At 70.5% G+C, this 57671-nt stretch carries 45 protein-coding genes and 2 pseudogenes (1 of these 47 only partly in view); 14 read left to right on the forward strand and 33 right to left on the reverse strand.

The features are described 5' to 3' along the window. Both O3W51_RS03730 and cseB read right to left on the reverse strand, forming a co-directional pair. Positions 1-436: pseudogene (locus O3W51_RS03730) on the reverse strand (hypothetical protein); the annotation flags it as partial. 1 nt (position 437) lies between these two features. Further along, the gene (gene cseB / locus O3W51_RS03735) at positions 438-1175 is read right to left on the reverse strand and encodes a two-component system response regulator CseB (protein WP_198357824.1); all 738 of its coding nucleotides are present in this window, start codon (positions 1173-1175) and stop codon (positions 438-440) included. 292 nt (positions 1176-1467) lie between these two features. Between cseB and lexA the strand changes: the two genes are divergently transcribed. Both lexA and O3W51_RS03745 read left to right on the forward strand, forming a co-directional pair. Next, positions 1468-2145 carry a transcriptional repressor LexA gene (lexA, locus tag O3W51_RS03740; protein ID WP_138354590.1) on the forward strand — a complete coding sequence of 226 codons (678 nt, stop codon included), beginning with the start codon at positions 1468-1470 and terminating at the stop codon, positions 2143-2145. 102 nt (positions 2146-2247) lie between these two features. Beyond that, a pseudogene (locus tag O3W51_RS03745) lies at positions 2248-2888 on the forward strand (class I SAM-dependent methyltransferase); the annotation flags it as partial. Between the two features lie 87 nt (positions 2889-2975). Here O3W51_RS03745 and O3W51_RS03750 read toward each other — a convergent pair. The 3 genes from O3W51_RS03750 to O3W51_RS03760 form a co-directional block, all read right to left on the reverse strand. Then, complete coding sequence (locus O3W51_RS03750; RefSeq protein ID WP_232485348.1) at positions 2976-3476, reverse strand: hypothetical protein; 501 nt, start codon at positions 3474-3476, stop codon at positions 2976-2978. Between the two features lie 184 nt (positions 3477-3660). Beyond that, positions 3661-4725 carry a hypothetical protein gene (locus O3W51_RS03755; RefSeq protein ID WP_269283746.1) on the reverse strand — a complete coding sequence of 355 codons (1065 nt, stop codon included), beginning with the start codon at positions 4723-4725 and terminating at the stop codon, positions 3661-3663. 183 nt (positions 4726-4908) lie between these two features. Then, entirely contained in the window at positions 4909-5838 is a 930-nt protein-coding gene (locus O3W51_RS03760) for an SMP-30/gluconolactonase/LRE family protein (RefSeq protein WP_138354587.1), read from the reverse strand. 77 nt (positions 5839-5915) lie between these two features. On the opposite strand from O3W51_RS03760, the gene O3W51_RS03765 reads away from it, so the two are divergent. After that, the gene (locus tag O3W51_RS03765; protein WP_138354586.1) at positions 5916-6359 is read left to right on the forward strand and encodes an Lrp/AsnC family transcriptional regulator; all 444 of its coding nucleotides are present in this window, start codon (positions 5916-5918) and stop codon (positions 6357-6359) included. A gap of 38 nt (positions 6360-6397) precedes the next feature. Here O3W51_RS03765 and O3W51_RS03770 read toward each other — a convergent pair whose 3' ends face one another. From O3W51_RS03770 to O3W51_RS03825, 12 genes are all read right to left on the reverse strand, one after another. After that, positions 6398-7687, reverse strand: a complete 1290-nt coding sequence (locus tag O3W51_RS03770; protein ID WP_138354585.1) for a YhgE/Pip domain-containing protein — start codon at positions 7685-7687, stop codon at positions 6398-6400. Positions 7688-7845: 158 nt separating this feature from the next. Continuing rightward, a complete protein-coding gene (locus O3W51_RS03775) occupies positions 7846-9567 on the reverse strand; it encodes an AMP-binding protein (protein ID WP_138354584.1) in 1722 nt (573 codons plus the stop codon). A gap of 2 nt (positions 9568-9569) precedes the next feature. Then, positions 9570-10166: a methyltransferase family protein gene (locus O3W51_RS03780; protein WP_138354583.1), complete on the reverse strand. Its 597-nt coding sequence runs from the start codon at positions 10164-10166 to the stop codon at positions 9570-9572. A gap of 58 nt (positions 10167-10224) precedes the next feature. Then, on the reverse strand, positions 10225-12585 hold the full coding sequence (locus O3W51_RS03785; protein WP_138354582.1) for an MMPL family transporter: 2361 nt from the start codon (positions 12583-12585) through the stop codon (positions 10225-10227). Between the two features lie 103 nt (positions 12586-12688). Beyond that, positions 12689-13579 carry a 4'-phosphopantetheinyl transferase superfamily protein gene (locus O3W51_RS03790; RefSeq protein ID WP_269283752.1) on the reverse strand — a complete coding sequence of 297 codons (891 nt, stop codon included), beginning with the start codon at positions 13577-13579 and terminating at the stop codon, positions 12689-12691. Then, positions 13576-14172, reverse strand: coding sequence for a ferritin-like domain-containing protein (locus O3W51_RS03795; RefSeq protein WP_138354581.1), 597 nt, complete (start codon positions 14170-14172; stop codon positions 13576-13578). The genes O3W51_RS03790 and O3W51_RS03795 overlap by 4 nt, the downstream gene beginning before the upstream one ends. Continuing rightward, entirely contained in the window at positions 14169-15272 is a 1104-nt protein-coding gene (locus O3W51_RS03800; protein ID WP_269283755.1) for an SDR family oxidoreductase, read from the reverse strand. Before O3W51_RS03800 ends, O3W51_RS03795 begins: the two co-directional genes overlap by 4 nt. Then, positions 15269-16204 (reverse strand): hypothetical protein, encoded by a 936-nt coding sequence (locus O3W51_RS03805; protein ID WP_164292522.1) that lies wholly within the window; start codon positions 16202-16204, stop codon positions 15269-15271. The genes O3W51_RS03800 and O3W51_RS03805 overlap by 4 nt, the downstream gene beginning before the upstream one ends. Continuing rightward, complete coding sequence (locus O3W51_RS03810) at positions 16201-16461, reverse strand: hypothetical protein (protein WP_138354578.1); 261 nt, start codon at positions 16459-16461, stop codon at positions 16201-16203. Before O3W51_RS03810 ends, O3W51_RS03805 begins: the two co-directional genes overlap by 4 nt. Continuing rightward, positions 16451-17365 (reverse strand): diiron oxygenase, encoded by a 915-nt coding sequence (locus O3W51_RS03815; RefSeq protein ID WP_269283759.1) that lies wholly within the window; start codon positions 17363-17365, stop codon positions 16451-16453. Before O3W51_RS03815 ends, O3W51_RS03810 begins: the two co-directional genes overlap by 11 nt. Before the next feature lie 112 nt (positions 17366-17477). After that, on the reverse strand, positions 17478-18449 hold the full coding sequence (locus O3W51_RS03820; RefSeq protein ID WP_164292524.1) for a 3-oxoacyl-[acyl-carrier-protein] synthase III C-terminal domain-containing protein: 972 nt from the start codon (positions 18447-18449) through the stop codon (positions 17478-17480). Between the two features lie 308 nt (positions 18450-18757). Continuing rightward, a complete protein-coding gene (locus O3W51_RS03825; RefSeq protein ID WP_187144720.1) occupies positions 18758-20260 on the reverse strand; it encodes a PucR family transcriptional regulator in 1503 nt (500 codons plus the stop codon). Between the two features lie 691 nt (positions 20261-20951). On the opposite strand from O3W51_RS03825, the gene O3W51_RS03830 reads away from it, so the two are divergent. The 4 genes from O3W51_RS03830 (at position 20952) to O3W51_RS03845 (ending at position 27129) form a co-directional block, all read left to right on the forward strand. Further along, positions 20952-23027, forward strand: a complete 2076-nt coding sequence (locus O3W51_RS03830) for an RICIN domain-containing protein (protein WP_269283762.1) — start codon at positions 20952-20954, stop codon at positions 23025-23027. Between the two features lie 122 nt (positions 23028-23149). Next, complete coding sequence (locus O3W51_RS03835; RefSeq protein ID WP_138354574.1) at positions 23150-23761, forward strand: hypothetical protein; 612 nt, start codon at positions 23150-23152, stop codon at positions 23759-23761. 225 nt (positions 23762-23986) lie between these two features. After that, entirely contained in the window at positions 23987-24997 is a 1011-nt protein-coding gene (locus tag O3W51_RS03840; RefSeq protein ID WP_138354573.1) for a LacI family DNA-binding transcriptional regulator, read from the forward strand. Between the two features lie 95 nt (positions 24998-25092). Continuing rightward, positions 25093-27129, forward strand: a complete 2037-nt coding sequence (locus O3W51_RS03845; protein WP_198357830.1) for a glycoside hydrolase family 31 protein — start codon at positions 25093-25095, stop codon at positions 27127-27129. 74 nt (positions 27130-27203) lie between these two features. Here O3W51_RS03845 and O3W51_RS03850 read toward each other — a convergent pair whose 3' ends face one another. After that, positions 27204-30065 (reverse strand): glycoside hydrolase family 3 C-terminal domain-containing protein, encoded by a 2862-nt coding sequence (locus tag O3W51_RS03850; protein WP_269283765.1) that lies wholly within the window; start codon positions 30063-30065, stop codon positions 27204-27206. A gap of 304 nt (positions 30066-30369) precedes the next feature. On the opposite strand from O3W51_RS03850, the gene O3W51_RS03855 reads away from it, so the two are divergent. Genes O3W51_RS03855 through O3W51_RS03885 form a run of 7 tightly spaced genes read left to right on the forward strand, consistent with a single transcriptional unit; the run spans position 30370 to position 41252 of the window. Beyond that, a complete protein-coding gene (locus O3W51_RS03855) occupies positions 30370-32052 on the forward strand; it encodes an extracellular solute-binding protein (protein ID WP_232485351.1) in 1683 nt (560 codons plus the stop codon). Further along, positions 32049-33080 (forward strand): ABC transporter permease, encoded by a 1032-nt coding sequence (locus O3W51_RS03860; protein ID WP_269283767.1) that lies wholly within the window; start codon positions 32049-32051, stop codon positions 33078-33080. The genes O3W51_RS03855 and O3W51_RS03860 overlap by 4 nt, the downstream gene beginning before the upstream one ends. Continuing rightward, a complete protein-coding gene (locus tag O3W51_RS03865) occupies positions 33077-34030 on the forward strand; it encodes a carbohydrate ABC transporter permease (protein ID WP_198357831.1) in 954 nt (317 codons plus the stop codon). Before O3W51_RS03860 ends, O3W51_RS03865 begins: the two co-directional genes overlap by 4 nt. 50 nt (positions 34031-34080) lie before the next feature. Beyond that, a complete protein-coding gene (locus tag O3W51_RS03870; protein WP_269283769.1) occupies positions 34081-36255 on the forward strand; it encodes a WD40/YVTN/BNR-like repeat-containing protein in 2175 nt (724 codons plus the stop codon). 25 nt (positions 36256-36280) lie between these two features. Then, complete coding sequence (locus tag O3W51_RS03875) at positions 36281-38278, forward strand: beta-galactosidase (protein WP_138354568.1); 1998 nt, start codon at positions 36281-36283, stop codon at positions 38276-38278. Beyond that, complete coding sequence (locus tag O3W51_RS03880) at positions 38275-40566, forward strand: glycosyl hydrolase family 95 catalytic domain-containing protein (protein WP_269283772.1); 2292 nt, start codon at positions 38275-38277, stop codon at positions 40564-40566. The genes O3W51_RS03875 and O3W51_RS03880 overlap by 4 nt, the downstream gene beginning before the upstream one ends. Next, positions 40539-41252: a glycoside hydrolase family 12 protein gene (locus tag O3W51_RS03885; RefSeq protein WP_269283774.1), complete on the forward strand. Its 714-nt coding sequence runs from the start codon at positions 40539-40541 to the stop codon at positions 41250-41252. The genes O3W51_RS03880 and O3W51_RS03885 overlap by 28 nt, the downstream gene beginning before the upstream one ends. A 62-nt stretch (positions 41253-41314) precedes the next feature. On the opposite strand, the gene O3W51_RS03890 is transcribed toward O3W51_RS03885, so the two are convergent. The 15 genes from O3W51_RS03890 to yjfF form a co-directional block, all read right to left on the reverse strand. Beyond that, the gene (locus O3W51_RS03890) at positions 41315-41689 is read right to left on the reverse strand and encodes a hypothetical protein (protein ID WP_138351595.1); all 375 of its coding nucleotides are present in this window, start codon (positions 41687-41689) and stop codon (positions 41315-41317) included. A 66-nt stretch (positions 41690-41755) separates the two neighbouring features. Then, the gene (locus O3W51_RS03895; protein ID WP_138351594.1) at positions 41756-42190 is read right to left on the reverse strand and encodes a roadblock/LC7 domain-containing protein; all 435 of its coding nucleotides are present in this window, start codon (positions 42188-42190) and stop codon (positions 41756-41758) included. A gap of 37 nt (positions 42191-42227) precedes the next feature. Next, complete coding sequence (locus tag O3W51_RS03900; protein WP_138351593.1) at positions 42228-42992, reverse strand: transcriptional regulator; 765 nt, start codon at positions 42990-42992, stop codon at positions 42228-42230. Then, positions 42989-43393, reverse strand: coding sequence for a hypothetical protein (locus O3W51_RS03905; RefSeq protein ID WP_138351592.1), 405 nt, complete (start codon positions 43391-43393; stop codon positions 42989-42991). The genes O3W51_RS03900 and O3W51_RS03905 overlap by 4 nt, the downstream gene beginning before the upstream one ends. 211 nt (positions 43394-43604) lie before the next feature. Continuing rightward, entirely contained in the window at positions 43605-44909 is a 1305-nt protein-coding gene (locus tag O3W51_RS03910) for a pectate lyase family protein (protein WP_269283778.1), read from the reverse strand. Positions 44910-45027: 118 nt separating this feature from the next. Further along, positions 45028-46368, reverse strand: coding sequence for an ABC transporter substrate-binding protein (locus O3W51_RS03915; RefSeq protein ID WP_198357835.1), 1341 nt, complete (start codon positions 46366-46368; stop codon positions 45028-45030). Between the two features lie 23 nt (positions 46369-46391). After that, complete coding sequence (locus O3W51_RS03920; protein ID WP_198357836.1) at positions 46392-47282, reverse strand: PmoA family protein; 891 nt, start codon at positions 47280-47282, stop codon at positions 46392-46394. Further along, positions 47282-48439 carry a Gfo/Idh/MocA family protein gene (locus O3W51_RS03925; RefSeq protein ID WP_198357837.1) on the reverse strand — a complete coding sequence of 386 codons (1158 nt, stop codon included), beginning with the start codon at positions 48437-48439 and terminating at the stop codon, positions 47282-47284. The genes O3W51_RS03920 and O3W51_RS03925 overlap by 1 nt, the downstream gene beginning before the upstream one ends. 5 nt (positions 48440-48444) lie before the next feature. Beyond that, positions 48445-49347, reverse strand: a complete 903-nt coding sequence (locus tag O3W51_RS03930) for a carbohydrate ABC transporter permease (RefSeq protein WP_138351588.1) — start codon at positions 49345-49347, stop codon at positions 48445-48447. Then, a complete protein-coding gene (locus tag O3W51_RS03935) occupies positions 49344-50249 on the reverse strand; it encodes a carbohydrate ABC transporter permease (RefSeq protein WP_198357838.1) in 906 nt (301 codons plus the stop codon). The genes O3W51_RS03930 and O3W51_RS03935 overlap by 4 nt, the downstream gene beginning before the upstream one ends. A 108-nt stretch (positions 50250-50357) precedes the next feature. Continuing rightward, a complete protein-coding gene (gene araD, locus O3W51_RS03940; RefSeq protein WP_198357839.1) occupies positions 50358-52079 on the reverse strand; it encodes an L-arabinonate dehydratase in 1722 nt (573 codons plus the stop codon). Then, a complete protein-coding gene (locus O3W51_RS03945; protein WP_269283796.1) occupies positions 52076-52981 on the reverse strand; it encodes a dihydrodipicolinate synthase family protein in 906 nt (301 codons plus the stop codon). Before O3W51_RS03945 ends, araD begins: the two co-directional genes overlap by 4 nt. Positions 52982-53034: 53 nt before the next feature. After that, on the reverse strand, positions 53035-53685 hold the full coding sequence (locus O3W51_RS03950; protein WP_138351585.1) for a GntR family transcriptional regulator: 651 nt from the start codon (positions 53683-53685) through the stop codon (positions 53035-53037). A gap of 163 nt (positions 53686-53848) precedes the next feature. After that, positions 53849-57079, reverse strand: coding sequence for a LamG-like jellyroll fold domain-containing protein (locus O3W51_RS03955; RefSeq protein ID WP_269283783.1), 3231 nt, complete (start codon positions 57077-57079; stop codon positions 53849-53851). Positions 57080-57257: 178 nt separating this feature from the next. Continuing rightward, on the reverse strand, positions 57258-57671 hold the 3' end of the coding sequence (gene yjfF, locus O3W51_RS03960; RefSeq protein WP_164292536.1) for a galactofuranose ABC transporter, permease protein YjfF. The gene runs 597 nt beyond the window's last position; the window shows 414 of its 1011 coding nt (coding positions 598-1011); its start codon lies beyond the right edge, outside the window; its stop codon occupies positions 57258-57260.

Here is a 57671-nt window from a genome sequence, read left to right on the forward strand (position 1 = left end):
TGTCCACGCTGACGGCCAGCAGCGTGCCGTTGACGCGGCTTCCGGCCCACATCGCGTACCCCCGGAGCGGGTGCCGGGTGTCGTACCAGATGACCGGGCCTGCACCGGAACCGATCCGGTCCCGCAGCTCGTCCGGTACTTCGTCACCCATCCGGTAGTAGGCGCCCGTCGCCGGATGGCTCTGCGGGGGCTGCCCGGCCCGGAACGCGGTCTCGGCCTTGCCCAGGTCCTCCACGGCGCCGGCGCGCGCGATGCCCAGGGAGCGGTTCTGGGTTGTCTGGTGCACCAGGATCCCGATGCCCAGCGCCATCGCGCAGGCCGCCGCGGCGACCTTCCAGCGCAGGGATCGCGGATCGGCGAAGCGTCGCAGCGCACTGCGAACGGGGGCGGGGTCGGAAAGGGTGTCGGGGGCGGCGGGGTCCGTCGTCTTTCTCATGTCAGCGCCGGAACTTGTAGCCGAAGCCGCGGACGGTCTCGATGTGATCGGCGCCGATCTTCTTGCGCAGCCGCTGTACCGCGAGGTCGACCACCCGGATGTCGCCGTCCCAGCCGTAGTCCCACACCTCGCGCAGCAGGGTCTGCCGTTGCAGAGCGACGCCCGGCGCGGCCACGAACTCCAGGAGCAGCCGCAGTTCGGTGGGTGTGAGGGCGAGCGGACGGCCGTCGACGTGCACGTCCAGGCCGCGGGTGTTCACGGTGAGATTCCGGAAGGTGAGGACGCTGTCGTCGACGGACCGGTCGTCGCTCGTGGGGTGACCGGTGAAAGTGGCCCGGCGCAGCAGGGTGCGGATCCGCGCCGCCAGGACGGTGGTGTCGACGGGTTTGACGATGTAGTCGTCAGCGCCCGCCTCCAGTCCCGCCACCACGTCCATCGAGTCGCCGCGGGCGGACATCATCAGGATGGGCGCCTGGCTCGTCTCGCGGATCCTGCGGCACAGTCCGATGCCGTCGAGGTGCGGCAGCATGATGTCGAGGAGCAACAGGTCGTGCTCCCCGTCCCGGAACATCTCCAGGCCCGTCAGGCCGTCAGGAGCCGCCGACACCTCGTATCCGTAGCGGTCCAGCGCCATACCGACGGACCTGCGGATCGATTCGTCGTCCTCCACCAGCAGAACACGCACCGTGGCAGGGGAGCCGCCGTGGTGTCCCGCCGGTGTGCTGTCGCGCTGTCGCATCACGTCACCTGAAGATCGATTCGTGCCGGGCGGCCTGCCCGCGCGCTCATCCAGCCGGTCAAGGCTCTGCGTCCGGCACCGCGCGGATTTGTGTCAGCCACGTATCAGAGGTGGTTCCGCCCCCCTGGCCGCTCCGCTCGTCGCCCCGGAGGAGCCGGCTGCCCGCACTTCCGGCGGCCGGCACGGCGTCGCGTCACATCAGCGTTATTCGAAAGGTCGTTCCCTTACCCGGTCTGTCCGGGTTACTGTGCTTCTCTCACCATGATCACCAGCGAGGGAGGGCGCGCGGACCATGGACAACCGCAAGACAGCAGGGCGCCCCGGCCGACCGCCGGGCGCCCCGGGCAACTACGACGGACTCACCACCCGGCAGGCCGACATCGTCGCCACCATCCGCGACTTCATCGACAGCACCGGCTACCCGCCGTCGATGCGGGAGATCGGCCAGGCCGTGGGCCTGTCGAGTACCTCTTCGGTCGCCCATCAGCTGATGGTGCTGGAGCGCAAAGGCGCCCTGCGCAGAGACCCCCACACACCACGCGCCTACGTGCTCCCGGAGGACTCCCGCACCACGCGGCCGGCCGGCCGTACGGCGACCGCACGCGTGCCGCTCATCGGCAGGATCGCGGCCGGGATTCCGATCACCGCGCAGGAGGACATCCAGGACGTGCTCGATCTGCCCCGGCTCCTGGTGGGCGAGGGGGAGCTGTTCGCCCTGGAAGTCGTCGGCGACTCCATGATCGACGCGGCCATCGTCACCGGGGACTGGGTCACCGTCCGCCGTCAGAGCTCGGCCGCCAGCGGCGACATCGTCGCCGCGATGATCGACGGCGAAGCCACCGTCAAGCGGTTCAAGCGCGACGAGGCCGGGCACGCGTGGCTCCATCCCCACAACGACGCCTACTCCCCCATCGCGGGCGACGACGCGACGATCCTCGGCCGCGTGGTGGCCGTGATGCGCCGTATGTAGTGCCGCAGTTGCGCCTGCACCCGCACCGCGTCGATCGTCCGCCGAGCTGGACGCGGTCTGTCCGGTCTCCGGCTGTCGGTGCCCTCCCCTAGGGTCGTCCCCGTGACCGAATCCTCCTACCTCGCCGCGGTCCGGGAGTCGTACGACACCGTCGCCGCCGACTACGCGGAGATCGTCAAGACCCCGGCGGAGCTCGATCCGTTGTCCCGCGCCATGCTGACCGCGTTCGCCGAAGTCGCGCGGGCGGCCGGCCTCGGGCCGGTCGCGGACCTCGGATGCGGCCCGGGCAAGGTCACGGCGCACCTGGCGGAGCTGGGAGTGCCCGCCTTCGGTCTCGACCTCTCCCCGAAGATGATCGAGCTCGCCCGGCAGGCATACCCGAGGCTGCAGTTCACGGTGGGGTCGATGACCGCGCTGCCCGTCCGGGATCACGAGCTCGGCGGCATCCTGGCCTACTACTCCACCCATCACACGCCACCGGCGTTGCTGCCCGTCGTGTTCGCCGAGTTCCGGCGCACACTCGCGCCCGGCGGCCGGCTGATGGTGGCCGGCCATGTGGGCGAGGACGAGGAGCTACGGCCGACGCGGGCGTACGGAGGCCATCCGGTGTCCTACGCCTCCCACTTGCTGCCGCCGGATCGGATCGCCGCGCTGCTGGGCCGGGCCGGACTCGACGTCACCGCACGCCTGGTGCAGGAGCTGATGCAGGGGTGAAGCGGACGATCGCGACCTTCATGGCCAAGACCCGAATGATCGAGGGCGGCGCCTTCGGTCTCCGACCTGCGGACGCCGCCCACCGTTGGCGCAAACCCCGCGGGAGGCGGCCCGTGTCACGTGCCGTTGGTGCGGGCCTCGTACGCGGTGATCATGTCCTGAACGGCAGCGGGGCCGGGGGCGATGCCGACCCAGGCTCCGGCGTCGGTCCACATCTGGACCGGGTCGGCGCCGGTGCTGTGGGTGCTGCCGCTGACGATGACGTACGGGCCATACCGGTCGACCGTGTCGGGCTCGATCTCGCGTATCGGGGCGGGCGACAGCACCTCAAGAGCTTCCACCCGCAGCCGCAGCACGCCGTCGGGGCTCCCGCCGGGCAGCATCAGCACGCCCTCGACCCGCAGCAGGTCGCCCTCTTCCAGATCCTCCAGGGCGGTCCTGACCAGGGCGGGATCCGTCACCAGGCACGGGAGCACCATCTCGTCCGCCGCGTGGTCGGTGGGCGAGTGGATCAGCCGGAACGCCGCCGTCGCCCCGTACTCGTCACCGGGCGCCGGGACGGGGGCGTCTTCGATATAGCCGTCGAGCACCAGGGCGACGGGTTCCAGCGCGCCCATCAGCGGCCGGTGGTGGTAGCGGCGACCGGGGTCGGGGTCGTCATGGTCTCTCCGATGGATCAGTGGCCCGGTGCTGGGTCGACGGTCAGGCAGCGCGCGAGTACGAGGCTGTCAGCCCCCATTATCCCAGCGCCACCGGTGTACCTCTGCCAGCCCTGCCCCACGCAGCTGTTGGCGGCGATCTTCAGCGGGCGCGGATGGTGCCGCGAGGTCGGCGGGGGAGGCCGGATACGACGGGATAGTCGCTGGTGGCAGCCGTGCCGATGGGTCGGCGTTGGCCGGTCGCCGTCCATGACATCGGCGGCGGAATCCGGCGACCCGGCCTGCACTCCCGGCCGTCAGGGGCTCGGCGGGGCGGCGTTGATGGTGCGGAGGTAGTGGATGACGTGACGGCGGCGGGCTGCGACGAGGCGCTCCCGCAGCTCGGCGTCCAGGCGCTGCCGGGCGGCCGGGTCCGCCGACCACCACAGGTCAGCGGGTCCGGGCGGGCACCCAGCCGGGCGCGGACGCACCGGCACGGGTTGATGAACTCACGGAAGGCGTCCTGTGGATCAGGGAGCCAGCGCGCCACCCAGTCACCGACCGCGGCATCGTGGTGTTCTTCGGCCGATTCTCTCACGCGTTCGGCCTGTTCGAGCAGGCGCAGTTCCCAGAGCATCGCGCAGTGCGAGCAGCCCGGCACCGGTTCCGCATCGGCTTGTACGAGATCGTCGACGGCCTCCCGCAACGGCGCGGGCAGGGTGCGGCCGTCGCCAGGACCGGCGAGCGGGCTGGCACCGGCGGGAGCGGGATCCGTCCAGGTGACCGCGATCCGCCCGTGCTCCAGGACCTGGGTGTCGCCCTGGCGGTCCTCGGCGAGGAGGCGGACGAGGAAGAGCACCCGTTCCTCCGGCGCGTCTCCGACCGCCGGTCCCGCCGGATCCTGTGCCCAGGTGAGGTGGTACTCCAGCGCACCCGCGGTGGGCCACGGGGGCAGCAGGTAGCGGTGCTCGCGCGGTTCGTCCGGCAGTACCACGGCTTGAACGTCTTCGAGGGGATGTTCCGCCGAGGACGTGCGGAGCCGCATCGAGGTGAGAGGGCAGGCGTAGCGGCGCACCTGCAGGATGTAGGCCGGTGCGGGGGCGGAGAGGAGATCGGCCGGAGGGGTCACGGCGATCACAGCGTGCCCTTCACGGACGCCTGCGGTCAGCTCGGCCTCGTAGTGCAGCGTGAGTTGGCCGGTGGAGTTGAACACGATCACTGCTGGCACGCCCCCTCGAACGACGCGGTCCGCGAACTGCCTCTGCCCGCACCCCTGCCGACACACCGCAGATCGATTCTGCCCTCTACAGAGCCCTCGTGGGGCCGGGTGGACGCGCACGCCGGCTGCCGTCGCCGACGAGGGTCCGGGCCGGCGCGCGACGGTCGGACGCGCCGGCCCGGCGGGGTGGGCTCAGACGCGCCGGGTCCGCGGTGCGCCCGTCACCGACATCACCAGCGAGTACAACGTCGTGGTCGCGGTGATGAACAGCCGGTTGTTCTTGGGGCCGCCGAAGGCGATGTTGGAGACCGCCTCGGGGACCGCGATCCTGCCGATCAGCGTCCCGTCCGGGTCGTAGCAGTGCACTCCGCCGTCCATGGCCGCGGCCCACAGACGGCCCTCGCCGTCGAAGCGGATGTTGTCGAAGCGGCTGATGCCGTCGGTCGCCTCGGCGAAGACCTTGCCGTCCGAGAGGGTGCCGTTCTCGCGGACGTCGAACACGCGGATCTGGCCCGCGCGGGTGTCGGAGACGTACAGCTGCCGTTCGTCGAGCGAGAAGACGAGACCGTTCGGGCCGCCGAAGCCGTCGGCGACCAGGCGGACCTCCCCGGTCACCGGGTCCACCCGGTAGACGTTGCACGCACCGATCTCGCTGTCCGCCCGGTGGCCCTCGTAGTCGCTGGTGATGCCGAAGTCGGGGTCGGAGAACCAGATCGAGTCGTCGGATTTCACGGTCGCGTCGTTCGGGCTGTTCAGCCGCTTGCCCTCGAAGCGCTCCGCGAGGACGGTCAGCGTCCCGTCCGGCTCGGTCCGGCTGACACGGCGGTTGCCTTGCTCACAGCTGATCAGGCGGCCCTGGCGGTCGAGCGTGTTGCCGTTGCTGTGGCCGGCCGGCGAGCGGAAGAGGCTGATCGCGCCCGTCGCCTCGTCCCAGCGCAGCATGCGGTCGTTGGGGATGTCGCTCCAGATCAGCTGCCGCCAGGCGGGCAGATAGAGCGGGCCCTCGGCCCAACGGCAGTCCTCGTACAGCTTCTCGAGCCGTTCGTCGCCGTTCGCACAGCGTCCGGTGCGGAAGCGATCATCCAGAATCTCGTATATCGACGGGCGGGCGATAGAAGACATGATCACACCTTTGAGGCTTGAGACCGAACTGCATCCTGTCTCGTATGAATATCGCAGAATGAGGTATGGTGGCAAGCGTGGATGACATTGATCGTGAACTCGTCGCACTGCTCCAGCAGGACGCCACGCAGGCCTATGCCGCCCTCGGCAAGGCCGTCGGCCTGTCGGCCGGCGCCGCGCACGAGCGGGTGCGGAAACTGCGCGAGCGCGGCATCATCCGGCGGACGACGGTGGACGTGGACCCGGCGGCCCTCGGGCAGGGTGTGCTCGCCTTCGTCATGGTCGAGTCGTCGGCCTGGATGGGCGAGTCGGGCGCGGCGTTCGCCGCCATCGCCGAGATCCAGGAGGCGCACATCATCGCGGGCAGCGCCTCGGTGCTGGTGAAGGTGCGCACCGCCACCACGGTGCACCTCCAGGACGTGCTCCGACGGCTCTACGCCATCGAAGGCGTCAGCGGCACCCAGGCCACGGTCTCGCTGGAGACCTTCTTCGAGCGGCCGGTCTCACCGCTGGTGAACTGACGGCCGCCGAAGGGCCTCAGACGTGTTCGGGAACGATCTCAGGCGTGTTCGGGAACGATGCGGTGCAGGCCCTTGCGGTCGTAGTAGCCGGTCATGGCGAACCCGAAGGCCAGGGCCGCGATCGAGCCGACCGCGATCATGATCCACGCACGCGTGAGTCCGGCGTCGGCCTGGGCGCCGAAATACATGATCGCCCTTACACCGTCGGCGAGTTGCCGCATGGGTTCGAACTCGGACAGCACGCGGTAGAAGCTGGGGAGCGCCTGCAGTGGAATGGTCGCGCCCGAGGACGGCAGGGCCAGCGCGATGAACACGAACATGCTGACCAGCTGTCCGATCCCACCGAAGGCGGCAAGCAGGGCCTGGACCCCGAGCCCCACCGCGGCGGTCGCGCAGAACGAGAAGACCCACAGCAGCGGCAGATGGGACGCGTCCATACCCAGGATCACCACCGTCGCCAGCATGATCAGACTCGACGTCAGCGCGGAGAGCCCCAGCGACATCACACACGTGACGATGAACGTCCGGGTCCGGGTGATCGGCACGGTGGGCCGCTGGGTGCGCACCGGCCCGAGCTCGCTGGCCGCGTAACCGAGGGCGACGTCGACACTGTTGCTGATCACGCTCGCCCCGAGGAACCCGGACAGGACCAGGAGCAGGGTGTAGTAGAAGGCGGTCAGGCCCAGCCCGCTGTGCGAGCCGATGGCATGCCCGACCGAGACCTTGACCGTCACGGGGTCCTGCAGGAGAAGCCGTTCGGCGTTGGTCATCGCGCCGCCCCCGGGGCGCGGCCGCTCGATGAGCGACGCGCCGAGCTGCGCCGATGCCGCGTGCGCCGTCTGCTGGGAGATGGAACTCGCCAGTGAGGAGGCCAGACTGCCTGCCCCTGGGTTGGTCAGCACCGACATCGTCGGCCGGGCCGGCTGCTGCCCGGTCGGTGCCCCCAGCGCGCCGACGGCCGCGGTGAAGCCGTCCGGCACCTCGAGGACGCCGTAGAGCTTCCCGGAGGCGAGTCCGTCCCGGGCGCCCGCCGCGTCGAGCTGCCGCCACGACGCCTGCTGCTGCGACTTGGCCGCTTCGGCGATCCCGTCGGTGACCTGCCGGCCCAGGTTCATCGGCTGCCCCGCCACCACGGCGCCCCGGTCGGCGTTGACCAGGCCGATGGGCATGTGGTGCAGATTGCCGCTGGGGTCGAGGATGCCGCCCATGTAGACCAGGGAGAGCAGCAGGGCGACGAGCCCGATGATGGTCGCCGGGAAGGCCCAGATCTTGGGATTCCCCACGACCTGCCGCACGGTCGCGCCGGTGGTGCGCTGATTCGCTGGCATCGCTCTCCATCGGTAGCAGTCCTGGTGCCATCCGAGGGGAGAGTATCCCTTTATAGGGTGCTTTGGTCCGCTTCTGACGTCCCGTCGATCAAGTTCCGTGACACGACGTCGGAGGAGCACCCCGCCCGGGTGAGGCGGGGTCCGTCACAGCCTGATCGTCACAACCTGGTCGTCACCGCCTCGAGACCGCCCTCCTGAAGCAGTTGCCACATATGACGGCGGCGCAGCTTGCCGCTGGTGGTGCGCTTGAGCAGCCCGCGGCGGCCGGCGACGAGGGTGAGGGCGGGCTCGGGACCGAGTTCGGCCCGCAGCATCTCGGTCACCTTCTCCGTCCAGGGGCCGGGGGCGGCTTCCACGAAGACGGCGACCCCGGCCCGGCCGCGATCGTTGAGAGCCACCACCGCCGCGCGGTCCCGGTCCAGCCCGGCGGCCGCCGCGACCTTCGCGTCGAGGTCGTCGACGTAGACGCTGCGCCCGCGGAGTTTCAGGCTGTCGCCCATCCGGCCCAGGACGAAGAGCTGGCCGTCGTGCAGGAAACCGGCGTCCGCGGTGCGGAGTTCACCCTCGAGGAAGCGGGTGGAATCCGGACCGCCCTCCCGTCCCGCGTGATAACCCGGCGCCACCGAGGCGCCGGACACGGCGATCTCCCCGAGATGGCCTGCCGGGACCGGGGCGCCGTCCTCGTCGAGGATCCGGACGGCGACGCCGTCCCCGTCCTGGGGGAAGCCGTGGCCGACCAGCCAGCCGGAGCCCGGCTCGACCTCCCCGTCACCCAAGCGGGCGGTGTCTTCGACGGTCACCTCCCGGCCCATCCGCAGCGCGGCCCAGTCGGGACGCACGATCACGAGCGGTGCCGCGGCGCCCGTCACCGCGAGCGTGTTCTCGGCCAGGCCGTAGGACGGCACATACGCGTCCGGGGAGAACCCGGCCGGTGCGGCGAACCGGGCGAAGGCGGAGAGCGCCGCCGGGTCGACCGCCTCGGCGCCGACGCAGACACTGCGCCAGCCGGACAGGTCCAGTTCGTCCAGCCGCCGCGGCCGGACACGCCGGGCCGCGTAGGCGAACGCGAACGACGGCGCCGCCGAGTGCGCCGCCCGGCCGGGCGCGAAGCAGTCCAGCCAGCGGGCCGGGTCGCGGATGAACTGGTCCGGGCGCATCAGCCACAGGTCGCTCTGCGAGGCGACCGGGAAGAGGCAGCAGCCGATCAGGCCCATGTCGTGGTGGAGCGGCAGCCAGGAGGCGAATCCGTCGCCGTCCTTCCATCCGATCAGACGGCTCTGCAGGGCACGGTTCGCCGTGAGGTTCCGCCAGGAGACCCGCACCCCGCGTGGCCGGCCGGTGGAGCCCGAGGTGAACTGGAGCAGGGCGATGGACTCGGCGGGCGGAGCCACCGGCCGGTGCGCCTCGGATCCGGGCCCTTCGGGTACGACCCCATCGGGTACGGCCTCGGCTGTGATCTCCTGCGGCGTCCACGGCCGGCCGGGAAGCCCCGCCCGGGTCATCGCGCGGGCGGCCAGATCACCGAACTCCCCGCTCGCGATCACCAGGGCGGGTGCGGCCTGTTCCAGGACGGCGACGATGTGCTCGACGTACGCGTCATCGGTCTGGAACGAGGGCGGTGGCAGCGGGGAGATCGTCGCGCCGACCGCCCAGACGCCGAAGAGCGCGGCCAGGCAGGGCAGGCCGGTGGGCATCAGCAGGCACACGACGTCACCGGGGCGGACGCCGGCCGACCGCATCCCGGCGGCGGCCCGGCGGGCGGCGGCCGCGAGCTCCGGATAGGGGACGTAGGTCCAGCCGCCCGAGTCGTCGGCCAAGCGCACACCCCGCCCGGCGTGAGGGTCGGTCAGCCAGGCGGTGAGCGGCGGGAGGACGGCCACGGCTAGCCCCCGACCCGGCCGGTCTCCGCCGGCGCGGACCTGCCCGGACGAGGCACGAAGCGCCCCGTCATCGCGACGTACCTCCGGTACTCCGGCCCGAACTCCGACCCGCTGAGCCGTTGTTCCTCCTGAGCGGCCGTCGCATTGAGCGCGGCGAACCCGTAGCAGAACAGCGCCAGAGTGATCACGTGCGGGAAGAGCACGGCCCCGCTGAGGAACGCCAGGAGGAACGCGGCGTAGAACGGGTGCCGGATCATGCCGTAGGCACCGTGGGTGACGATGTGGCGCGGGTCGTCGTTCTCCTGGTGCCACAGCGCGACGGGGATCCGGTGGGTGCCCAGGGTCAGGAAGATCAGGGCGATCGAGACGGCGTTCAGCGCCACCGCCACAAGAGTCAGCCCCGTGCGCCAGGAGTCCGGGGTGATCGGTTCCCAGCCGAGAGCCGTGGACCCGGCGACGAACAGCGGGCTGAGGCCGAAGGGCAGCGCTGTCAGCCACCACTTCAGGTTGAAGCGGCCGTCGGACCGGAAGAAGACTCTGGGGAGCGCTCCGATGACGGCGAAGTTCAGCAGGAGGAGGAAGAGGGCGGGTTTGTCCACGGGTTAGGTGTCCTTTCGAAGAACAGCACAGGGGCACAAGGGCAGATAGGGATCGGGTTCACGCGCGGCCCGACGGCTCCGAGGCGTCCGAGGGTTCGGGCGCTCTTGCGGATGCGGATGCGGATGCGGTGGCCGGGGTCGGGCGCCGGCCCGGCAGCCACCAGTTCCACCGGCCCATCAGCCGCATGGCGGCGGGCACGACGATGAGCCGGATGACGGTGGCGTCCAGGGCGATCGCCAGTGCGAGACCGAGGCCGAGCTGCTGGATCGGCATGATGCCGGTCAGCGCGAAGGCCCCGAACACCGCGACCATCAGCAGTGCGGCCCCGGAGATCAGAGGCGCGGTGCGGGCCATTCCGGTGGCCACGGCAGTCGTGTTGTCCGCGCCCGCGTCGTGCTCCTCGCGGATGCGGCGGAGCAGGAAGACCTCGTAGTCGGTACTGAGACTGAACAGGATCGCCAGCAGCAGGATCGGGACGAAGTTCTGGAGATGGTCCGACTGGTCGAAGCCGAAGAGGGCGGCGCCCAGGCCACGTTGGAAGACCAGGACCAGCACACCGTAGGTTGCGCCGAGCGACAGCATGTTGATCGCGATGGCCTTCACCGGGAGCAGCAGGGACCGGAAGGTGACCAGCAGCATCAGGTAGAGGACCGCCAGCATCACCGCGACGACCTCGGGCAGGGCGTCCCCGATCGCCGTGTTGGCGTCGGCGCCTTCGGCGGTCTCGCCGCCGACCACCGCATGCAGGCCGGGGGCATTGGTCCCGGCCGCGGCCGAGCGGACGGCAGCCAGCAGCGCGCGGGACCGGTCGGCGGAGGCGTAGTCGTCCCCGACGACCTCCAGCACGATCGTCCGGCGGTCGGCGGAGACGTAGTGGTCGACGGTGCCGCGGGCGTCGCCGGGCAGCCGCGAGAACACCGCCGGGTCCAGCCCCGCCAGCGGGCGCTGGGGACTGACGGTGCGCAGGACGTCCAGCGGGGAGCTGACCGCGGTGACGTGGGGCAGCCGGAGAAGCTGCTCCTGGAGCGCGGTGACCCTCCCGGCGTCGGGTGACGCGGACAGCGCGGTCCGCGAGGTGATGACGATCTGGTGGGGTGAGGCCCTGCCCGGCCCGAACTGCTCCCGCACGGCGTCGAACCCCTGGCGGACGGGGGACGAGGCGGGCGCGATCCGCGCGTCGGGGGTGAAGGTGTGCAGGTCCATCGAGGGGACGGCCAGCGCCAGCAGGGCGGCGCTCGCCAGCGTCAGGAACAGCACGGGGCGGCGCATGATCTGGCGCGCCACACTCCCCCAGCGGTGCCCCCGTTCCCCCGCCGTCCGGCGATGCTCCCCCGTCGACCGGCCCTTCTCCCCTGATGTGCGCCGCTGCATGGGCAGCCGCCCCCACAGGATGCGGTCGCCGATCAGGTGCAGGACGACGGGCAGGACCACGACGCTCGCCAGGGTGGCGAAGGCGACCACGACGACGATGCCCAGCGCGATGGACCGTATGACGTTGAGGTCCACCAGGAAGAGGCTGGACATGGCGAGAACGACGATCAGCCCCGAGAAGAGGACGGTTCGTCCGCTGGTGCGCAGGGCTGTCGCCAGCGCTGTGGTGCGATCGCGTCCCGCGGTCAGCTCGTCGACGTACCGGGAGATGATGAAGAGCGAGTAGTCGACACTGACCCCGAGGCCGATCATGGTCGCCGCGTTCTGGACGAAGATCGACAGTTCGATGTGCGCGGCGAGTACGGACATCACCCCGAAGGTCAGGACGATCGCGGTCACCGAGACCACGAACGAGACCACGGCCGCGACGACACCGCGATAGAGCAGCAGCAGGATGAGCAGCACCAGCGGGAAGGTGATGAGCTCGGCCTTCTGCAGACCTTCCGCGCTCAGCTTGTTGATCTCGCCCCAGAACGTTCCGGCGCTGACCATCGACACCCGCAGCCCTTGGGGCGCGTAGCGGTGGTCGATCTCCTGCTGCACATCCGGCAGGACGCGACGGGCCGTCCCGTCGTCCAGCGCCAGCCCGACCATGGTGACGGCGGTCCGGCGGTCCTTGCCCACGAACTCCTGCCGGGAGTGTCCGGACAGGGTGAGCCAGCCGTAACTGCCCGTCGTCTCCAGCCGCTTGTCAGCGGTGACCTCTCGCATGACCTGGCTCATCCGCCGGTCGAACTCCGGGCTGCCGGCGACGTTCCGTTCGTCCGTCACGACCAGCGTGAGGTTGCTGGCGCCGCGGTCGGCGAATCCCGACCGCATCGACTGCACCGCCTTCGACGAGTCCGATCCGGGTACGTACCACCCGCCGCCGCTCAGCCGGTCGGCCAGCGGCAGCGCCGCGATGGCGGCGGCGACGAGCGCCACCAGCCAGAGGGCCAGCAGGGGTCCGCGGAACCGGTGGAGGGCTTGGCTCAGACGCTGCGACATGGCGCACTCCGGTGGGTCGGATGGTCAGGAGGGTCCGGGCGGGTGGGGCGGGCGAGCGGGGGCCGCCTGCGTGCCGGCCGGAGAAGTACGCGGTTGCTCCGGGTCAGGGCTGCGCGCCCACGAGCCCCGCCAGTTGCCCCAGGGTGGTCACCTCCCGCAGGTCGGCCTGGGTGAACAGCGCGTCGAACTCCTCCTGCAGGTCGACGGCCATCTCGACGAGCAGGAAGCTGTCGGCGGCGAGGTCCCGCAGGTTCGTCTCGGGCGTCAGGGTGTCGACGGGAACGGAAAGCGTCGCGCTGATGCGGTGGGCGACGTCGTCGAAGGTGACGGAGGGCACGGTTGAGGTCCTTACGGAGGTGATCGGGGGACGGTGGAAGGCCGCGGCCACGGACAGCCGGGCATCACCGAACCGGGCGGCGGTGTAGCCGAAGACGGTGTCGTGCGGCGGACGCCGCCGGGCACGGCCGGAGCCGGCCGCGGGGTCGTCGGTGGTGTAGTCGAGAAGGACGGTGTGCCGGTTGGCCGGATCTGCCTTGTACAGCGCCTCCTTGACCGTCCACAGCCGTACGTGTTCTGCGGCGCGGGCGCTCTCGGGAACGGTGTCGAGCCAGGAGCGTTCGCGTTCGTCGAGAAAGAAGCGCGCGGTCTCCCGGCGCGCATCGCGGGCCGTTTCGAGATCGACCCCGACCCCCACCACACCCCCGGCCGGAACCGCCAGACCCGCGGCCACGGCTGCTCCCCCGATGTGGGAGAGCGACAGACGGCGGTGCGGAAAGGCGTAGGCGGTCGTGTCGGCCGGCAGCCCCAGTACCCCGAGCAGGGTGCGCAGGGCATGCCGGGAGATCAGCCACTGCTCCCGCTGCACCCGGCCGGTGAGTGCGGCGAACCGCGCGCTCTCCGGCCCGGTCAGCGCGGCGGGAGCCAGCGGTCGCCGGGTCCATACGGCAAGCACCGTCGTTCCGCCTCGGACCGGGTTCGCCGCGGGGCTGGTCACGGCGTGCCCTCGGCGAAGGGCGGATCTTCGAAGGGCAGCTCGGGGCCGCCCAGGAACGAGATGCGTTCGCCGTACTCCGCGAGGGTCTTCGCGTAGACCTCCTCGTCGGCCGCGGTGAAGCGAGCCAGGGTGGAGTCGATGTACTCCTGGCCGTACCGGCCCGCCATCTCCTCCAGGGCGTCCCTGACGTACTTCACGTGCCAGCGCTCGTCCTCCATGATCGTCTCGATGGTCCGCCGGACCCGCGGATGGGTGTCCCCGGCCCGCAGATGGCGGCGGTACTGGGCGATCACCCGCTTCTCGAAGACCTGGGTGACCGCCATGACCTCCATGAGGTTGGCGGGCAGGCCGACGGCCTCCAGATACTGGTCCTGGTAACTGCCGGACAACTTCGTCGCCGGGTGACCGAGGTCCTCGATGCAACGGGTCCAGTACTTCGCGTGGTTGGCCTCGTCGGCGAAGTGGTGGGTCACGTTCGCCTGGAGCGGGCCGCCGCGCAGGGTGCGGGCGACCCGGCCGAAGAACAGGGCACCGTTGATCTCGGACGAGCGGTAGTAGCTCAGCAGCCACAGGTCGTTCTCGGAAAGGGTCACGATGTCTCCTCGGGCCGTCGGCCCCACTTCGAGGTGACCAGCCGGGTGCAGGTGGCCTCGGTCAGCGCGTACGGATCGGGGGCCGCGTACGCGGGCCAGGCCGCGCGCAGCGCTTCGTTGCGGAACGTCTTCGGCAGATAGAGCTGGGCGGCGAAGGGTGAGACCGACGCGAGTGACTGGTGGAGCGGCCCGGCGCGCAGCCCGGTGGCGGCGTGCAGCAGGTCGTCGAAGCTCTCCCGGTCGCAGGGGACGGGCCGGATCAGGCCCCGCCGCCGGAATCCCGGGTCGCGTTCGAAGACGCTGAAGGCGAGGTCGACGAGCTCCCCGAGGGTCGGCGTCCGCGCCGGGTCGGGGCAGACGTGGTAGACACCGTCGGCGACCGCGGGATCGAGCAGGCGGGTGACCGCGGAGACGGTGAAGGCGGCCGTCGCGAGGGAGAGCGGGGTCTTCTCGTCCCCCGGCAGCAGCGACAGCAGCCCGTAGTGGAAGAGCTTGAGCGTGTTGTGGAAGACGTTGTACTGCGTGACGTGCCCGCTGTCGTCGTCGGCGATGACCGTGGGCAGCCGCAGTACGGAGACCGGCATCTCCCCTGCCGCGCCCAGGAGTTGTTCCTCGGCCGCCCACTTCGACCACTCGTAGTGGTTGACGAAGCCGGCGTCCGGGAGCCGCTCCTCCGCGATGTCGCCCTGATGGCTGCCTGCGGCGTACAGCGTGGACAGCAGGGCGAACCGCTGCAGGTTCTCGCACCGTCCCGCGAAGGCCCGCAGCCGAACGGCGCCCGCCACGTTGATGTCGGCGGCGATATCGCGCTCGACGTTGAAGCGGGTGACGGCTGCCCCGTGGACGATGCGGGTGACCACACCCGGATCGACGTCGGACAGCAGGCTGTCGTGGCGGACGTCCGCCGCCACACACCGGGTACGCCCTGCGGCGTCCGGTCCCAGTTCCTCCGCCAGCCGCTCCCACTTGCTGTCGAGTTCGATTGCGGAGGCGGCACGGACGGCCAGGATCAGGTCGTCGTCCCCGTCGTCGAGCAGTGCGGCGGCAAGCCGGCGGCCCAGGTAGCCGTCCGCGCCGGTGATGACCGTGGTTCCCCTCACTCCGCCCCTCCCCGCAGCTTCGCCAGGACCGTCGTCGCCGCGTCCTCCAGGGCGGGCCAGGAAGCGGGGTCGAGGCCGTGGCGGTCGGTGAGGGCGAACAGCCAGCGTTCGAGGCCGAAGGCGAGGCAGCTGCTGTCGGCGGCCCGGCCGTCGCGGGTGATGCCGAAGCCGGACCCGAAGTGGTCGTGGTGCCGGTTGACCGAGGCGATGGCCAGGTCACCGCCGTACGTGGCCTCGTACTTCACCGGCTGGACGCGCTGCAGCAGATGGCGCGGGTTGTCCTCGGGCCGGAAGAACGGGTCGGTCGCCGTGAGCCACTCCAGGTCCAGGTCGATCAGCCCGAAGAACAGGTCGAGGGCGGTCCTGGCCCGGTCGAGGAAGGCGACCGTCTCGGCGGCGGTGCCGACGCAGACGATCTCCCGCATCGTGAAGCTGCTCAGCCGCCGCAGCGGCACGTAGTGCGTCTCCTGCCGGAAACAGATGTTACGTGTCGTCAGGTACAGCGCCTGGTCGAGCACTTCGCCCTGATGGCCGCTGTAGAGGTGGTAGCAGGCCGCCGGGGTCAGGACCTCGGTGACCGGTGAGAGCCCGGACAGTTCGACCCGCCCGTCCTCGTCCATGACGGGGCCGGTGAGGAAGGCGTCGATGTTCGGCTCCTCGGGGCTCAGTCGGGCCACGAAGGTCGCCTGGTGCGGGAAGGAGCGGAGGTAGCCGACCTGCTGCAGCCGTTCGGCGGGCAGTGACGCGGGGTGCCGCTCCTCCTCCGCGTCCCAGAGGGAGGCGAGCCGTACGAAGGCGCGGTCGCACTCCTCGGCGAGCCGCAACAGCGGGCCGCGCAGGGCCGCCTGCCCGGACGGCTGCCAGGAAAGGCCGATACCGTGCAGAGCGGCGAGCCGTTCGGAGCCGGCCGCGCTCGCTGCCGCGCGCTTCACGGCGTCACCCCCGCTCCGCCGAACCGGTCCACCATCGTGTGGATGTCACGGAAGTCCCCGGGCCGCAGGTCCTCCACTTCGATCGGTGCGGCGCGCAGCCGTTCCAGGAGCAGCAGGAGTTCCGGCAGGTGCACGGACCTCAGATGCCGCTCCTCGAACAGCGGCGTCCGGTCCGTCAGGCCGTCGGCGGACAACTCGGGGGCCTTGGTGAGGACCCAGGACCTGAGCAGGTCCCGGATCTCCTGGTCAGAACGCATCGGCCGGCTCCTTGTCGAGAATCCCCGCCTCGGTGAGGAAGGACAGCACCTTCGTCGACACCGCACGCCGGTGGGCGCCCTGCGCCGGTGCGGACCAGGCCTGCTCGGCGACCTCCCAGGGATCGTCGAGCCCGGCGTCGGCGTAGACGTCGGGGTTGTAGTACTCGCGCCAGCTGACGACGAAGAACTGCTCCAGCTGACGGCGCAGGTCGGCCACCGTGTCGTCGCCCCATGAGGGGACGCAGGCTCCCCACAGCGCGGTGACCAGCTGACGGCCGAAGACCAGGTGCCGTGATTCCTCGACGTGATGGTTGTCGTTGATGAACCGCGCCACGGGGTGCAGCCGGGCGTCCCGGGCCTGGACCCAGTTGTAGCGGTCCACGATCTCCTCGAAGATCATGGTCTTGGCGAAGAAGAGGAAGTCCTCGACGCTCTGCGAACGGGTCTCCTCCAGTGCGAACTGACGGCTCCGGTACACCTTCGCGTACCGGGTGCAGAAGCCGCCGAAGTAGATGCTGTGCTTGTTCTCCTCGTCGAGGAAGTGGTGCAGATACTCCGAGACGTCCACCAGGTCCTTGCGGTACAGCCGCTGCGCCAGGCCCTGCATCAGGCCCTTCTCGCCGTGGATGTTGAGGCTGTAGAAGTTGACGGCCTCGTGAAAGGCCAGCCGCCGCCTGGCAGGCTCGTCGAGCGTGTCCCACAACGGGGTGCCGTACAGGCTCACGTACTCCGGTGAGCTGAACCAGTCATCCTCGGGCCGGACCTCCGCCGGCCACTGCCGCAGCGTGATGTAGGGGTTCTGGTAGGAGCGCTTCGAGAGGTGGCTGAGCCTGCTCACGGTGTCACCGAGCGAGGCGATGGCCTCGGCGAGCCGGGGCTTCGGAGCATTCGCTGTACTACTCACACTGTCCTCATCTGACGTGTCGTGTCGGTTCGCGTACCGGTGGCAGGCGGTCCGGGCGGATCCGCCCGGACGCTGCGGCCGCGGGCGTTGCGGCCGCGGACGCTCCTCCGGCTCACGCTGCGAAGGACTCGGTGGCCTGCAGGATCACGCACTGCCAGTTCAGACCGAATCCGGCCATGACGAGCGCGACGTACTGACCGGGCCGCAGCCGGCCGGAAGCGATGAGTTCCGCGAGGTTGATGATGTTGTCGGCGGAGATGACGTGCCCCACGTCCCGCATGGACGAGAAGAAGACCTTCCCGGCGTCCACCCCGAGCAGCCGGGCCAGGATCTGCCAGGCCTTGTCGTTGGTGTTCTGGGTGACGACCCAGTCGAGGTCCGCGGCCGACAGCCCGGCGCGGGTCAGGGTCTCGCGCACCAGCCGGTGGGTGTACGCGAAGTACATGCCGACCGTCTCGTCGTCATCCGCCTGTCCGAGGCCGCCGTTGGTGATCTGGTGTGCTGTCACCAGGCGGAACGCGGCGGGTTCCCGGCTGACGACGCACGCTGCGGCGCCGTCGGAGATGAGGTTGTAGGCCTGCTCGTAACGGGCTCCCTCCGGGAAGCGGTCGGCCGTCACGCACAGCACCCGCTCCCAGTCCTCCTCGGCCCGGAGCATCGCCCCGGCCAGCCGCAGGGAGCCCAGCATCGCCGTGCACGCCTGCTGGTTGAGCCCGATGACGACGGCCTTCCCGAGCCCGAAGTCGGCCTGCAGCCGGCCGGCGGGAAAGTCCATGAGGTGCTTCACGTCCCGGCTGCGCTCCCACGCGGCCGGGTCTCCGGCGTTGCCGTTGCCGGGCAGGCACGTCGCGTAGACGATCGCGTCCACGTCGCCCAGCCGGCCGGAGTCGGCGAGTTGCGCGGTGACGTTCCTCGCCAGGTCGTAGGCGCCGGTCGTCGGTTCACAGACGTGGTGCCAGCGGAAACCGGCCGACTCCAGGTCCTGCGCCGAGGACATCAGGTGCCCCGCGGCGCCGGTCTCGCTGACATGGGCTTTGCGTTCGCCCAGTGCGTGGACGAACGAGTCGACGAATACGTCGGTCACAGCATCTCTCCCAGCAGGCACTCGGGGACCATGGGCCGTGCCGGGGTCCCTGCCGTCTGCCGCGTTGCGGACGGGACCGTCGGCCCGAGAGGGTCGGCCGCTCATCTGGAAGCCGGGCCATGAACCGGCGGTGAAGCCGGCCACGTGTGCGTGTTCCCCCGCCTCCAGGGTCGCGTGCGCCGATGCCGGAGTCGATGGCCGCCTGCTGCGGATTTCCGCGACCCGGCTGTGCGCCGAGCACAACGCACCAGGTCAGGAGCGGTTCACCAGATCGGAAAGGTCAGGAGCGGCGCATCGCGTCCGGGCGCTCAGGGGCAGCGCACGGCCACCAGTGCCATCCGGCAGGCGAGTTGGTGCCGGTCGTCGTCGAGCATGCTGCCGGTGAGCGTCTCGATGCGGCGCAGCCGGTTGAGCACGGTGTTGCGATGGCAGTGCAGCTCGTCGGCGGCCCTGGCTGCCGAGCAGCCGCCGCGGAACCAGGCGTCCAGGGTCGCGAGCAGCAGGTCGCGTTCCTCCTGAGGGCAGTCGAGCAGCCTTCCGAAGGTGTGGCGGGCCAGCCGCTGGGCGACGTGCGGACTGGTCACCACGAGGGCTTCCAGCAGGTGGTCGTCGAAGGCAGCGACGCCATCGGTGGCCGCGGGCAGGGTCTGCAGTGCGGTCTCGGCGCAGTGGTAGGCGGTGGCGATGTCGGAGAGACTGTCGACCTCGCAGGAGATTCCCACCCGCCGGCCCACGCCGGACGAGAGCGCTTCGACCAGCCGCCCCAGCGAGGTGCTGCCCAGTTCCAGCAGTCCGATGTGCCGGTCGGTGCGCCTGCGCCAGACGGCCAGGACCGTATGGGAGGGCAGGGCGTGACGCAGCGCGCGCGGCGTCCCGCTCCCGAAGCCGTCGGCGTCGTGTTGCCCGTTCGGCGCCGTCTCGTCGGCCATGGTGATCACGACGAACCGGCCGCGCGCGGGAAGGCCGAGAGTCACCTGCGCCTCGGCCGCGACCACCGGCTCGACGCCGCGGCCCTCGATCAGCGCGTCGATCACCGTCTCACGGCGTGCGCTGCTGCGGCGCTGGGCGTCGGCCTCCGCCACGCGGTGCCCCTCGACGAAAGCCTGCGAGTAGCTGTCGAGCGCATCCCACACGGGGCCGCTCTCGTCGAGGAGCCGCTGCAGCACTTCCGGGGACAGCGCCCGGGCCTCGTCGAACAGCTTCTCCCAGAGCAGTTGGGTGGCCAGCCGGTGGACGCGGAGCAGGGACTCGACCGACACGCCTTCCTGGGCGCGGTAGTGTCCCCACGCCATCGGGACGGCCAGCGGATTGCTGTCGGCGGGCGGCTTCCCCGCGAGGATCCGCAGGAACCCGAGGACGTTCTCGTGGAGGGAACGGCGTATTTCGGACCCTGGTACGAGCTCCAGATGCCGTACTCCCCTGCCCACGGTCAGTTCCATGAGCTCTTCCACCAGGTGGGGAAGCTGTCGCAGCAGACCCTCGGCGAGGCCGCGCACCACCGGGGTGGGGCCGCTCCTGTCCCCCTGCGGAGAAGGGAGCCGCAGTATCTCCCCCTGACCTCCGGCCGGGGTGGCGCCGTGGACGGCGCTCTGCACGGCGCTCCGGGCGGATGCGAAATCCGCGTCGACGGCCGGATGCGCGCGGCCCGGTAACTCCTCCAGCCGGCCGTCCCGGGTCCTGCCCGGCGGTCCCGCCGCGATCCGGACTTCCGGGGAGCCGGACGCCTCCGGCGCGGCCGTGTCCCGCGAGCCGGGATACGACCTGTGCCCCAAGTGCTGCTTCCCCACGGACGCGGTACCCCTGGTGGACATCGACATGGCCCTTCCGGTCGTTCAGCGGACGGCGACGGCGCCTTCGCGCACGCGCCTCGGACGACTGCCGGCCGGCGGGCCCGGTCGCGCGATGCTCGGCGCGGCGCCCACCAGGGCTGCACCGCCGTGCCCACCAGCGGCGGCCGGGATCACCGGGCCGCTGACCGCTTTGTCGGGAAACGCAACGGGGGCACAAGGCTGTACGGCGTCCGGCCGGGCGGTTCCCACCCCCGGACGCCCGAGCAGTCTCGCAGCATGTTTATCACCCTCTGGAACAACCAAGTTACCGAACGGTATCGAACCAGCCGCATCCTGCGGCGCGATGCGCTACGTTCAACTGACGCCCGGTGCGCGTGGGGTGACGTTCCCTCCGCCGATCGCACTCACGCCACTCCGCGGTCGCGGTTTCGGCGGAGCATAAGGATTCCTAAAGCCGACCTCATGTTCCTGTGAAGGTTCCGCCGCCGAAATGTCGCCGGGATTCGGTTTCCAGAGGTCTAGACCTCCAGTGCAATGTCACTGCAATACCGAGGCGCAGCAGAGACTCCTCGTCCGTGACCGTGCGTCAGTTCGGCCATTCGGCGCCCCATCGGCACCTTTCGCCCCTCCTATAGCAACGAAATCCGTGTGGATGAACGGGCGTTCGATGTGGCAGTGTCCCGCCGCAACGCAGTCCAGACCCAAGGATGGGATGAACTTGTTGCAGCTCAATGATCGAGGCGAGCACCGGCGCCGCTCGGCGGCCAAGAGACGGACGCTCCTCGCCATCGCGCTGGCCTCCGCCACGCTCGTCGCCGGTGGCGTCACCGCACTCGCCACCACGGGCGGCATCGGCGGCACGACCCAGCAGGTGGACTCCGCATCCCCGCAGGCGCTGGACGACGTTCCGCCCGACGAGCCGCGCAAGGGCATGGTGTACAAGGGCCTGGAAGCCGCCCCCGAGGACAGTGCGTGTGTCGGCGGCTTCGAGGTCGAGGGCGTCAAGCAGTGCACGCACGGCCCCGACTCACCGCCCAAGGGCGTGGACATCACCAAGGACACGCCTCCTGCCGTCAAGGCGGCCGTGGTGTCCTCGATACCCAAGGCCGGTGGCGGCAAGGCCCCGGGCGGCGCCGAGTTGCTCTCGGACGTGCCCGCGACGCTGGACGCCGCCCACCCCGGCAAGGCCATCGCCTCGGCGCCGCCCGCCTCGACGGGCACCACGGGAACCGCCGCCAAGAGCGCCGCGGCGCAGGACGCGGGTTCGGCCGTGATCTGTGACGGCGACGGGTCGACCGGCAACCGCGTCCAGGTCGTCTACGCGCACGGCCCCGGCGCGAACCGGTTCGCCGAGTACCTTCCCTCGTTCAAGAAATGGGCGCACGACTCCGACGTCATCTACAACGCGAGCGCGACGGAGACCGGCGGTGTGCGGCACATCCGCTACGTCACCGAGTCCGACTGCACCGTCGCGGTACTCAACCTCGAAGTGCCGGCTTCCGCGATGCAGGACTTCAGCGCCACCAACCAGGCGCTGGCGGCCCAGGGCCTGAACCGCCGCGACCGCAAGTACATGATCTTCGCGGACTCCAACGTCTACTGCGGCATCGGCAGCTTCGCGGGCGACGAGCGTCCCGGCCCGGAGAACTCCAGCAACTTCGGCCCCTCCTACGGCCGGACGGACTCCGGCTGCTGGGGAGGTTCGACGCCCGCCCACGAACTCGGCCACAACCTCGGCGCGGTCAACAACAGCGCCCCGCACACCAGCCGTGGCGGCCACTGCGTGGACGAGTGGGACATCATGTGCTACTCGGACACGCCGTACTACCCGCAGATGCAGATCCACTGCCCGAACCGCAGCAGCGACGACCGGCTCGACTGCAATCACGACGACTACTTCAACACCAACCCGCAGCCGGGCAGCTATCTGACGACGCACTGGAACATCGCCAACAACCAGTTCCTGCTCAGCAACGGCGGCAGCAACCCCAATCCCAACCCGACGCCGAGCCCGACGCCTTCCCCCACCAGGACGACCGGGCCGACGCCGAACCCGACCACCACGACGCCCGACCCGAACCCGACGACCGGTCCTGATGTCGTCGTGAGCCAGGTGACGCAGAACTCCGCGGTGCTCACCTGGAAGCCGGCCTCCGGCGCCACCGGGTACGACCTGCTGCTGGACCAGAAGGCCATCGGCAACGTCAAGGCCACCACCGTGCGCGTGGTCAGCCTGAAGCCCGGCACGCAGTACAAGGTCGCCGTAGCCGTGCACGGCGCGGACGGCAAGGTCTCCGCGCCCGGTCGCCAGGCGGCGTTCCGTACCCAGCCGGCCGGCGGAACCACGGCCGGCCCGGTCGAGCCCGGCAAGCGCTACCTGATGCTGAACAGCTTCACCGGACAGGCCGCCGACATGTACGGCGCCTCCCGTGCCAACGGTGCGGTGCTCATCGGCTACCAGCGCCACGGCTACACCAACCAGCAGTGGCTGTTCGAGAACGTCGGCGGCGGTTACGTCCGGGTCAAGTCCGCGGTCTCCGGCAAGTGCCTGCAGATCGGCGGGAAGCCGGTCGCGGGTCAGTGGATCGCCCAGCAGCCGTGCGGCACCGCCGCGTCGCAAGCGTGGAAGATCACTGCCAACGCCACCGGCTACACGCTCGGCGTCAAGGGCTCCCCGCTCGTCCTCGGCGTGAGCAACCGCGACTACTACGGCGGGGCGTTGCTGGAACTGCAGCAGCCCGGCAACCAGGCCTGGCAGCGCTGGACGTTCCTGCAGTCCACGTCCTGACGACGGCCGGAAACACATGAACTGACGGGCCCGCCCCACCGGGCGGGCCCGTCGGCACTCCTGTGGGCCCTCCCGCCGCCCGTCCCGCCGTGTCTCCCGATCCTCCCGAAAGCCGGTCCCCGATGCCCCTCCCGTCCCTCCGCCTGCTCCGGCCGCTCACGGCCGCACTGCTGATCGCCCTCACCACCCTGCTGTCGCTGCTGCCCACGGGCCCGGCGTCCGCCCACGGGGACACCATCCACCTGGAGATCACCGGCAATGCGGAGGGCCGCCTGACGGTCACGGCCACCTGGGACGAGGACCACCACCCCGTGGACGAGAAGGTCGCCGCGACGCTGCAGGCGACGGCGGCGGACGGCCGGCAGGTCGGGCCGTGGGCCCTCACCCCGCTGGACATGGCGCAGGGCACCTACACCGTCGCCGTACCGCTGCCGCCCGGCACCTGGCAGATCGCGGCGGAGTCCGCGTTCCCGGCCATCGGCGCCGGTAGGACCACCCTCAAGGTCACAGCCGTTCCGGGCCGCCCGGCGCCCAGCACGTCCGCCACCACGCCTGCTCCGCCAGTCTCCGCCTCCGCAGCCCCGGCCCCCGGCCACCCCACCGCGGCCGCCGGCACCGGCGATGACGGATCGTCGTCCGCCCTGCTGACAGCGGCCATCGCCGCAGCGGTCATCGCGGCGGTCATCGCCGCCCTCCTGATCACCCGTCGTCGCCGATCGGGTCCCCAGGAGTAACAACGGGAACCTGTCTGGCGGGACGAGGCATCAGACAGGTTGCAGCGAAGGCGTTGCAGGCGAGGCGTTGAAGCGCTTCGACTGAACTCTGGACACCAGCTTGGGCCGCGTCTAGTGTCGATACGCGGCAGCTGTCACAGGACAGGGTCGCGAATGTTGTCGAAGCGCTTCAATCGATAGGTTGTCCTGTGCAACCCCTTCGCCCTCGTCGGATGGAGACCCTCCATGGCCACGCTCGCCGAGGTCGCCCGGCACGCCGGTGTCTCCGCCAGCACGGTGTCGTACGTTCTCAGCGGCAAGCGCTCGATCTCGGAGGGGACCCGCGACCGCGTCGAGCGCAGCATCCAGGAACTCGGCTACCACCCCAACGCGGGAGCCAGGGCGCTCGCCAGCAACCGGTCGCACATCGTGGCGCTCATGGTGCCGCTGCGGACGGACATGTACGTGCCGGTGATGATGGAGATCGCCATCGCCGTGGCCACCACGGCACGTCAGTACGGCCATGACGTGCTGCTGCTGACCGGCGAGGAGGGCCCCGCCGCCGTGCGACGGGTGATCGGGAGCGGGCTGGCGGACGCCATGATCGTGATGGATGTCGAGCTGGAGGACGAACGCGTCCCGCTGCTGCGGGATTCGGTCCACCCGTCGGTCCTGATCGGGCTGCCGGCCGATCCCTCCGGACTGACCTGCGTCGACCTGGACTTCACCGCCACCGGAGAACTGTGCGGGGATCATCTCGCCGACCTCGGGTACCGCGACATCGCGGTGATCGGCGAGGCTCCCGCGGTCTACCAGCGGCACACCGGATTCGCCGAGCGCACGATGGAGGGGTTGCGCCGGCGCGCCCGTGAGCGGGACCTGCGGCTCATCCACCGCCCCTGCGACGGCAGCTACGAGTCCACCGCCGGGGTCCTGTCGCGCATCTTCGAGGAGCGGCCCCGCACCAGCGCCCTCGTGGTGCAGAACGAGTCGTCCGTCGGCCCCCTGCTCAGCCTGCTCCAGCAGCAGGGCCGGGCGGTCCCCGAGGACGTGTCGGTGATCGCGATCTGTCCCGACCAGGTCGCCGAGCAGGCTTCCGTACGGCTCACGTCGGTGGCCATCCCCGCCCAGGACATGGGGCGCCGGGCCGTCGAGCTGGTGATGGGCAAGCTGGAGGGCCGCGAGCCGCGACCGCTCACGCTGCTCCCGCCGCAGCTCACCGTGCGCGGCAGCACCGGGCCCGCACCCGCCGTCTGAGATCTTCCACTCTCCTCCCGGGTCCCGCAGCCCACGGCGCCGGACCGCGATGCCGCACGCCCTGAGATCCCTCGCGCTCTGAAGGAGACCCCACCGTGAGTCAGACTCCGCCCGCCGTGTCCCTCGCCCAGTCCTCACCCACGGCCGGCACGTTCAGCGAACGCGCGGGCGGCCTGGAGTGGACCGGACGCCAGGAGACACTGCGCGTCGAAGCCTGGGGCCCGGACGCGATAAGGGTACGGGCCCGGCTCGGCGGCCCGCTGCTCGACGATCTGCCCGGAGCCCTCCTGGACGAGCCGCCGTCCGCCCCGTCCGTGGCTATCAAGATCGAGGACGGCCACGCACTGCTGGTCAACGGCGCGATCACCGCGACCGTCGACGCGGAGGGCATGCTGCGCTTCCTGCGCACCGACAGCGGCGAGGAACTCCTCGCCGAGGAGCGGGCGCACTTCTGGTGGCCAGGACCGCGGCTGCGCACCGCGACCGGCAACGGCTACCACCGCATCGAGCAGCGCTTCCGCGCCTACGACGGTGAGCGGTTGTACGGGCTGGGCCAGCACCAGCACGGCCTGCTCGACCAGAAGGGCGCCGTCATCGACCTGGTGCAGCGCAACTCCGAGGTGACGATCCCCGTCCTCACCTCCAGCCGGGGATACACCTTCCTGTGGAACAATCCGGCGATCGGCCGCGTCGAACTGGCCGCCACCGGCACCCGCTGGGTCGCCGACAGCGCACGGCAGACCGACTACTGGATCACGGCGGGAGATCCGGCCGCCGCGCAGCGCCGCTACACCGCGGTCACCGGCCGCACCCCGATGCTCCCCGAATGGGCCGCCGGTTTCTGGCAGTGCAAACTGCGTTACCGCACCCAGGACGAACTGCTCGGCGTCGCCCGCGAGTACCGGCGGCGCGGCCTGCCGCTCGCCGTGATCGTCTGCGACTTCTTCCACTGGACGCACCTGGGCGAGTGGAAGTTCGACCCCGCCGAGTGGCCGGACCCCGCCGCGATGACCCGCGAACTCGCCGAGATGGGCGTGCAGCTGGCCGTCTCCGTCTGGCCGTCCGTCTCGCCGCTCAGCGAGACCCACCAGCCGATGGAGCAGGCCGGGCACTTCATCGGCACCGAGTACGGTCCGATGGCGCATGCCGACTGGCCGGACAAACAGGTCGCGGAGCCGGTCCAGGTGGCCTTCTACGACGCCACCAATCCGCATGCCCGTGCATACGTGTGGCAGCGGATCAAGGACAACTACCTCACCCCTTACGGCATCAAGGCGTTCTGGCTGGACGCCTGCGAGCCCGAGCTCAAGCCCGGACACGCCGCCAACCTCCGCTACCACGCGGGCCCCGGCCTGGAGGTCGGCAACCTGTATCCGCGCGAGAACTCCCGCACCTTCCACGAGGGCCTGCTCGCGGCCGGGGACGAGGAGGTGGTGACCCTCAACCGTTCCGCGTGGGCCGGCAGCCAGCGCTACGGCGCCGCCCTGTGGTCGGGCGACATCGGCACCGACTTCCCCACACTGCGCGACCAGGTGACGGCCGGACTGCATGTCGCGCTGTCCGGCATCCCCTGGTGGAACACTGACATCGGCGGCTTCCACGGCGGCGACCCGGACGACGGCGCCTACCGGGAGGTGCTGGTGCGCTGGTTCCAGTACGGCGCCTTCAGCCCGCTCTTCCGGCTGCACGGCTTCCGCGACCCCGGCATGCCGCTCGGACCCGACATGACCGGCGGCCCCAACGAGGTCTGGTCGTACGGCGAGGAGGCGTACGGGATCCTCACCGGCTACCTGCGGTTGCGTGAGCGCCTCAAGCCGTACCTGCTGGCGCAGATGCGCACCGCGCACGAGGACGGCGTCCCGCCGATGCGCCCGCTGTTCCTGGAATTCCCCGAGGACGAGACGGCCTGGGGCGTCGGTGACGCCTTCCTCCTCGGTCCCGACCTGCTGGTCGCCCCCGTGCTGGAGGCGGGTGCGCGCGAGCGCACCGTGTACCTCCCGCGCGGCGCGCGGTGGACCGATGCCTGGACCGGCGACGCGTACGAGGGCGGGCGGTCCGTGACGGTGCCCGCACCCCTGGAACGCATTCCGCTCTTCCTGCGGGACGGGGCGGAGCTCCCGATTCGCCCGTAGGGCCGCAGCGCAGCGCCCCCGGCGGTCGGGCCGGGGGCGTTCTCGCGTCCGCGGGATCAGCGGGATCAGCTGGATCAGCGGGAGAAGTCCAGCCGGTCCAGGCGTACCGGGCCGCGCAGACTCAGGTGCAGGTCGTGGACGCCTGCCGGAACGGCGTCGAGCGGTACCCGCACGTCCGCGTAGGCGTAACGACTGCCGGTCACCGGCACGTCGACGGTCGCCAGCGCCGTGCCGTCGCCCAGGCGCAGTTCGAGCGATGCCCCGCTCGGAGCGGCCTCTTCCCGGGAGACCCGCACCACCACCGTGTCCGGCCCCTCCCTGCCGAAGTCGCAGCCGCGGAAGAGCAGCCAGCCCGGCTCCGTACCGCCCGGAGTGACCGCGTCGCCGCGCTCCTTCGACCGATCGACCAGCACCACGCCGCCCTGCTCGTCGAAGTCCGCGCCCGCGAGGCCGCGCCCGCGCACCTGGCGCGGGGCGGGTGGCTCGCCACCGACCGTGAGGATGCGCGTCACGCGGATGTCGGCACTGGACGCGCCGGCCTGGATCTCGTACGCGCCCGGGCCGACGGTCCACAGCCCGTGGGCCACGTCCCAGAAGCCGAGCCGGTCGAGCGGCACGGTGAAGGCGAGGGTGCCGGACTCACCGGGCGGCAGGGACAGCCGGCCGTACCCGATGAGGCTGCGGGCGGGCCGCCGCACCCCGGTGTCGGGCGCCCCGGCGTACAGCTGGACGGTCTCGGTGCCGGCGGTACGGCCGGTGTTGGTGACCGTGAGCGTGCCGGAGACCATGTCGCCCTCGAGTGACAGGTCCAGTTCGCGGTAGTCGAAGGACGCGTACGACAGCCCGTGGCCGAAGGGGTAGAGGGGCGTTCCCCGGAAGTAGAGGTAGGTGGCGCCCGCGCTGATGATGTCGTAGTCGAGCAGGTCCGGCAGGTGCTCGTCGGCGGCGTACCAGGTCTGGGGCAGGCGTCCGGACGGGGAGACGTCGCCGAACAGCACGCGGGCGAGGGCGGTGCCCGCCGACTGGCCGCCGTGCGCGGTCCACAGCAGCGCGGGAAGCGCGGCATCGGCCTCAGCGACGGCGTAGGGGTAGCTGGAGGTCAGGGCCAGGACCGTGCGCGGGTTGGCGGCGTGGGCGGCGCGCCAGAGGGCGTCCTGCCGCTCCGGCAGGGCCAGCGTCCGGCGGTCCTCGGTCTCACGGCCGTTGATGTGCGGGTCGTTGCCCGCCACGACGATCACGGTGTCGGCGGCGCCAGCGGCGTGCGCCACCTCCTCCAGGCCGCGCCCGGTGATCTCCACTGTGAACGCGGTGCCCTGGTCGGCAACCTTCAGCCCGTCGGCGGTGACTTGGATGTACCGGCCCGTACCCGGGTGTTCGAGGAGGTGAGCGTCGCCGTGCTGCTCCAGCCTGAACGTCTCCTGCACGATCCAGCCGCCGGGCTGGTCGGCGGCGGCGCGCACACAGCCGTCCTCGGCAACGGTCAGGTGGCGGCCGGAGGGCGCCCGCAGCGTCAGCAGGCCCTCGCCCCACTCCGTCAGGGTCAGTTCGGTGGGCCGGTCGCCAAGGCGCACGGGGGGCAGGTCCGTGCGGCCGGTGAGGTGTGCCGGGTTCAGGGAGGCCTCGCCCGCGCGGGAGGCGACGTCCGCGGCGGGCTCCGGCACCTGCACCCAGCCGTCGGCCGTCCGCAACCGGACCCGGTCCGCGCCCTCGGCGAAGATCACCCGGTCGGCGCCCAGGCGCTCGCGCAACGCGTCCACCAGCGAGGCGCGCCGGATCAGGCTGCCGCTGTACCAGTCCGTCTTCACCTCGTCGGCGAGCGGGCCGACCACCGCGACCGTTCGCGTACCGCTCCCGTCCAGCGGCAGCAGCCCGTCGTTCTTGAGCAGCACCACGTCGGCCTCCGCCGCCCGCAGCGCGAGCGCGCGATGGGCAGGGGTGTCGTAGGAGCTCAGGTCGGTGGCCGCGTACGGACCCCGGTCCGGGTCGAACTCACCGAGCCGGACGCGCAGGGCCAGCAGCCGGCGTACCGCGGTGTCGATGTCCTTCTGGTCGATCAGGCCGCGCCGCAGCGCACCGTTCAGCCTGTCGGTGATCTTCGACGAGTCCTGGTCGTGGTCGGTGAAGCTGTCCACTCCGGCGCGCAGCGCGGCGGCCGTCGCCTCCTCGTGCGAGTCGAAGTAGTGCTCGGAGTCGACCAGGTTCGACGGGGCGCCGGCATCAGAGCAGACGATGAGATCCTGGCCGGTCCACCGGCGCAGCTGCTCGTCGAGCAGCGGGGAGACGTGGTTCGGGCGGCCGTTGACCAGGTTGTACGCGGGCATCACTCCGGCGACGGTGCCCGCCTCGATGGGTCCGCGGAAGGCGGGCAGGTCGTATTCGTGCAGCACGCGGGGGCGCACGGAGGAGGAAGTGGTGTCGCGGGCGGTCTCGTTGTTGTGCGCCAGCCAGTGCTTGAGGACCGGCGCGGTGCGCCAGTGGACCGGGTCGTCGCCCCGCAGCCCGGAGGTGTAGGCGGTGGCGAGATCGGAGGTGAGTCGCGGGTCCTCCGAGTACCCCTCCTCGTTGCGGCCCCATCGCGGGTCCCGCAGCAGGTTGACAGTCGGCGCCCAGACGTTGAGCCCCACGCGGGAGTCGCGCGAGCGCATCGCCCGCACCTCGGTGCCGACGGCCTCCCCGACCGCGCGCACCAGCTCCGCGTCCCAGCTCGCACCGAGACCGACGGCCTGGGGGAACACGGTGGCCGGGCCGCTCCAGGCGACGCCGTGCAGCGCTTCCTGTCCGGTACGGAAGGCGTCCAGGCCCAGCCGCGGCACCGCGGGGGCGAACTGGTGCAGCATCGCGATCCGCTCGTCGGGTGTGAGCCGTCCGATCAGGTCCTCGACCCTGTCGGCCAGGGGGAGTCGCGGATCGCGGAACGGCAGGTCGTCGGTGGTCACACAGGCCCCTTCGAGTGGAACAGGCGCGGAACGACTATGGGCTTCGAAGCGCTTCGATGCTGGTGTGAGGGGTCGGCACTGTCAAGGCATACGACGGTAACGGCCCAAAGTCCCCAGTCCCTTGCCGGTGCGGTCGGCGATTCCGCGCACTGCGGACTCTTGCGCGGCCCGCCACACACACTTAACCTCATCGCAACATCGAAGCGCTTCGACCGATGGTTCCCCATCTTCTGCCAGACCCCATTGAGATGCCGGCCGGCGTGCTCCGCCACGTGTCCTGGTGCCGCCACGAAGGGTTGACGCAATGCCGAACTCCCAGGCCCCGGCTCCGGCCGAACCAGCCACTCCCAGCCGGAGAACCTTCCTCACCGGCGCGATAGCCGTAGCCGCGATCACCGCGGGCGGCCCCCTGTTCACCGCGTGCTCGTCCTCGAAGAGCACGAGCAACAAGGGAAGCGTCGCCACCGGCGACGCGCTGAAGAAGGTGCTGCCCGCCTACGTACCCTCGACGCTGGTCGCCCCGGACGTCCCCGGCGTGAACGGCTCGAGCCCCGGCTTCACCAAGCTCCCCGACCCGCTGGTCGTCTCGGTCAAGGCCAAACCCGGCAAGGGAAGCACCTTCAAGGCGATGACCCCGATCTGGGGGACCGTCCCGAAGAAGGACAACGCCTACTACAAGGCGGTCGACGAAGCGCTCGGAGCCACGGTGGAGTTCGACCCGCTGGACGGCACCACCTACCAGGAGAAGATCGGCGCGGTGCTCGCGTCGAGCGGCATCCCCGACCTGGTCACCATCCCCGGCTGGAACATGCAGGGCCAGATCCGCAACGCCATCGAGAACAGGTTCGCCGATCTGGGCCCGTACCTGTCCGGTGACGCCGTCAAGAAGTACCCGAACCTCGCGGCCATCCCCACCGGCGCCTGGCAGATGGCGGTCTTCGGCGGCAAACTGCGCGGCCTGCCCAACTCCGGCGGCGTGCTCGGCAACGCGATCTTCTACCGCAAGGACCTCGTCGACGCCGCCGGCGTGGCGCTGCCGAAGACGGCGGACGAGATCGTCTCCTTCGGCAAGTCGGTCACCGACGCGAAGAACAAGCGGTGGGCCTTCGACGACCTGTGGACATGCATCCAGAAGCTCTACGGCGTCCTCCCGGACGCGCCGCACTACTGGCAGCTCAAGGACGGCAAGCTCGTCCACAAGATAGAGACCCAGGAGTACCGCGAAGCGCTCGCCTTCGCCCGCAAGCTCCACGACCAGAAACTGGTCCACCCCGACGCCGACGCGGGCAAGGACGGCGACGCGAAGATCCGCTTCACCTCCGGCCAGACCGTCATGTACCAGGACGGCACCGGCGGCTGGTACGGCATGGTCTCGGAACAGTCCAAGCAGAACCCGAAGTTCGACATGCAGGCGCTGGACTACTTCGCGGCCGACGGCGGTACCCCGCTGCTGTGGCAGGACGACCAGGCCGGGATCTTCAGCTTCCTCAACAAGAACCTCCCCAAGGAGAAGATCGAGGAACTGCTCGCGATAGCCGACTACGCGGCCGCCCCGTTCGGCTCGAAGGAGTTCCAGCTCGTCAACTACGGCGTCGAGGGCACGCACTACCACCTCAAGGACGGCGCCCCGGCCTTCACCGACCAGGGCGTCCAGGAGGCCCAGCCCGCCACGCTCTACTTCCTCGCCGCCCCGCCGCCCTCCATCGCGCACCCCGACCAGCCGCAGATGGTCAAGGACTACGCGGGCTGGATGGCACGCCAGGCACCCCATCTGAAGAAGCCGATGTTCTACGGCATGCAGGTCGTCGAACCCACCCGCTACGCCTCCCTCTACACGGGCTTCGACGACCTGCAGAAGGACATCCGGCGCGGCCGCAAGCCCGTCAGCGCCGTCGAGGACGCCGTCAGCACCTGGAAGAAGAGCGGCGGCGAGCAGTTGCGCGCCTTCTACCAGGACATCCTCGACAAGAACGGCAGCGGGGCGTGAGGACGAGGGTCCGTGTCGCCGCGGGGCTGCCCCGGCACCCCGGCACCGACGGCACGGCCCGGCAGGAGCACGCCGCCCCGGCGGCGGCTCCGACGCCGAAGCCGCCCGCCCCCGGCATCACCCGCCGGCAGCGCTTCCGGCGCGACCGCACCCTGCTGCTGATGACGGTGCCGGCCGTCGTCCTGCTGCTGATCTTCAACTACGTGCCGCTGCTCGGCAACGTGGTGGCGTTCCAGGAGTACGACGTCTACGGCGCCGGCATCACCGGCAGCCCCTTCGTCGGCTTCGAGAACCTCCAGCGGCTCTTCGAGGACTACCGCTTCTGGGAGGTGATCGGCAACACCCTCAGCATCACCTTCACCCAGCTGATCCTCTTCTTCCCGATCCCCATCGCGCTGGCCCTGCTGCTTAACAGCGTCTTCAACGACCGCGTCCGCGCCTGGGTTCAGGGGATCGTGTACCTGCCGCACTTCTTCTCCTGGGTGCTGGTCATCACCGTCTTCCAGCAGATGTTCGGCGGCGCCGGACTCATCGCCCAGCACCTGCGGCAGCACGGCGTGGACGGCTTCGACCTGATGACGAACCCGGGGCTGTTCAAGTTCCTCGTGACCTGGCAGGCGGTCTGGAAGGACGCGGGCTGGGGCGTGATCGTCTTCCTCGCCGCGCTGAGCGCCGTCAACCCGGACCTGTACGAGGCCGCCGCCGTCGACGGCGCCAACCGCTGGCGCCGCATGTGGCACATCACGCTGCCCGCGCTGCGCCCGGTGATCGCACTGCTGCTGGTGCTGCGCGTCGGCGACTCGCTCAACGCGGGCTTCGAGCAGATCCTCCTCCAGCGGGACGCGGTCGGACCCGGTGCCTCGGAGATCCTCGACACCTACGTCTGGTGGACGGGCATCAAGACCGGCGACTTCGGCTACGCGGCCGCCGCCGGAATCTTCAAGGGCGTGTTCAGCGTGCTCCTCGTGCTGCTCGCCAACCGGGCCGCCCACTTGCTGGGCGAGCAGGGGGTGTACTCCAAGAAATGACCGCCATACTCACCGACCCGGACAGCCGGGGCGCCACGCCCCTGGAGAAGATCGACAGGACCGGCGGACGACCGGTGTGGGAGGAGCAACCCAGCGCGATCGGCCAGGGGATCAAGGGGCTCTCCCTCGTCGTCGTCTGCCTGTCCATCCTGGCGCCGCTGTGGGTGGTGGTCGTCACCAGCCTGTCCGACAGCAGGACCATCACTGAGGCCGGCGGCCTGGTGCTCTGGCCCAAGACGATCACCTTCCGGTCGTACACCGAACTGCTGAGCGGCGGGATCGTCACCCGCGCCGCCCTGGTCAGCATCGTGGTCACGCTGGTCGGCACGGCGTTCAGCATGGCGGTCTCCATTCTGTGCGCCTACGGGCTGTCCCGTACCGGCTCCTTCGCCCACCGCCCGATCCTGATGACGCTGATGCTGACCATGTTCTTCGGCGCCGGACTGATCCCCACCTACCTGCTGGTGACAGGTATCGGACTCCAGGACAGCTACTGGTCGATGATCCTGCCCAGCGCGATCAGCGTCTTCAACATCCTGGTCCTACGCTCCTTCTTCATGGGCGTGGCACCGGAACTCATCGACAGCGCCCGCATCGACGGGGCCGGCGAGTGGCGGATCCTGTTCCGGATCATCATGCCGCTGTCCCGAGCGGTGATCGCCGTCGTCTCGCTCTTCTACGCGGTCGGCTACTGGAGCCAGTGGTTCAACGCCAGCATCTACATCAACGACAGCGAGAAGTACCCGTTGCAGATGATCCTGCGGCAGATCGTGCTGAAGCAGGAAGTCCCGCCCGGCGCCATGGGACAGGCGGTCAGCAGCGGCGCGATCTCCAGCCTGTCGGTGCAGATGGCGGTGATGGTACTGGCGCTGGTCCCCGTCGCCGTGCTCTCGCCGTTCGTCCAGAAGCACTTCCACAAGGGCATGCTCATCGGCGCCGTCAAGGGCTGACGCCCCGTCCGACCCTCCGCTCACTCCCCCAGCACAGTGAGGTCTTCGTCATGCCCCTGCCCAGCCGACGCGGTGTGCTGCTCGGATCGGCCGCCGGTGCGGCCGCCGCCGCCCTGCCCGCGGTCCCGGCCCGTGCCGCGCAGCCCGACACACACCCGGCACGGCCCCACCGCTGGCGCACCGTGGCCATCGGCGGCGCCGGCTTCGTGACCGGCGTGCTGTTCCACCCGGCCGTGCGCGGCCTCGCCTACGCCCGCACCGACATCGGCGGCGCCTACCGGTGGGAGGAGCGCACCGCGCGGTGGACCGCGCTGAACGACTCGCTGGGCTGGGACGACTGGAACCTCCTCGGCGTCGAAGCGATGGCCGTCGACCCGTCGCACCCCGACCGCCTGTACCTGGCGGTCGGTACCTATGCGCAGTCATGGGCCTCCCCCGGCGCCGTACTGCGGTCCGACGACCGGGGCGCCACCTGGTCGCGCACGGATCTCACGGTGCGGCTCGGCGCCAACGAGGACGGGCGGGGAACGGGCGAACGCCTCCTCGTCGACCCGCGGAACAGCAGTGTGCTGTGGCTGGGGACCCGGCACGACGGACTGTGGAAGTCGTCCGACCGCGGCGCGAGCTGGGCCCGCGCCGAAGCCTTCCCCGGCGCGCCCTCCGCCACCGGGCAGGGCGTCACCTTCCTCGCCGCGGCCGGACGCGTCCTCTACGCGGGCTGGGGCGACGGAGGCAGCGCGCTGTACCGGACGACCGACGGCATGACCTGGGAAGCCGTACCCGGTCAGCCCACCGGGGCCAACGTCCGTACCCCACAGCGCGCTGTCCACTCCTGCGGCATTCTGTACGTCACCTACGCCGACGCTCCCGGGCCCAACGGCATGGCCGACGGCTCGGTGTGGAGGCTCGACACCGCCGCGGGCACCTGGCGCGACATCACTCCGGTGCAGCCCGCCGAGGGAGACCGGTTCGGCTATGCGGGCCTGGCCGCCGACGCCCGCCGCCCCGGCACGGTGATCGCTTCCACCAACAACCGCTGGGGTTCGGTCGACACCCTGTTCCGCACCACCGACGGCGGTCTGACCTGGACTTCGCTCAAGGACACCGCCGTCCTCGGCGTAACCGGAACACCGTATCTCCGGTGGGGCGAGGCCGCGCCGAAGTTCGGGTGGTGGATCCAGACCGTCGGCATCGACCCGCACGACTCCCGCCACGTCGTCTACGGCACCGGCGCCACCGTGTTCGGCACCCGCGACCTGGTCCATTGGGCCCCGCAGATCCGCGGGCTGGAGGAGACCGCCGTCACCAAGCTCATCTCCCCTCCTACCGGAGCCGCCCACCTGCTGTCCGCTCTCGGCGACATCGGCGGCTTCTACCACGACTCCCTCGACTTCTCCCCCGCCGCCGGCATGTACACCGGCCCCGTCTTCGGCTCAACCACCGGCCTGGACCAGGCGGCGCTCAAGCCCTCGTACGTGGTCCGCACCGGCTGGTCGTCGACCCGGAACGGCGCCTACTCCGAGGACGGCGGCCGCAGTTGGACGCCTTTCGCCGCCCAGCCCGAGCAGGCCGCGAACGCGCCCGGCCCCGTCTGCGTCAGCGCCGACGGCCGCACGCTGCTGTGGTCGCTGATCCACTGGAGCGGCACCACCTATCCGACGCAGCGTTCCACCGACGACGGCGCCCACTGGACCGAGGTGGGCACCTTCCCCCAGGGCGCCACCCCGGTGGCCGACCCCGTCGACCCGGCCCGCTGCTACGCCTACGACACCGGCTCCGGGACGCTGTTCGTCTCCACGGACGCCAGCGCGGTCTTCACAGCCGCCGCCACCGGACTGCCCGCCGGCGACACCCAGTACCGCATCGGCGCCGCTCCCGGACGCTGCGGCGATCTGTGGCTGTCGGCCAAGGACAGCGGTCTGCTGCGGTCCACCGACGGCGGCGCCACCTTCGTGCGCGTCCCGGGCGTGGAGGCCTCCTACACCCTCGGATTCGGCAGGTCCCTCACCCCGCGGGGATATCCGGCGCTCTTCCACGTCGCCCGGATCAACGGGGTCACGGGTGTCTTCCGCTCCGACGACGCGGGCGCCAGCTGGCTGCGGATCAACGATGACGCCCACCAGTGGGGCTGGACCGGACAGACGATCACCGGCGACCCCCGTATCCACGGCCGTGTCTACCTCGGCACCAACGGCCGCGGCATCCAGTACGCAGACGCCCTCTGACCTCCCGACGAAGCGAGTGTCCTCCATGCCCGATCTGAACGACGCCGCCCGCGGCCGGATCCTGTTCGGCGGCGACTACAACCCCGAGCAATGGCCCGAAGAGGTGTGGCAGGAGGACGTCCGCCTGATGCGTGACGCGGGGGTCAACACCGCGACCGTCGGGGTCTTCTCCTGGGCGCGACTCGAACCCCGCCCGGGAGCACGCGACTTCAGCTGGCTCGACCGCGTGCTGGACCTGCTGGACGCGAACGGCATCGGCGCGGTGCTGGCCACCCCCACCGCCTCGCCGCCGCCCTGGATGGGTGCCCGTCACCCCGAGACGCTGCCCCGCTCCGAGGACGGCTCGGTGATCTGGTACGGGTCGCGCAACCAGTTCTGCGCGAGCTCGCCCGTCTACCGCGACTGCGCCCGCCGGATCACCGAGGACCTCGCCGAGCGCTACCGCGATCACCCGGCACTGCGGATGTGGCACATCAACAACGAGTACTGCACCAGTTGCTGGTGCGACGAGACCGCCCGCCACTTCCGCCGCTGGCTGAGCGCGCGTTACGGATCGCTGGAAGCCCTCAACGAAGCCTGGGGCACCGCCTTCTGGAGCCAGCGCTATGACTCCTGGGAGGAGATCGTCCCGCCGCGCAAGGTCCAGTACATCGTCAACCCGACCCAGGGCCTGGACTTCCGCCGCTTCACCTCCGACGCGCTGCTGGAGTGCTTCACCGCAGAACGGGACATCGTCGCCCGGCACAGCCCCGGGGTACCGGTCACCACCAATTTCATGCCGATGTGGATCGGCCAGGACGGCTGGACCTGGGCGAGCCGCGAGGACGTCGTCTCGGTCGACATCTACCCGGATCCCAAGGACCCGCACGGCGGTGCGTACGGCGCGATGGTCCAGGACCTGACCCGCTCGCAGGCCGACGGCCCGTGGATGCTCATGGAACAGGCGGCGGGCCCGGTCAACTGGCGGGGGGTAAACCATCCCAAACCGCCCGGCCTGATGCGGCTGTGGTCGCTGCAGGCCGTCGCGCGCGGCGCCGACGCCGTGTGCTTCTTCCAGTGGCGGCAGTCCCGCCAGGGCAGCGAGAAGTTCCACTCCGGGATGCTCACGCACACCGGTGCGGGCGGCCGCACCTTCCAGGAGGTCAAGGGCCTCGGCGCGGACCTGGTCCGGCTGGCGGCCGCCGTGGGCGGCCGCGTCGAGTCGCAGGCCGCGATCCTGCACGACTGGAACGCCTGGTGGGCCGGCCAGCAGCCCGGCCGCCCCTCCACCCGTCTCGACTACGAGCAGGTCCTGCGCTCCTGGCACCAGGCGCTGTGGGAGAGCGGAATCACCACCGACTTCGCCCACCCCGAGACGGATCTGAGCCACTACCCGCTCCTGCTCGTCCCCCACCTCTACCTGCTCACCGATGCCGCCCTGGACAACCTGGCCGGCTACGTCCGCGGGGGCGGCACCCTGGTCTGCGGCTTCTTCACCGGAGTCGCCGACCAGGACGACCGCATCCGTGCCGGCGGCGTGGACGTCCGGCTGCGCGAACTCCTCGGCCTGGCCGCGGTCCACGAATGGTGGCCGCTCGACGACGGGGAGACGGTCACCCTCGAGGACGCCGCCCTGGGCACCTTCCTCGGCACGCTCTGGTCGGAAGACCTCGAAGTCTCCACCGCGCACCCGGTGGCCGTCCACAAAGGCGGCGTCCTGGACGGCCGCCCCGCCGTGACCCGCCACCCCTACGGAGACGGCACCGCCTGGTACGTGTCGGTCCTCCCCGAACCCGCGGCGCTGCGGGCCCTCCTCACCCGCGCCGCCGACGAGCCCGGTGTAAGGCCCCCACTGCCTGCCCTCCCCACAGCAGTGGAGGCCGTACACCGCGGCGACCTGCTCTTCCTCCTCAACCACGGGCGGCACCCGGCCACGGTGCCCGTCCCGGGCGCCCACACCGACCTGCTCACCGGCCGCGACCTCACGGACGAGATCCACCTCGACCGTTACGGCGTCGCCGTCCTGCGGCGGGCCGGATCGTGACCGCGATCCGCCGGCGCGGCAACTGGGATCCGCTCCCCGCCGCCCGCTGGGAGGACGCCTTCCTCACCGGCAACGGACGGCACGGTGCGATGGTGCACGGCGACCCGGCCGACGAGCAGGTGGTCGTCAACCACCACCTGCTCGTCCGGCCCAACGGCGCCGAGGACCGCCGCGCGCCGCACCTGGCCGACGGACTGGAGCGACTGCGCGACGACATCCTGGCGGGGCGCGCCGCCGAAGCCGTCCACCGCACCGTCGGCGACCGGCCCCTGCAGTGGGTCCGCCCCTTCCACCCCGCCTTCGCCGTCCGCGTCCGGCGACCGCGCACACCAATCACCGGCTACCGCCGCGCGATCGACTACCGCACCGGCACCGTCCGCACCACCTGGACCCAGGACGGCGGCCGCTGGACCGCCGAATGCTTCGTCTCGCGCGCCGACGACGTGATCGTCCATCGCCTCACCCCGCCCCCGTACGGCACGATCACCGCGGAGATCCGCCACGACGTACGGCTGCCCGGAGCCCCTGACGAGCTCCACGTGCAGAGCACCGCCGCCGACTGCGGAGAGCGGGTGGCCGAGGCGCTGATCTCCACCTCCGTGCGCTACCCGCACAGCGACCTCGGGTACTCCGGCTGGACCCGGGTCATCGCTCGCGCGGGCACACTGCGCACGTCGGGCGGCACGACGTCCGCCGAAGGCTGCACGGAGCTCACCCTCCTCACCCGCGTCGCCCCCTGGAGCGCCCCCGGCGCGCCCGCGGCGCGGCGGTCCTTTGAGTCGCTGTTCGCCCGCCACCGGCCCCTCCACCAGGAACCGTACGACCGCGTGGAGCTCGATCTCGACGCCCCGGAGGGGCATCGCGCGCTGCCCGCCTCGACGCTGCTCGCCGATCCCGTGGCACACCGACTCGCGCTGCTGGAGCGGCTGTTCGACGCGGGCCGCCACCATCTGCTGTCCTCCTCGGGCCTGCTGCCGCCCCGCCTCACCGGGATCTGGACCGGTGACTGGGAGACGGCCTGGCAGGGCGCGTTCACCTGCGACGCCAACCTCAATCTGCAGATGTCCTCCGCCGCGGTGGCGGCACTGCCGGAGGTCTCCCTCGCCCTGGCCGCACTCATCCGCTCGCAGCTCGACGACTGGCGCGACAACGCGACCCGCCTCTTCGGCACGCGTGGCATCGTCGCCCCCGCCCACAGCGACGGCCTGTCCGGTCGCGCCTACCACTACTCCGACGCCTATCCGCTGCATCTGTGGACCGCCGGAGCCGACTGGCTACTGCACCCACTCCTGGACCACGCCGCCGTCACCGGCGACCGCTTCTTCGCGCACGAGGTCCTCGCCCCGCTGCTCGCCGAGACCGCCGCGTTCTACGAGGACTTCCTGACCCGCACCGGCCCCGGCGGAGCGCTCGTCCTCGTCCCCTCCTACTCCCCGGAGAACACCCCGGCCGGCGCCGACAGCCCCGTCACGGCCAACGCCACCATGGATATCGCTGCCGCCCGGCACGCTCTGCGAGCCACCGGTGAGCCCGCGCACGCCGCGCTCGCCGACCGGCTGCCGCCCTACCGGACCAACCGTGACGGCGCACTCGCGGAATGGTCCTGGCCGGGCGATCCGGAGCGTGCCCCAGACGCCTACGACCACCGGCACATCAGCCACCTCTACCCCGTGTGGCCGCTCGACGAGATCAACCCGTGCGACACCCCCGAACTGGCCCGGGCGGCACGCCGCGCCCTCGAACTGCGAGGCGCCGAGAACGACTCCGCCCACGGCCACCTGCACACGGCGCTCGTCGCGGCCCGGCTCGGGGACGCACAGCGCGTGGCGGGCGCCCTGCTCTCCGTGCTCGACCAGGACTTCTTCCACGCCGGCCTGATGAGCTCGCATTACCCGGGACGCGCGGTGTACAACGCCGACGCGGCGCACACCCTGCCCTCCGTGCTCATCGAGGCGCTGCTGCACTCGACCCGCGACCGCCTCGTGCTCCTTCCCGCGCTGCCGGTCTTCCTCCCCACCGGCACCCTGCGCGGCATCCGCACCCGCTGCGGCGTCACCGTCACCGAGCTGTCCTGGTCGGTGCCCGCCCGCCGGCTGCGGGTCGTCCTGCGGGCGGCCACCGACCTCACGGTGCGCCTGCAGACCGGAGCCGACGGCCGGCCGCACCCCAACCGTCTCCCCGCCGACCGGGACCTGGTCCTGAACCTCCCCCTCGGCGGGGTTCCCCCCACCAACCCCCCACTCAGCAAGGGAGTCCCCCCATGCGCAGAACCGCGCGCCCGTTCCTGAGGACGACGCTACTGACGCCGATCCTGGCGTTCCTCGCCGTCCTCGGCCTGCTCGCCGCGCCCGCCCGGGCCGCCACCTGGTCGTCCTCCGACCAGTGGGCCACCTGGTCCAACGGTGGCTACACCCTCTACAACGACGTCTGGGGCGGCGGAGCCGGCGCCCAGACCATCTGGGCCAACTCGTACAGCAACTGGGGTGTCTGGGCGAACCATCCCAACACCGGCGGCATCAAGTCCTACCCCAACGTCACCAAGTACGTCGGGAAGCCGCTGTCCTCGCTCTCCAGCGTGAAGAGCAGCTTCAACGTCACGGTCCCGAGCACTGGCGCGTACGAGACCGCGTACGACGTGTGGGACTCCGCCAACGCCTACGAGATCATGCTCTGGATGAACAGGACCGGCGCGGTCGGACCCCTCGGGACCTCCCAGGGCAACATAACGCTCGGCGGCCACACCTGGACCGTCTACAAGGGCAGCAACGGCTCCAACGCGGTCTTCTCCTTCGTCCGCACCGGCAACACCGGCTCCGGCACGGTCGACATCCTCGCCATCCTCAACTGGATCAAGAACACCAAGGGTTGGTTCTCCAACATCACCCTCGGCAACGTCCAGTTCGGCTACGAGATCACCTCGTCCTCCGGCGGCCTGAACTTCAACACCAACAGCTACAGCGTCACCTCGTCCTGATGGTCGCCACGCGGCCGAGCCTGCACAGGCTCCGCCGCGTGGCCGGCGGTGCGCAAGCCGCGTCAGACCTCCAGTTCGGCCTCGATCTTCTTGAGTTGATGCCTGGCCATCGCCAGGTTGGCCCGCCCCTTGTCCAGGGCCAGGTAGAGGAAGAGGCCGTTCTTGCCGCGCCCCTTGATCAGCCGGATCAGGTGGTACTGGCCGCCGAGGGTGATGAGGATGTCCTCGATCTCGTCCTTGAGGCCGAGCATCTCCATGGTGCGCACCTTGGCGCGCACCACGTCGGTGTTCCCGGCGGCGGCGACCGTCAGGTCGAGGTCCTTGCCGCCGCCCAGAGTGCCCAGTGCCATGCCGCTGGTGTAGTCGACGAGGGCGACACCCAGCGTGCCCTCGATCGATGTCGTCGCTTCCTTGAGGCAGATCTCGATGTTCGCCATGAGCGGGTACTTCCTTCCGGTCTTTCGGTGGTGTGCGGTAGGTGACGCGTCGGAACGGTGGTGCGGTCAGGTGGTCTCGGGCCGGATCAGCGTGCCGTCGGTCAGTTCGGCGATGCGGGCACTGCACCGGCGGGCCTCCAAATGGAGTCGGCCCACGTTGGCGTCCGTCCCTGCCCATGCGGTCAGAACGACGGAGACGCCCGCCGCATAGGTGGCGACATAGCCCTGCTCACCCCGGACCAGCAGCTCCCGGAACGCGCCCCGGTCGGTCCCGTCCGCCAGGCGGAGGGCGACCGAGAGCACGGCCGCGCTGAGCGCCGCGACGGTCTCGGACTCCGGGGTGGCAAGGTCCTGGGCCAGCACCAGACCGTCGGTACTCGCCGCGAGTACGCCGGTGAGATGCGGAACGCGGGCCCGTAACCTTCGGAGCTCTTCCAGGACATCGGCTTCCGTCGCCATCAGCTGTCTCCTCTCGGCGCGCTGTCTCATTGCGCGTCTCATGACGGCGTTGCCGGTGCCTCATGGGCGGGCCGGAAGATCACAGGGTTGCCTCCAATGCGTCACGCAGTCGGCGCAGCAGGGATATGTCGGGGTCCGCGGACAGGTCCGCGACCCAGGCCGGGATGGGGGAAGGCTCGGCCGCCGCCGCTCTGCGGGGGGTCCGCAGGTGCCCGGCGGCGGCCAGCCGGCGCACGTCGACGAGGGTGTGGAAGGCGGGACGGCCCAGCAGCCGGGCCATCGCGAACGGGGTCCGTATGCCGTCCGCCAGATCGAGGACGGCGCGCTGCCGCCGGGTGACCGCGGGGTTGTCGGCCGCCCGGTCGCGGACGACGGGCGCGCTGTCGACCTCGGGGTGCGGCCAGATCCGGTCCAGCAGCTCCTGCCGCCGCCGGGTCTCACGCTCGACGACTTCGGCGCGCAGCGGGCGCACGGGCCCGAACCAGTGGGTGGCTCCGTAGCGGAAGCGGGTCGGGCCGGTTCTGGGGGCGAGCGCGAAGAACGCGGCGTCGAAGACCGCACCGAGATGGCAGATCTCCAACTCCCCGCTGGTGAGCAGATTGCTCTCGACGAGGCTGCGCCCGACCCGGCACCGTGCCCCTGCCCGGTCGATCGTCTCCTGCCACTCCGCCGATGAGAGCCGGCGGCGGGCGAGCAGCAGAACGTCGACGCCCGGCGCGGCGGGACTCTCGGCGTGGACGACCTCTCCGTCGAGAAGATAGACCGTGCCCGTCTCCCGCAGCAGGGCACCGGTGGCCCGGTCTCCGGCCATGCGGACGAGCATCGAGGGGTTCAGCGCTCTCATCCGAGCACCAGACGCTCGGCCAGTCCCTGGAGCCGGATCCGGGCAAGGGCGAGATTCCCCTCGTCGCGGTCGAGCCAGAGATGGAAGAACACGCTGCTGTCGAAGGTGGTGTCGACGAAGCGCAGCAGGTGATAGCTGGTGAGGGTGGTGACGATGACGTCCTCGACGGGCGATCCCTTGGCGGCCTCGGCGTCCCCGTGGTTCCCAGCCGTTGCGAAGGCGGTGTGTTCGGCGGCCATCCGGGCCAGTTCGGCCGTCTCGACCGCCGTGGTCTCGTAGTCGTTCGTGGGGGATACACCGAGAGTGCCGAGTGCCAGTCCCGTGGTCCACTCGACGACGGCGGCTCCCCGTGCACCGGGCAGACCCATCGCTTCGAGTAAGCACTCATCGATTCCGGGCACGCGGATTCCCTCTCGGTTCGCGGCAGTTGAGGACCTCAGCCGCACTGCGGTGACCGTGAGACTACGCACGGCGATGCGCCGGATGCGGACGTAAGATGATTTCCCGCGAAAACACGCAGCGTTGGACTATGCTCCGCCCTTGCCAGGTGCATAGTCGGTCGCGGGGGGGCCGGTCGTGTCGGCCCGCCCGGCGATCAAAAGTGCTGTCCCGCTACAGCCGCCCTGCGCCCGCGCCGCAGTCGACGAGGTGCGGAACCGCGGTGGGGCTGTCGACGCGGGTGCGCAGGGTGGGAGTCCAGCCCGCGTCACCGGCGATGACCGTGGTGGGGTGGCTGGCGTTGAACGCGCCGAGGAGGTCGGTTTCCTTGCCGTTGACGGCGTTGTGCTCCTCCGTCATCGCGGTGCCCTTCCAGTACGCGATGACCCGGTCGGCGCCGACCGACCCGGGCAGCGTGAACGCGTTGGCCTCCGCGACGAGTTGGGACCGGTAGCCGACTCCGAGGCTGTAGACGTATTCCTGGCCCGGCGTTACGACGTAGTGGTTGTTGTAGGCGTCGACCTGTCCGAAGCGGACCCGCGGCGCTCGTTCGGTGATGCCCTGGAGAAGGTTGTGGTGAAGGGTCACGCGCAGCTTGCCTTCGTCGGTGGCACCGGCGCTGTCGCTGTTGCCGAAGAGCAGCGTCTTGTCGTGGTCGGTGAAGGCGTTCCAGGAGGCGGTGACGAGGTCGGCGCCTTTGACGATGTCGAGTTCACCGTCGTGCTGCTGGTAGATCCGTCCGAAGTAGAACGGCTGGGCGGCGTCGGGGCGGCGGCCGTCGGTGAACGTGTTGTGGTCGATCCAGACGTGGGTGGCGCCGTAGACGACGAGGTTGTCGTACTCGGAGTTCCAGTTGCCGGTGGCGCCGTCGGTGGGGTCCCACTGGGGGAAGCAGTCGAAGGCGTCCTCGAAGGTGAGATTGCGGACGATGACGTTGTCCGCGTTCTTGATCTGAAGATCGAGGGCGAGCAGCCCGGCGTGGTTGCCGAGGCCCACGATGGTGGTGTTGGAGCCGACCGCGAGCTCGACCCGCGCGGCCTGACGGGCGGCGGAGGCGCCGCGGGCGTCCTCCTGCGCACCGGCGGGCAGGGTGCCGGTGCCCCAGGTGGCCGGGTCGTACGCAGCGAGGTAGGAGTCGAGGGAGTAGCCGTCGGTGGCGTAGTCCGCGCAGGTCAGCGGCTGCCCGGCGTCGTCGGTGTTGCCGTCGATGGTGCCCTTGATCTGGATGATCTTGGGCGTGGCGTCGCCGCCGTTGAGAGCGGCGGCGAGCTGTGCGCGGGTGCTGACGGTGAACGTGTGGGCGGCGTCGGCCACCGCGCCGCCGGTGGTCCCGGTGCCCGAGGACGCCCAGCCGTCCCCTGCGGGCAGTACGGCACGGGCGGGTGCCGTGGGGTGGGCGGCCTGCGCGGGCACGGCCAGCGCCAGCGAGGCGCAGCCGATCAGTGCGGCAATTACATGGGCATGACACATTCTTCTCATTGCGGCTCCCGCTGAAAGGAAGTGAACGGGTGGAAGGACCAGGTGCGGTGAACGGGTGCGGTGAAGGGGGTGGGGCCGCTGCGGGGCGGCGGTCGGAGCGTCCGCCCCGCCGCGGACGTCAGCTCTTGTGCTTCTTGTAGTCCGCCTGCGCGGCGTTGAGCTTGTCCGCGAGCTTGTCGGCGAAGTCCTTGGCCGAGGTCTTGCCGAGCAGCAGCTTCTGGAAGTCCGGCTCGGAGTCGGCCTTGGTGATGCTGTTCCAGTCCGGCAGGTAGTAGGGGAACTGCACGATCTTGGTCTTGGGGTCGTTGGGTGAGTCCATCGCGGCTTTGGTCGGCTTGGCGTCAGTGATCCACTTGTCCCCCGCGGTGCCGGTGTTGGCCGGGATTGCGCCCGCCGACTCGTTCCAGAGGCTGTTCATCTCGGCGGAGGCGGCGAACTCGATGAACTTCCAGGCGGCGGCCTTGTTCGTGCCTGACTTGAACAGCCCGAGCCCGTCGACCGGGTTGGACACGACCGTCCGCACCCCGCCGTCGGTGGACGGCGGCAACGGGATGCCGTCGATCCTGTCCTTCCCGAACGCCTTCACATGGTCGGTGTACGAACCGAGGTTGTGCTGCAGCATCCCGATGCTGCCCTGGTCGAACTCGGCGACCATCTTCACGAAGTCGTTGTTGAGATCGGCCTCGGGAGTCGCCTTCTTGTACAGGCCGGCGTACTTCTCCAACGCGGCGATGTTCCTGGGGTCGTTGACCGTGGTCCGGTCGCCGTTCCAGAAGGTGTCGATCCCCGACTGGGCGTACATCATCTCCAGCGCCTGCGCGATCGAGCCCTTCCCACCGCGCAACGTGAAGCCGAACTTGTTGCTCTCGACGTCCGTCAGCTTGTCCGCCGCCGCGTACAGACCAGCCCAGGTGGTGGGCGGCTGCAGGCCGGCGGCGGTGAACAGATCCGTGCGGTACCACAGCGTGCCCTGGTTGGCGGAGGTCGGCACCTCATAGAGCTGCTTGGCATCGCCACCGGCAGCCAGAACGCTGGTGACCATGCCGGTGACGAGCTTGCCCTTCAGAGCGCTGCCGTCGATCCGGTCGGTGAGCGGCTCCAGGGCGTTCTGCGCGACCATGTTGGCCAGATACGCCGTGCCCACGCCGCCCACGTCGGGCAGCCCACCGCCCGCGATGGCGGTGTCGTACTTCTTCTGCACATCGGCGATCGGGATGCCGACGTACTCGACCTTGATGTCCGGGTTCTTCTTCTCGAAAGCGGCGATGATCTGCTTCCAGACGGCGGTGCGCACACCACCATTGTTGTCCCAGAAGACGATCTTCCCCTGGCCCTTGCCCTCGTCACCGGACTTGGTGCCGGAGTCGCCGCACGCGGTGGCGGTGAGTGCGAGGGTGGCGATGAGCGCAGTGGCGGCGATCAGACGGGATCTGCGGTGTGGGTTCGTCGGTTCTGACATGGCGGCTCTTTCGGTTGTGGGATTCAGTCGTGGGCTGCGGTTGTGGAATTCAGGGGGCGGGTTACAGGGAGCTGGGTTTGGAGAGATCGATGCGGGAAGCCGGTCATCGCGCGGGCCAGAGCCGCGGCCTCGTCACGGCCGAGCCGCCCGTCCGCGATACCGGTCACGATGCGCCGGGTGACGGTGGCCGCCGCCGGCATCGTCAGCCGCTCCCGCGCGGCGAGCGAGGAGCCGACGCCGGGGTACTCGTCGGTGCGCACGAACCACGGATCCGGTCCGCTGAACACCAGCGTCCAGTCGTCGCCGGCGAGCGCGAGCCAGTCGGCCGGGCGGCCGTGCACCGCCTCCTCACCGTCCGCATCCGCGCTGAAGACCCGCGGGAGGCGGCCGTTCTTCGGTGCCCGCCAGAAGAAGCCGCCGTATCCCGCGCCGGGCCGGCCGTTGGTGGTCGGGCTGCCGATGCTCAGCGGACGGCCGGTGGTGTTGGTGAGCATGAAGGCGAAGTCGAGTGCCCAGGCGGTGTCGTCGATCTGCCGGACGCCGACGGTGCGCCGCTCGTACAGCAGCTCACGATCGTCGGCCGTCCAGGACAGTTCCTCGGCGAAGCCGGCGGCCGTCCGCCGGAGCCAACCGCCATGCCGCTGCACACCGTGGTTGTCCAGCCCGGTGGGTCCCCGGCCGCGGACGAAGGTCCGGCCGCCCCAGAAGTTGCGGCCTTCCACGTCCGGGACCGCGACGCTCACCCCCAGATGGTGACGGTGGTCCTCGGGCATCAGCTCGGTGACCGCCACTCCGCCCAGGGTTCGGACCGGGTGCAGATACGGGCGCGGGGACAACTCCTGTTCCAGTTCGGGCCGGTGGACATAGCGGCCGACGACGCGGCCGCCGCACCGCAGTACGAGGGGAGGTGTCATCAGCAGCGCACCTCCCGGGACTGCTGCGATACGGCCCAGGGCGCGCCGAGTTCCGAGAAGAGCGCGAGCCTCTGCGCGGCGGCTTCGACCAGGCCGTCGACACCCGGGACCACACGCCGCTGGGAGCGCTCCCCCGCAACGGCACGCCACAGGCGGCCGGGGACCGGCATCGGATCGGCGGCGGTACGGATCGCCTCGACGACCTTCATGAAAGCGCCCGTGGCGCGCGGCGGGACGAGCAGTTCCTCGCTGTGCGCGATGTGGGCCAACAGGTTCTCCAGCAGGTCGGTACGCGCGAAGACGCGCTCCTCGGGGCCGCGGGAGGCACGCTGCAGCAGCACCCGGTCCTGCTTGTACCAGAAGGTGATGCGGCCCCTTGTGCCGTGCACGGCGATGTACGGTTCGGCGGCGGTCTCGGCGCACAGCGTGGCGGCGACGGTGACCCGGGTACCGCGCGCGGTCCTGATCCGGACGCAGGAGGTGTCATCGGACTCGATGTCGTTGGCGCGGAAGAGTTCGGTCTCGATCGCGGCCACATCTGTGGCACGATCACTGCCGTCCAGCCGCAGTGCGGTGGCCACGGCGTGCGCCAGCGGGTTGGTGAGCACGCCGTCGACCACGTCGACACCCCGTAGGGTGCGGCGCCCCGACCAGGCGGCACGTGCGAAGTACTGCTCGTCACGCACCCAGTTGCCTGCCGCTCCGATGCCCCGTACGCGGCCGATCGCGCCGTCGGCGATCAGTTCGCGCACCGCGGTCACGCCCTGCGAACCGAGCGACTGGAAGCCGACCTGGCAGGCCCTGCCACTCGCTTCGAGACCGGCGACCAGTCGTTCGTACTCGGCGTACGACGGCGTCGGGGGCTTCTCCAGCAGCACGTGCGCGCCATGGGCGGCGGCGGTCAGTGCCAGGTCGGCATGGGTGTGGATCGGTGTGCAGACGATCGCGACGACGGCGCCCGTCCGGTCGATCAGCTCCCCCAGGTCGGCTCCTTGCGCCGGAGTGCCGAGACCGGCCAGCCGGTCCTTCTCCGGCGGCCGCACGTCGCACACCCCGGCCAGCCGTACGGTCCCGGCGGCGGTGAGTCTGCGCAGGTTGTCCAGATGCCAGTGCCCGTGGCCGTGCGCGCCGGCCAGTACGACGGGTATCGCCCGCATGCCGTTCACCCCTTGACCGCGCCGGCGCTGAAGCCTGTGATCAGCCACTTCTGGATGAAGGCGAAGACGATCACGACCGGCACGGCGGCCACGACGCCGCCCGCGGCCAGCGCTCCGAGATCGACGCTGTCGGCGCCGATCAGGGTGTTGAGGCCGACCGGGATCGTCTGCTTGTCCTGCGAGCTGAGGAACATCAGCGCGAACAGGAAGTGGTTCCAGCTGTGGACGAACGCGAAGGAGCCGACCGCGATCAGACCGGGCCGCAGCACCGGCAGCACCACCGCGCAGAACCCCCGGAAGCGCGAGCAGCCGTCCACCCAGGCGGCCTCCTCCAGCGCCATGGGTACGTTCTTGATGAAGCCGCTGATCAGGATGATGGACAGCGGCAGTTGGAACACGGTCTCCGCGATGATCACGCTCCACAGTGAGTTGATCAGCTGCAGGTTCCTGAAGATCTCGAAGAGCGGGACGAGCATCAGCGCGCCGGGGATGAACTGCGAACACAACAGCCCCAGCATGAAGGCGCTCTTGCCCCGGAACCGGAAGCGGGCGAGCGCGTAGCCGCCGCACAGCGCCACCACAGTGGTGGTGATCAGGGTGGCGACACCGACCAGCATGCTGTTCTGGAAGTACATGCCGAACGACCGCTCGTTCCACACCTTCGCGAAGTGCTCGCCCGTGGCGGGCCAGGGCACCAGCGACGTCGACCCTGCCGGCCGCACCGCGAACAGCAGCATCCAGTAGAACGGGACGAGCGTGAACAGCAGGTACAGGCCGAGCGGCAGATAGATCTGCCAGCGAGGCGTGCCGTCGTCCACCGCGCGGCGCCGCCGCCGGGCGGTACGCGGCGGAGTGATACCAGCGGGAGGCACCGCTCGGATGCCCTTCTCCGCGAGTGCGGCGGTCATGTGCGGTCGCCTCCGAACTTGCTCAGGCGCAGATAGAGGATCGAGCAGAAGAGGAGGATCACGAAGGCGACGGTGGTCAGCGCCGACGCGTAGCCGAAGTCGTGTCCGTCGACTCCGGTGTTGGCGACGTACAGCGGCAGCGTGGTGGTCTGGCCGGCCGGTCCGCCGCCGGTGAGGGTGTACAGGAGGTCGACGTTGTTGAACTCCCAGACCCCGCGCAGCAGCGTCGACAGGACGATCGCGTCCCTCAGGTGCGGCAGGGTGATGTGGAGGAGCTTCCGGTACCGGTTCGCGCCGTCGACCGAGGCCGCCTCGTACAGCTCCTTGGGGATGGACTGGAGGTCGGCGAGGATGAGGATCGCGAAGAAGGGGACGCCGCGCCAGAGTTCGGCGAGGACCGCCGCCCAGAACACGGTGCCGGTGTCGGAGAGCACCGAGGTGCCGTAGGTGCCGATCCCGGCGTCGGCGAGATAGCGGCTGAACCCGGTGGACGGGTTGTAGAGCAGCATCCAGATGGTGGTCGTCAGAACGCCGGAGACCGCCCAGGGTGAGAAGACCAGGGCGCGGGCGATGCCCCGGCCGATGAAGGTCTGGTTGACCAGCAGTGCCAGCACCAGTCCGAGGGCGAGTTGCAGACCCACCTCGACGACGACCCATCGGGCGCTGAAGGCCAGGCTCTGCCAGAACAGCGGGTCGTCGGTGAAGATCCTGGTGAAGTTGGAGAAACCGGCGAAGCCGTTCCGCCAGGGCTTGGTGACGTTGTAGTCCTGCAGGCTGTAGTAGAGAACGCTGATCATCGGGTAGGCGATGAACCCGAGCATCAGCAAGGCTGCCGGGGCTATCAGCAGATACGGGAGGCGCCGGTCGCGCCGCCGGGATGGTTTCGCCACGGCGATGGCCATGACTGGGACTCCTTCACTACGGGGTAAGCGCTTGCTGAATGGTGTGCGGCGTCCCGGACGGCGAACGTCAGGGGCAGTTGCGATGCGGAAGGGGGCTGCGGCGGGCGCTCAGCCTGCGTAGGGCTCGGGCACTTCGCCGGGCCTGGCCAGGAAACGGAAGTCGCAGCCGGTGTCGGCCTGGGTGATCTGTTCCTGGTAGAGGGCGCCGTAGCCGCGTGAGAAGCGGGGCGGTGGCGGCTGCCACTCTGCGCGGCGGCGCTCCAACTCGGGTTCGTCCAGCTCCAGGTGGAGCCGTCGGGCCTCCACGTCGAGGGTGATCAGATCACCGGTGCGGACGAGCGCGAGCGGGCCGCCGACGTACGACTCGGGTGCGATGTGCAGCACGCAGGCCCCGTAACTGGTGCCGCTCATCCGGGCGTCGGAGATCCGGACCATGTCCCGCACGCCCTCTTTGAGAAGGTGATCGGGAATCGGCAGCATCCCGTACTCGGGCATCCCGGGGCCGCCGAGCGGGCCGGAGCCGCGCAGGACCAGGACGCTGTCGGCGGTGATGCCCAGCCCCGGGTCGTTGATGGTGGACTGCATCGCCCGGTAGTCGTCGAAGACCACGGCCGGGCCGGTGTGCTTGAGCAGCTGGGGATCAGCGGCGATGTGCTTGATGACGGCGCCGTCGGGACAGAGGTTGCCGCGCAGCACCGCGAGCCCGCCTTCGTCCGCCAGCGGGTTGCCACGGGGACGGATGACGTCCGGGTTGTGGACGAGCGCGCCCGCGAGCTGCTCGCGCAGCGTGGGGTGGGCCACCGTCGGGCGCTCCAGATGCAGTACGTCCGTCAGCTGTGCGAGGAAGCCGGGCAGGCCGCCGGCGAAATGGAAGTCCTCCATCAGATACCGGCCGCCCGGGCGCACGTTCGCCAGCACCGGTACTGTGCGGGCGATGCGGTCGAAGTCGTCGAGGGTCAGTTCGACACCGGAGCGGCCGGCCATCGCGATCAGATGGATCACGGCATTGGTGGAGCCGCCCAGGGCGAGGACGGTGGCGACCGCGTCCTCGTAGGCGTCACGGGTGAGAATCCGCGACAGCCTCAGGTCCTGCCACACCAGCTCGACGATGCGCGCTCCCGAGGCGGCCGCCATCCGCTCGTGACCCGAGTCGACCGCGGGGATCGAGGACGCGCCGGGCATCGTGACACCCAGCGCCTCGGCGGCCGCCGTCAGCGTCGAGGCGGTGCCCATCGTCATGCAGTGGCCGGGGGAACGCGCGAGCCCGTTCTCCAGTTCTGCCAGTTCGCCGTCGCCGATCAGCCCGGCGCGCCGGTCGTCCCAGTACTTCCACATGTCCGTGCCGGAGCCCAGCACTTCATTGCGCCAGTGTCCCGGCAGCATGGGTCCGGCCGGGACGAAGACGGCCGGCAGGTCCATGCTGGCCGCGCCCATCAGCAGCGCCGGGGTGGACTTGTCGCAGCCGCCCATCAGGACGGCGCCGTCCACCGGGTACGAGCGCAGCAGTTCCTCGGTCTCCATGGCGAGGAGGTTGCGGTAGAGCATCGGCGTCGGCTTCTGGAAGGTCTCCGAGAGCGTGGACACTGGGAACTCCAGTGGGAAACCGCCCGCCTGCCACACCCCGCGCTTGACCGCCTGAGCACGTTCCCGCAGGTGGGAGTGGCAGGGGTTGATGTCGGACCAGGTGTTGAGAATCGCGATCACCGGCTTGCCGAGGTGCTCCTCGGGGAGATAGCCGAGCTGCCGGGTGCGGGCCCGGTGGCTGAACGAGCGCAGCCCGTCCGTGCCGTACCACCGGTGGCTGCGCATTTCCTCGGGAGCCTTCCTCATATCGCCCAGTCCTTGATGAGTGCCGCGACCTCGGCGCGCTGCGCGTCGGGCAGCTGACGGCTCGGCGGCCGCACCTCGCGGCTGCACAGGCCGAGGACGGCGAGCGCCTCCTTGACGACGGTCACATTGTTGGCGGACTGCTGCGCGGCGCGCAGGTCCTCGAAGGGGCGGATCTGTTCCCAGACCTTCATCGCTCCCGGATGGTCCCCGGCGCGAAGTGCCGTCAGCATGCCCAGCGAGACGGACGGGGCGACGTTGACCAGGCCGGAGGTGAAACCTGTGGCGCCCATCGCCCAGTAGGAGGGCGCGTACAGCTCCGCCAGCCCGGCCACCCAGACGAAGCGGTCGAGCCCGGCGTCGCGCGCGAAGGCCGCGAAGCGGGCGGCGTCCGGCACCGCGTACTTCGCGCCGATCACGTTGGGGCACAGGTCGCCGAGCAGTGCCATCCGGTCACCGCCGAGGAGCGGGTTGCGGATGTAGGGCACTACACCCAGTTCGGGGACGGACTCGGCGATGGCCCGGTGGTAGTCCACCCACCCGTCGGGCGAGACATAGGGATGGACGGGCTGGTGCACCATCACCATCCGCGCACCGTGGTCACGCGCGTGCCGGGCGGCGGCGACGGCGGTCGGCACGTCGTGGCCGACACCCACCAGGACGACGGCCGGTCGCTGCGCGGTCTCGGCGAGCGTGTCCTCGACGACCGTGAGGCGCTCCTCGGGAGCCAGCGCGTAGAACTCGCCGGTGTTCCCGTTGGGCGTGAGCGTCCGGACGCCGCCGTCCAGCAGCCTGCGCAGCAGAAGCCGGTACGCGGTCCGGTCGATCGCACCGTCGGCGTCGAACGGGGTCACCGGAATCGCGACGACATCGGCGAGCGCGGCCCGCAGCGCGGCACGGTCCATCGGTTCGGCGCGGGGCGTCGGTTCGGCGCGGGGCGTCGGTTCGGAGCGGTCCATCAGGCGCCCGTCTCTTCGTGGTCGGGGAACGCGCGGCGGACGAAGTCCGAGATGTGGGCGTGCAGCAGCCCGGCCGCGCCGTCCGCGTCGCCGGCGAGCGCCGTCCGGAGGATCTCCTGGTGCTCGCGGGCCTCCTGCTCCCAGGAGGGGGAGGCCGCCCAGGCGACGGTCGACACCAGGGCCGCCTGGTCACGCACCTCGTCGAGCATCCGCGTCAGGAGCGGGTTGCCGCAGGGCAGATAGAGCGCCCGGTGGAAGTCACGGTTGGCGAGGCTCCGGTCGGCCCGGTCCTCCGCGCCCTCGGCCCGTACGAGCGCGTCCCGCGCCGCCGCGAGCGACTCCTTCCTGACGATGCTGCGGCGCAGCGCCTCGGGCTCCAGCAGCAGCCGCACGTCGTAGATCTCCCGCGCCATGGCCGCATCCACGGTCCGCACCGTGACGCCCTTGTACTGGCTCATCACGACGAGCCCGGTACCGGCCAGCGTCTTGAGCGCCTCGCGCACGGGGGTCTTCGAGACACCGAACTGCGCCGCCAGATCGGCCTCGACGAGTGGCTGTCCAGGACTCAACTGCCCGGTGAGGATGCCGTGCTTGATCGCCTCCAGCACGTACTGCGTCCGGGAGGGGATCGGGGCGGGAGCAAAGGTCATGTGCGCTCTCAGATCTCAGGTATCGCGTCTCATATATGACGTACGAAGTACGACGCGATGAAAGGTAGAGCCGCGCCGGAGGTCCGTCAATGCTTTGAACAGAACTGATCCCGCACCCGGGCGTCGGCCTTCCCCGGCCGACGCCGCGCTGACGTTCGGCCGGTCAGCCGATGGTGAGTTGGGTGACCGAGTTGGCGGGGAAAGTGCGGGTGAAGGTGGCTCCCAGGCCGGTCACCGCGGTCGTGACCGGGGCGACGTGCCGGGGGTCGGTGATGGTGTTGGTGTCGGACGGATGGGCGGAGGTCAGCGTGACGGCGGTGCCGGTGGTCGGGACGGCCGCGCCGGCGCCCGTCAGGCGGACGGTGATCGACTGCGGATTGCCGCCCGGGTTCACGACCGTGACGTAGTACTTCCCGGTGCTGGACGAGCGGCTGACCACCTGGTTGACGGTGCTGGTGCCGCTGTACGAGGCGGCCAGGATCTGGTCGCCGTGGGCGGCGGCCATCATCTGCTGGACGTAGGCGCTGGGAGAGCTGTAGCTGGTCGAGGCGTCGAAGGCGATCAGGTTGGTGTTCCACTGCACGCTGTTCACATTGGCCAGCAGCGGGGCGTACGCCTCCATCGCCACCACATCGGAATTGCGCTGCAGATTGGTGAGCCAGGAGGCGTCACCGATCGCGCCCGCCAGTGTCGGGGTCGGCCGGCCGACCTGGGAGGCCCACTCCCCCTCGAACACCTTCGGGCCGCTCCGCGAGTAGGTGTCGTAGGCGTTGGCGTTCGCGTTGAACCAGCCGGGCGAGCGGTAGTTGTGCAGGTCCAGGACATCGGGAGTGCGCGCGGAGACGGCGGTGGTGGCGATCAGCTTGAGCGCCGGGTAGGCGGCCCTGATGGCATCGTGGAACTGTGCGTAGCGGCCGTTGGCGCCGTCGTAACTGCCGGTGGTGTCGAACCAGTCCTCGTTGCCGATCTCGACGTACTTGAGGGGGAACGGCGCGGGGCGCCCGTCGGCGGCGCGCTTGGCCCCCCAGGGGGTCGTGACGGCGCCGGTGACGTACTGGATCTCGTCCAGGGCGTCCTGGACGTACGGTCCGAGCTGGTCCAGCGGGACGACGTCGTGCTGCAGGGAGTACCCGGCGTAGACCCCCAGGAGGGGCTGGGCGCCGAGGTCTTCGCACCACTCGAGGTATTCCAGCAGGCCGAGGCCGTCCGTGGACCAGTAGCCCCAAGGGTCCTGGTGGCCGGGCCGGCTCTCGGTCGCGCCGAGGGTCTTCTTCCAGTCGAAGCGTTCGGCGACCGTGTTGCCCTCGAGGTAGTTGCCGCCCGGCAGCCGGATGAAGGAGGGCTTGAGGGCCTTCATCCTCTCCATCAGATCGACCCGCAGGCCGTTGGGGCGGTTGTTGTAGGTGGGCGGGAAGAGCGAGACGTTGCTCAGCCACAAGGTGGCTCCCGTCGCGCTCTCCGAGGAGAGCACGAAGCGGTTGGTGGAGCTGGTGGGAGCGCCGGCCGCGGTCTTCAGGATGACGGTGTACTTCTTCCAGCCGCTCGTCAGGGCGGGGATGGTGGCCGTCGCGTACGGCGTGCCCGCGGTGCTCTCCAGGGAGAGCTTGAGCGGACCGGTGAAGCCGGGGGCGGCCTTGGCGTACAGCGAGGCGGTGTAGGTGGTGGACGGCTTGACGGGGATGCCCCAGAAGCCGCCGTTGGCGACCCCGGCCCGGTTGCCGGCCGTGGCCTTGGCCAGGGAGACCTTCAGCGAGCGGGTCAGCGCGGTGTTGAGCGGGTTCGCCGTGTCCAGCGTGATGCTCGCCGAGCCGCCGGTGGAGCTGACGGCGGACCACGAGTCCGGGTTGCCACTGGCCATCAGGGAGCGGTTCTGCAGCAGTTCGCCGTACAGGCCGCCCTCGCCCGAGTGGTTGATGTCCTCGGTCATCAGGCCGAAGAAGTCACTGGGCAGTGCGTGCGCGGCGGTGCCCGCGTCGACGGAGAGGGTGCCGTTGCCCTGGCCGAGGATCGTCTCCAGCTCGGGAGCGGTGACCGGATGGTCGTGGATCACCACGTCGTCGATGGTGGCGTCGGCGAAGTCGGCCGGGTTGCCGTTGAACCTGCCGCGGCCGACCGCTGTGCCCGCGGACGCCTTCCACGGAGTGGCGTAGGCGACCGTGGACTGCAGGATGCCGTTGACGTACAGCCTCAGTTGACCGGACGCGTTGTCGCTGACGCCGGTGAGGTGGTACCAGGTGCCGGTGCTGGGCGCGGCCGTCGCGTCGGCGTGGCGCGCGGTGGCCGTGGAGCTGTCCGACGCCAACCGAGTGAAGGCGAACTTTCCGGTGTCGCCCCGCAGTTGTAGATAGAAGCCGGAGACGGCGGTCCCGTCCGCGCTCACGAAGGTCTGATACCCGGTGAGGGTGTTGAGCTTGACCCAGGCCGAGACCGAGAACGGCTGCGAGGTGTCCGTCGCGGCGGTGGCGGCGGTCGCGGACGAGGCGGCGGTCCCGTTGGACCGCAGCGCATGGCCACCGGTCCTGCCGGTGGTCCACGCGGCCGTCGCGCCCAGGGTGAGGGGGTGGCCGTGGCCGGAGTCGTCCGCGGCGGTGGTTCCGGTGCCCGCTTCGAACGCCCAGTGCGCGCGCTGGTCCAGTGCGGTCACCGCGGACGCGGCGAGCGCCCCCGTGTAGAACCGCAGGTCGTCCACGCCTCCGTTGAGGAAGTCCACCGGAGTGCCGGCGTATTTGCCGCGGCCGACCACCGCGTGCCCGGCGGCCTTCCACGGGGCGGTGTACGCGACGGTCGTCTGCAACGCGCCGTTGACGTAGAGCGCGAGCGTGCCGGCCGCGGCGTCCTGGACCCCGGTGAGGTGGTACCAGGTACCGACGGCCGGAGTGTCGACGGCGGCTGCGACGGCGGCCGCCCCGGGGGTGTCGGAGGGCAGCCGGGCGAAGGCGAACGTCCCGGTGTCGCCACGCAGTCCGAGGTAGAAGCCGCTGACCTCACTGCCGTCGATGCTGACGGCGGTCTGGTAACCGTCGGTGTTGTTGAGCTTCACCCAGGCGGAGACACTGAACGAGGCGGAGGTGTCGACGATCGGGGCACCGAGGTCGATGTTGCCGGTGCCGGTGCCGTTCGTCGCGACGCTCCCGGCTCCCACCTGTCCAGCCACGTGGGTGGCTCCGGCCCCGAGGCTGCCCGGGTGGGCGCCACTCGAGTCGTCGGCCGCCGTGCTGCCGGTGGCCTCGTCCAGGGCCCAGTGTCCGGCGAGGGCGGTGTCGGCTGCCGCGGGGGTGGCCGCGAGGGGGACGAACGCGACGGTGAGGAGCGCCGCGCTCGTGGCGAGGACGGCAGCGGTACGCAGCCGTTGCCGGTGATGGCGGCGTGGCAGAAGGGATCTGGTGAAGTGCATGGGTCTCCCTTGAACGGTGGGGAAGGGTGGATTCCATGGCGCGGGACGTGCTGGTGGGGTCTGGGCCCGACGGGGTGGCGGGCGGATGTTCGTCCCCGTGCCGCACGACCGCGCGGGTCAGGACCGCGCGGCCGTGCGGCCACTCGTCGTCCGGCCGCTCAAGCGCGCTGACGAAATGTCAGGCGCGTCGGCGGGACGTCATCAGGCGCTGCAGCAGGACGAAGGCGAACAGCAGCGTGCCGACCGCGATCTTCGTCCACCAGGAGCTGAGCGTGCCTTCGAAGGTGATGATGGTCTTGATGACGCCGAGGACGAGGACGCCCAGCAGGGTGCCCAGGACGTAGCCGGAGCCGCCGGCCAGGATCGTCCCGCCGATCACCACGGCGGCGATCGCGTCGAGCTCCGTCCCGACCAGGTGCAGGCTGTACCCGGACAGCGTGTAGAGCGTGAACAGCACTCCGCCCAGGGCCGAGCACAGCCCGCTGACGGTGTAGGCGCGGATCACCGTCCGGCCGACCGGGACCCCCATCAGCAGCGCCGACTGGGCGTTGCCGCCGACCGCGTACACCGCGCGGCCGAACCCCGTGTAGTG

The sequence above is a fragment of the Streptomyces sp. H39-C1 genome (assembly GCF_027158125.1).
Taxonomy (GTDB): domain Bacteria; phylum Actinomycetota; class Actinomycetes; order Streptomycetales; family Streptomycetaceae; genus Actinacidiphila; species Actinacidiphila fildesensis.

Coding starts and splice junctions, on each gene's coding strand:
- O3W51_RS03910 (WP_269283778.1), bottom strand. CDS start 44,909: ATGAGAAGAATGTGTCATGCCCATGTAATTGCCGCACTGATCGGCTGC.
- O3W51_RS03760 (WP_138354587.1), bottom strand. CDS start 5,838: ATGTCTTCTATCGCCCGCCCGTCGATATACGAGATTCTGGATGATCGC.
- O3W51_RS03890 (WP_138351595.1), bottom strand. CDS start 41,689: ATGGCGAACATCGAGATCTGCCTCAAGGAAGCGACGACATCGATCGAG.
- O3W51_RS03785 (WP_138354582.1), bottom strand. CDS start 12,585: ATGTCGCAGCGTCTGAGCCAAGCCCTCCACCGGTTCCGCGGACCCCTG.
- O3W51_RS03915 (WP_198357835.1), bottom strand. CDS start 46,368: ATGTCAGAACCGACGAACCCACACCGCAGATCCCGTCTGATCGCCGCC.
- O3W51_RS03750 (WP_232485348.1), bottom strand. CDS start 3,476: ATGGGCGCGCTGGAACCCGTCGCCCTGGTGCTCGACGGCTATATCGAA.
- O3W51_RS03925 (WP_198357837.1), bottom strand. CDS start 48,439: ATGCGGGCGATACCCGTCGTACTGGCCGGCGCGCACGGCCACGGGCAC.
- O3W51_RS03870 (WP_269283769.1), top strand. CDS start 34,081: ATGCCCCTGCCCAGCCGACGCGGTGTGCTGCTCGGATCGGCCGCCGGT.
- O3W51_RS03930 (WP_138351588.1), bottom strand. CDS start 49,347: ATGACCGCCGCACTCGCGGAGAAGGGCATCCGAGCGGTGCCTCCCGCT.
- O3W51_RS03885 (WP_269283774.1), top strand. CDS start 40,539: ATGCGCAGAACCGCGCGCCCGTTCCTGAGGACGACGCTACTGACGCCG.
- O3W51_RS03895 (WP_138351594.1), bottom strand. CDS start 42,190: ATGAGACGCGCAATGAGACAGCGCGCCGAGAGGAGACAGCTGATGGCG.
- O3W51_RS03830 (WP_269283762.1), top strand. CDS start 20,952: ATGAACTTGTTGCAGCTCAATGATCGAGGCGAGCACCGGCGCCGCTCG.
- araD (WP_198357839.1), bottom strand. CDS start 52,079: ATGAGGAAGGCTCCCGAGGAAATGCGCAGCCACCGGTGGTACGGCACG.
- O3W51_RS03840 (WP_138354573.1), top strand. CDS start 23,987: ATGGCCACGCTCGCCGAGGTCGCCCGGCACGCCGGTGTCTCCGCCAGC.
- O3W51_RS03935 (WP_198357838.1), bottom strand. CDS start 50,249: ATGGCCATCGCCGTGGCGAAACCATCCCGGCGGCGCGACCGGCGCCTC.
- O3W51_RS03770 (WP_138354585.1), bottom strand. CDS start 7,687: ATGCCAGCGAATCAGCGCACCACCGGCGCGACCGTGCGGCAGGTCGTG.
- O3W51_RS03825 (WP_187144720.1), bottom strand. CDS start 20,260: ATGTCCACCAGGGGTACCGCGTCCGTGGGGAAGCAGCACTTGGGGCAC.
- O3W51_RS03920 (WP_198357836.1), bottom strand. CDS start 47,282: ATGACACCTCCCCTCGTACTGCGGTGCGGCGGCCGCGTCGTCGGCCGC.
- O3W51_RS03875 (WP_138354568.1), top strand. CDS start 36,281: ATGCCCGATCTGAACGACGCCGCCCGCGGCCGGATCCTGTTCGGCGGC.
- O3W51_RS03865 (WP_198357831.1), top strand. CDS start 33,077: ATGACCGCCATACTCACCGACCCGGACAGCCGGGGCGCCACGCCCCTG.
- O3W51_RS03810 (WP_138354578.1), bottom strand. CDS start 16,461: ATGCGTTCTGACCAGGAGATCCGGGACCTGCTCAGGTCCTGGGTCCTC.
- lexA (WP_138354590.1), top strand. CDS start 1,468: ATGGACAACCGCAAGACAGCAGGGCGCCCCGGCCGACCGCCGGGCGCC.
- O3W51_RS03900 (WP_138351593.1), bottom strand. CDS start 42,992: ATGAGAGCGCTGAACCCCTCGATGCTCGTCCGCATGGCCGGAGACCGG.
- O3W51_RS03945 (WP_269283796.1), bottom strand. CDS start 52,981: ATGGACCGTGCCGCGCTGCGGGCCGCGCTCGCCGATGTCGTCGCGATT.
- cseB (WP_198357824.1), bottom strand. CDS start 1,175: ATGCGACAGCGCGACAGCACACCGGCGGGACACCACGGCGGCTCCCCT.
- O3W51_RS03955 (WP_269283783.1), bottom strand. CDS start 57,079: ATGCACTTCACCAGATCCCTTCTGCCACGCCGCCATCACCGGCAACGG.
- O3W51_RS03835 (WP_138354574.1), top strand. CDS start 23,150: ATGCCCCTCCCGTCCCTCCGCCTGCTCCGGCCGCTCACGGCCGCACTG.
- O3W51_RS03950 (WP_138351585.1), bottom strand. CDS start 53,685: ATGACCTTTGCTCCCGCCCCGATCCCCTCCCGGACGCAGTACGTGCTG.
- O3W51_RS03855 (WP_232485351.1), top strand. CDS start 30,370: ATGCCGAACTCCCAGGCCCCGGCTCCGGCCGAACCAGCCACTCCCAGC.